At 60.6% G+C, this 57,671-nt stretch carries 41 protein-coding genes, 1 tRNA gene and 1 pseudogene; 28 read left to right on the forward strand and 15 right to left on the reverse strand.

Going from position 1 to position 57,671, the window contains the following annotated elements:
- The first annotated feature begins 17 nt into the window (after positions 1 to 17).
- Positions 18 to 94: transfer RNA gene (locus ACIQJ2_RS21210), tRNA-Met, on the forward strand.
- A gap of 145 nt (positions 95 to 239) precedes the next feature.
- Positions 240 to 653 carry a hypothetical protein gene (locus ACIQJ2_RS21215; protein WP_400677534.1) on the forward strand — a complete coding sequence of 138 codons (414 nt, stop codon included), beginning with the start codon at positions 240 to 242 and terminating at the stop codon, positions 651 to 653.
- 147 nt (positions 654 to 800) lie between these two features.
- Here ACIQJ2_RS21215 and ACIQJ2_RS21220 read toward each other — a convergent pair.
- From ACIQJ2_RS21220 to ACIQJ2_RS21230, 3 genes and pseudogenes are all read right to left on the reverse strand, one after another.
- A pseudogene (locus ACIQJ2_RS21220) lies at positions 801 to 1,901 on the reverse strand (recombinase family protein); the annotation flags it as partial.
- Between the two features lie 87 nt (positions 1,902 to 1,988).
- Complete coding sequence (locus ACIQJ2_RS21225; protein WP_400677536.1) at positions 1,989 to 2,804, reverse strand: recombinase family protein; 816 nt, start codon at positions 2,802 to 2,804, stop codon at positions 1,989 to 1,991.
- 131 nt (positions 2,805 to 2,935) lie between these two features.
- Positions 2,936 to 3,430: a hypothetical protein gene (locus ACIQJ2_RS21230; RefSeq protein ID WP_400677538.1), complete on the reverse strand. Its 495-nt coding sequence runs from the start codon at positions 3,428 to 3,430 to the stop codon at positions 2,936 to 2,938.
- Positions 3,431 to 3,489: 59 nt separating this feature from the next.
- On the opposite strand from ACIQJ2_RS21230, the gene ACIQJ2_RS21235 reads away from it, so the two are divergent.
- The 9 genes from ACIQJ2_RS21235 to ACIQJ2_RS21275 all read left to right on the forward strand — a co-directional run bounded on the left by ACIQJ2_RS21235 (position 3,490) and on the right by ACIQJ2_RS21275 (position 14,097).
- Positions 3,490 to 3,735 carry a hypothetical protein gene (locus tag ACIQJ2_RS21235; protein WP_400746582.1) on the forward strand — a complete coding sequence of 82 codons (246 nt, stop codon included), beginning with the start codon at positions 3,490 to 3,492 and terminating at the stop codon, positions 3,733 to 3,735.
- A 440-nt stretch (positions 3,736 to 4,175) separates the two neighbouring features.
- Positions 4,176 to 5,333 carry a hypothetical protein gene (locus ACIQJ2_RS21240; RefSeq protein WP_400677541.1) on the forward strand — a complete coding sequence of 386 codons (1,158 nt, stop codon included), beginning with the start codon at positions 4,176 to 4,178 and terminating at the stop codon, positions 5,331 to 5,333.
- A 247-nt stretch (positions 5,334 to 5,580) separates the two neighbouring features.
- Entirely contained in the window at positions 5,581 to 6,735 is a 1,155-nt protein-coding gene (locus ACIQJ2_RS21245; RefSeq protein WP_400677544.1) for a hypothetical protein, read from the forward strand.
- Positions 6,736 to 6,861: 126 nt separating this feature from the next.
- Positions 6,862 to 7,218: a hypothetical protein gene (locus ACIQJ2_RS21250; protein WP_400677546.1), complete on the forward strand. Its 357-nt coding sequence runs from the start codon at positions 6,862 to 6,864 to the stop codon at positions 7,216 to 7,218.
- Positions 7,218 to 9,074, forward strand: coding sequence for an ATP-binding protein (locus tag ACIQJ2_RS21255; protein WP_400677549.1), 1,857 nt, complete (start codon positions 7,218 to 7,220; stop codon positions 9,072 to 9,074). The genes ACIQJ2_RS21250 and ACIQJ2_RS21255 overlap by 1 nt, the downstream gene beginning before the upstream one ends.
- The gene (locus tag ACIQJ2_RS21260; RefSeq protein ID WP_400677551.1) at positions 9,071 to 9,886 is read left to right on the forward strand and encodes an ATP-dependent Zn protease; all 816 of its coding nucleotides are present in this window, start codon (positions 9,071 to 9,073) and stop codon (positions 9,884 to 9,886) included. The genes ACIQJ2_RS21255 and ACIQJ2_RS21260 overlap by 4 nt, the downstream gene beginning before the upstream one ends.
- Before the next feature lie 26 nt (positions 9,887 to 9,912).
- The gene (locus tag ACIQJ2_RS21265) at positions 9,913 to 10,839 is read left to right on the forward strand and encodes a DUF429 domain-containing protein (RefSeq protein WP_400677554.1); all 927 of its coding nucleotides are present in this window, start codon (positions 9,913 to 9,915) and stop codon (positions 10,837 to 10,839) included.
- Between the two features lie 399 nt (positions 10,840 to 11,238).
- Positions 11,239 to 11,550 (forward strand): hypothetical protein, encoded by a 312-nt coding sequence (locus tag ACIQJ2_RS21270; RefSeq protein ID WP_400677557.1) that lies wholly within the window; start codon positions 11,239 to 11,241, stop codon positions 11,548 to 11,550.
- Between the two features lie 216 nt (positions 11,551 to 11,766).
- Positions 11,767 to 14,097, forward strand: a complete 2,331-nt coding sequence (locus ACIQJ2_RS21275) for a hypothetical protein (protein ID WP_400677560.1) — start codon at positions 11,767 to 11,769, stop codon at positions 14,095 to 14,097.
- Between the two features lie 69 nt (positions 14,098 to 14,166).
- Here ACIQJ2_RS21275 and ACIQJ2_RS21280 read toward each other — a convergent pair whose 3' ends face one another.
- Together ACIQJ2_RS21280 and ACIQJ2_RS21285 are read right to left on the reverse strand one after the other, a co-directional pair.
- Positions 14,167 to 17,508: a DEAD/DEAH box helicase gene (locus tag ACIQJ2_RS21280; protein WP_400677563.1), complete on the reverse strand. Its 3,342-nt coding sequence runs from the start codon at positions 17,506 to 17,508 to the stop codon at positions 14,167 to 14,169.
- A gap of 18 nt (positions 17,509 to 17,526) precedes the next feature.
- Positions 17,527 to 17,670 (reverse strand): hypothetical protein, encoded by a 144-nt coding sequence (locus ACIQJ2_RS21285; RefSeq protein WP_400677566.1) that lies wholly within the window; start codon positions 17,668 to 17,670, stop codon positions 17,527 to 17,529.
- Between the two features lie 128 nt (positions 17,671 to 17,798).
- On the opposite strand from ACIQJ2_RS21285, the gene ACIQJ2_RS21290 reads away from it, so the two are divergent.
- The 8 genes from ACIQJ2_RS21290 (at position 17,799) to ACIQJ2_RS21325 (ending at position 36,060) form a co-directional block, all read left to right on the forward strand.
- The gene (locus ACIQJ2_RS21290; RefSeq protein WP_400677569.1) at positions 17,799 to 18,683 is read left to right on the forward strand and encodes a helix-turn-helix transcriptional regulator; all 885 of its coding nucleotides are present in this window, start codon (positions 17,799 to 17,801) and stop codon (positions 18,681 to 18,683) included.
- A 26-nt stretch (positions 18,684 to 18,709) separates the two neighbouring features.
- Positions 18,710 to 22,210 (forward strand): helicase-related protein, encoded by a 3,501-nt coding sequence (locus tag ACIQJ2_RS21295; protein WP_400677571.1) that lies wholly within the window; start codon positions 18,710 to 18,712, stop codon positions 22,208 to 22,210.
- Positions 22,211 to 22,218: 8 nt separating this feature from the next.
- On the forward strand, positions 22,219 to 22,710 hold the full coding sequence (locus ACIQJ2_RS21300; RefSeq protein ID WP_400677574.1) for a hypothetical protein: 492 nt from the start codon (positions 22,219 to 22,221) through the stop codon (positions 22,708 to 22,710).
- Entirely contained in the window at positions 22,707 to 26,939 is a 4,233-nt protein-coding gene (locus ACIQJ2_RS21305; RefSeq protein WP_400677576.1) for a sacsin N-terminal ATP-binding-like domain-containing protein, read from the forward strand. Before ACIQJ2_RS21300 ends, ACIQJ2_RS21305 begins: the two co-directional genes overlap by 4 nt.
- Complete coding sequence (locus ACIQJ2_RS21310; protein WP_400677579.1) at positions 26,923 to 29,733, forward strand: DUF1156 domain-containing protein; 2,811 nt, start codon at positions 26,923 to 26,925, stop codon at positions 29,731 to 29,733. Before ACIQJ2_RS21305 ends, ACIQJ2_RS21310 begins: the two co-directional genes overlap by 17 nt.
- A gap of 13 nt (positions 29,734 to 29,746) precedes the next feature.
- A complete protein-coding gene (locus tag ACIQJ2_RS21315; protein ID WP_400677581.1) occupies positions 29,747 to 33,040 on the forward strand; it encodes a DUF499 domain-containing protein in 3,294 nt (1,097 codons plus the stop codon).
- 363 nt (positions 33,041 to 33,403) lie between these two features.
- Positions 33,404 to 33,835, forward strand: coding sequence for a hypothetical protein (locus tag ACIQJ2_RS21320; protein WP_400677584.1), 432 nt, complete (start codon positions 33,404 to 33,406; stop codon positions 33,833 to 33,835).
- A complete protein-coding gene (locus tag ACIQJ2_RS21325) occupies positions 33,832 to 36,060 on the forward strand; it encodes a hypothetical protein (RefSeq protein WP_400677586.1) in 2,229 nt (742 codons plus the stop codon). Before ACIQJ2_RS21320 ends, ACIQJ2_RS21325 begins: the two co-directional genes overlap by 4 nt.
- Before the next feature lie 681 nt (positions 36,061 to 36,741).
- Here ACIQJ2_RS21325 and ACIQJ2_RS21330 read toward each other — a convergent pair.
- The 3 genes from ACIQJ2_RS21330 to ACIQJ2_RS21340 all read right to left on the reverse strand — a co-directional run bounded on the left by ACIQJ2_RS21330 (position 36,742) and on the right by ACIQJ2_RS21340 (position 42,113).
- Entirely contained in the window at positions 36,742 to 39,303 is a 2,562-nt protein-coding gene (locus tag ACIQJ2_RS21330) for an FAD-dependent oxidoreductase (protein WP_400677588.1), read from the reverse strand.
- 200 nt (positions 39,304 to 39,503) lie between these two features.
- The gene (locus tag ACIQJ2_RS21335) at positions 39,504 to 40,394 is read right to left on the reverse strand and encodes an amino acid ABC transporter substrate-binding protein (protein ID WP_400677591.1); all 891 of its coding nucleotides are present in this window, start codon (positions 40,392 to 40,394) and stop codon (positions 39,504 to 39,506) included.
- 204 nt (positions 40,395 to 40,598) lie between these two features.
- Positions 40,599 to 42,113 (reverse strand): mechanosensitive ion channel family protein, encoded by a 1,515-nt coding sequence (locus tag ACIQJ2_RS21340; protein WP_400677593.1) that lies wholly within the window; start codon positions 42,111 to 42,113, stop codon positions 40,599 to 40,601.
- Positions 42,114 to 42,361: 248 nt separating this feature from the next.
- Between ACIQJ2_RS21340 and ACIQJ2_RS21345 the strand changes: the two genes are divergently transcribed.
- Positions 42,362 to 43,948: an aldehyde dehydrogenase (NADP(+)) gene (locus ACIQJ2_RS21345; protein WP_400677595.1), complete on the forward strand. Its 1,587-nt coding sequence runs from the start codon at positions 42,362 to 42,364 to the stop codon at positions 43,946 to 43,948.
- Positions 43,949 to 44,019: 71 nt separating this feature from the next.
- Here the strand turns inward: ACIQJ2_RS21345 and ACIQJ2_RS21350 are convergent, their stop codons facing one another.
- Entirely contained in the window at positions 44,020 to 45,180 is a 1,161-nt protein-coding gene (locus tag ACIQJ2_RS21350) for an FAD-dependent oxidoreductase (RefSeq protein ID WP_400677597.1), read from the reverse strand.
- Positions 45,181 to 45,257: 77 nt separating this feature from the next.
- Between ACIQJ2_RS21350 and ACIQJ2_RS21355 the strand changes: the two genes are divergently transcribed.
- A complete protein-coding gene (locus ACIQJ2_RS21355) occupies positions 45,258 to 45,710 on the forward strand; it encodes a MarR family transcriptional regulator (RefSeq protein ID WP_199149766.1) in 453 nt (150 codons plus the stop codon).
- A 136-nt stretch (positions 45,711 to 45,846) separates the two neighbouring features.
- Here ACIQJ2_RS21355 and ACIQJ2_RS21360 read toward each other — a convergent pair whose 3' ends face one another.
- On the reverse strand, positions 45,847 to 46,767 hold the full coding sequence (locus ACIQJ2_RS21360) for a YncE family protein (RefSeq protein WP_400677598.1): 921 nt from the start codon (positions 46,765 to 46,767) through the stop codon (positions 45,847 to 45,849).
- A 254-nt stretch (positions 46,768 to 47,021) separates the two neighbouring features.
- Here ACIQJ2_RS21360 and ACIQJ2_RS21365 point away from each other — a divergent pair, with 254 nt between their 5' ends.
- Complete coding sequence (locus tag ACIQJ2_RS21365; protein ID WP_199149771.1) at positions 47,022 to 47,999, forward strand: substrate-binding domain-containing protein; 978 nt, start codon at positions 47,022 to 47,024, stop codon at positions 47,997 to 47,999.
- Positions 48,000 to 48,142: 143 nt separating this feature from the next.
- Here ACIQJ2_RS21365 and ACIQJ2_RS21370 read toward each other — a convergent pair whose 3' ends face one another.
- From ACIQJ2_RS21370 to ACIQJ2_RS21390, 5 genes are read right to left on the reverse strand one after another with little or no spacing between them, the layout of a single operon-like run.
- Positions 48,143 to 49,408, reverse strand: coding sequence for an ABC transporter substrate-binding protein (locus tag ACIQJ2_RS21370; protein ID WP_400677599.1), 1,266 nt, complete (start codon positions 49,406 to 49,408; stop codon positions 48,143 to 48,145).
- 25 nt (positions 49,409 to 49,433) lie between these two features.
- Entirely contained in the window at positions 49,434 to 50,270 is an 837-nt protein-coding gene (locus ACIQJ2_RS21375) for a carbohydrate ABC transporter permease (RefSeq protein ID WP_400677601.1), read from the reverse strand.
- Positions 50,267 to 51,190, reverse strand: coding sequence for a carbohydrate ABC transporter permease (locus tag ACIQJ2_RS21380; protein WP_400677602.1), 924 nt, complete (start codon positions 51,188 to 51,190; stop codon positions 50,267 to 50,269). The genes ACIQJ2_RS21375 and ACIQJ2_RS21380 overlap by 4 nt, the downstream gene beginning before the upstream one ends.
- Positions 51,183 to 52,346 carry an ABC transporter ATP-binding protein gene (locus ACIQJ2_RS21385; RefSeq protein ID WP_400677604.1) on the reverse strand — a complete coding sequence of 388 codons (1,164 nt, stop codon included), beginning with the start codon at positions 52,344 to 52,346 and terminating at the stop codon, positions 51,183 to 51,185. Before ACIQJ2_RS21385 ends, ACIQJ2_RS21380 begins: the two co-directional genes overlap by 8 nt.
- On the reverse strand, positions 52,343 to 53,179 hold the full coding sequence (locus ACIQJ2_RS21390) for a metallophosphoesterase family protein (protein ID WP_400677606.1): 837 nt from the start codon (positions 53,177 to 53,179) through the stop codon (positions 52,343 to 52,345). The genes ACIQJ2_RS21385 and ACIQJ2_RS21390 overlap by 4 nt, the downstream gene beginning before the upstream one ends.
- A gap of 234 nt (positions 53,180 to 53,413) precedes the next feature.
- On the opposite strand from ACIQJ2_RS21390, the gene ACIQJ2_RS21395 reads away from it, so the two are divergent.
- The 6 genes from ACIQJ2_RS21395 to ACIQJ2_RS21420 all read left to right on the forward strand — a co-directional run bounded on the left by ACIQJ2_RS21395 (position 53,414) and on the right by ACIQJ2_RS21420 (position 57,650).
- Positions 53,414 to 53,623, forward strand: a complete 210-nt coding sequence (locus ACIQJ2_RS21395; protein ID WP_184711376.1) for a SlyX family protein — start codon at positions 53,414 to 53,416, stop codon at positions 53,621 to 53,623.
- Between the two features lie 120 nt (positions 53,624 to 53,743).
- Positions 53,744 to 54,493 (forward strand): peptide-methionine (S)-S-oxide reductase MsrA, encoded by a 750-nt coding sequence (gene msrA, locus ACIQJ2_RS21400; protein ID WP_400677607.1) that lies wholly within the window; start codon positions 53,744 to 53,746, stop codon positions 54,491 to 54,493.
- A 133-nt stretch (positions 54,494 to 54,626) separates the two neighbouring features.
- The gene (locus tag ACIQJ2_RS21405; RefSeq protein ID WP_400677608.1) at positions 54,627 to 55,550 is read left to right on the forward strand and encodes a bestrophin family protein; all 924 of its coding nucleotides are present in this window, start codon (positions 54,627 to 54,629) and stop codon (positions 55,548 to 55,550) included.
- 64 nt (positions 55,551 to 55,614) lie between these two features.
- Positions 55,615 to 56,154 (forward strand): sigma-70 family RNA polymerase sigma factor, encoded by a 540-nt coding sequence (locus ACIQJ2_RS21410; RefSeq protein ID WP_199149758.1) that lies wholly within the window; start codon positions 55,615 to 55,617, stop codon positions 56,152 to 56,154.
- Positions 56,141 to 56,911, forward strand: a complete 771-nt coding sequence (locus tag ACIQJ2_RS21415; RefSeq protein WP_199149757.1) for an anti-sigma factor — start codon at positions 56,141 to 56,143, stop codon at positions 56,909 to 56,911. Before ACIQJ2_RS21410 ends, ACIQJ2_RS21415 begins: the two co-directional genes overlap by 14 nt.
- Positions 56,912 to 56,933: 22 nt before the next feature.
- Positions 56,934 to 57,650, forward strand: a complete 717-nt coding sequence (locus ACIQJ2_RS21420; protein WP_199149756.1) for a Bax inhibitor-1/YccA family protein — start codon at positions 56,934 to 56,936, stop codon at positions 57,648 to 57,650.
- Positions 57,651 to 57,671 lie beyond the last annotated feature (21 nt).

A 57,671-nucleotide genomic window follows, 5' to 3' on the forward strand; every position in this document is an offset into this window, starting at 1 on the left:
CTCCGGATTTGCGCTGGCGCGGGGTGGAGCAGCCCGGTAGCTCGTCAGGCTCATAACCTGAAGGCCGCAGGTTCAAATCCTGCCCCCGCAACCACCGACATTTGTAAATTCGCCCACTCGGGAGACTTACGCAAAAGCTCCTCGGCGTAAGCCTCGAGGAGCTTTTCCTTTTTGGCTTCCGTGTCGATCTCGCCCGATGCAACGCGCGCCATGAAGTTGTTCTGCGCAGCCGCCACGAATTGCTGCTGCAGGATGTCGATCACATCCATGGACGCCATGATGTTGGCGATGTCGCCATGGACCTGCAGGGCTGCCGGTTGGTGGCCGGGCGTTTTGCCGATCACTACCGTCTGGATGAGATCACGCACGATCGGCATCAGCCGGCGCTTGGCGTGCTCGTCGGCATTGTTGCGGGCGAGGAAGATCAGCTCGCGAATGGCAAGCTCCGTGTTGGCTGGATTGAACTGCGCCTTCAGCTTCGCAATCTTCTCCTGAAAATCCTCGACCGGCTCTTCGGCCGTGCCGGCGAGCTCCTTGACCAGCTTCTCGCGCGTGACTTCCAGCTCATCGAGCTGGTCGTCGAGGATGGCGAGGCGCGGCCGGCCTTCGGCATGCCGGTCCTGGATCTGCTGCATGAGGCTCGCCTGCCTTGACTTGATGGTCGAAAGCTCTTCCGCCAATGCGTCTCTTCGGGAAGGGGCGCTCTTCAGCTTGGTCGTCTCGTGCGCGACCATTTTCTCGGAAATGCGGTCGAAGATATCGAGGGAGTAGAAGGCGACGGGTAGGCAGTTGAGCACGCGTTCTTCGAGTTCGTGGCGGGTGATTGTCTTGCTGTTACCGCAGCACGCGCCGCCGAGGTCATCGATCGGCAGGCGCTTCTTGCGGTTTGTGCAGCTATAGCGATCCTTGCCGGAGATAGCGTAGGGGCCGCCGCACTCGGCGCATTGCAACATACCGCTCAGCAGATATTGCGGCCGGTGTGTCGCGTTGAGGCGGTTGCTCTGCCCGAAGTCGAATAGATCGCCCACTACCCTCTGCCGGTCCTTGACGCGTTGCCACAGTTCGTCCGACACGATACGCATCTCGGGAACTTCTTTGAACACCCACTCGGCGGCGTCGTTGGCGCGGGCGGTACGTCGTTCCGTCTCCGGATTCTTACGGTACTGGCGTCGGTTCCAGACGATACGGCCGACATAGCTTTCGTTGTTGAGGATGCCGCTGCCACGGCCAACATGGCCACGGATTGCGGTGTCGCGCCATTTGCGGCCACGCGGGCCGGGAATGCCTTCCTTGTTCAGGAGCTGCGCGATGTCGCGCGGCGACATGCCGTCAGCATAGAGCTGATAGATGCGACGGACGATATCCGCCTTAAGGGTATCGACCTCCCGCAGACCCTTGATGCGATCACCATTGGCGTCGCGCTGCTGTGAAAGCTTGTAGCCATAGGCGAGACACGTCGACGCCTTGCCCTTCTTCACGGCGGTCTTCATGCCTTCGCGGGTTCGATAGCGGATTTGCTCGACCAGTTCATGGCTGAGTGCTGCACGAAGCGCCATCTCAAGATCCGTCACCGGCGTGCCGGCATGGACGGTCCAGATGTCGGCGTCGCGGTAGCGCAGTTCCTTGAGGATCTTAGCGCTGTGCTCGATGTCGCGCGACAGGCGGTCGACGGTAACGCAAAGCACCACGTCGATGCGCTCGCGCTTCACATGCGCCATCAGGCTCTGGATGCCTGGCCGCAGTTGATAGCTCGTGCCGCTGATCGCGGCATCGGAATAGGTTGCGACCAGCTTCCAGCCGCGATCCTTGACGAAGGCTTCGCCAAGCTCGATTTGCGTCTCGATCGAGACCTCGTGCTGTCGGTCGGTGGAGTAGCGGGCGTAAAACAGTACCTTCTTCATCTCAAACTCCGTACATATCCAAATTTTTAAAGGGAGGCCGAGTGTGTGCCTCCCTGAAACTCCTGACGGTTCAATCGCCCGCGGCGGTTACCAGAACTGGGAATACCGCTTCCTGACACTTGCCTGTTGCTGACGAACGCGGCGCCACAGCTCGTCGCTGACGATGCGTAGCGCGGGGACATAGCCGTCGAATTCTCCCTCTGCATTCTTCCGCATGCCGATGTAGAGGACGTTATTGAGGATACCTGTCCCGCGTGCCCGGTTCCCGTAGATAGCCTCCTCCCGCCACGGTTTGCCGCTCGGCCCCTTGATCCCTTCGGCATTGAGGGTCGAGGCGATGTCGCGCGGCGAACGGCCAGCGGCATACATCCGGAAAATGCGGCGGATCACTTCGGCCTGCTCTGGATGCACCACCCGATACCCGAAAATACGCCGGCCGTGGGCATCGACTGCCGAGGACAGCTTATATCCAAAACCTGCCTGCCGGATCCCACGACTGCTCTCGAGAACGGAAGCAGTGGCCTCCTTGCCCTGATCGCCGCTATCGGCATAGGGCAGATTGTGCAGCGTCACCCGTTCGGCCATTGCTGTCGACCACAGCTCGACCCCACTGGAGCCGAGCTCCTCGAGAAACCGTGCGACGTGGGTGAGGTTGTCCGAGACGTTCAGGGGCGCGTCGCACAGCACGATATCGATCGGTTCGCGATCGATATAGGTGCAGAGCGACTTGATGCCCGGTCTGGCTTTGAAGAGGGCTTCGTTGTTCTCGACGTCCGTGAAGCATTCCACCAGCGACCAGACACGGCCGGCGACAAATGTCTTGCCGCGTCCGATCTGCGCTTCGATCGATCCTTCACCCGTTTTGCTCGCAGCTCGAGCGTACAAAGCTACCTTGTTCGTCATGTCTTCAATCCCGTTCTACAAATGACTGGAAGTCGGGAGGCGGGCTTATATCAGCCCGCAACCCCCTTGGGAGCCCGGCGTCAGCGGCAATTGCTTGATGGAAATAATTGCCGCTGCGCCGACGGGTGTCGTCAGGCGTTGCTCGCGCTGATCCGCTCGACCACAGCGGAGAAGTCTGCTGCAGCGGCCTTGAGGTGTTCTCTCAACGTGCTGACTGCGGCATTCTGCATGCCGCCAGGGTCGCGAAGCGAGATTGCATCGACTTCCTGCAGCCAGAGATGCGCTGCGACCAGGTGAGGTAGCGCCTCGCCTTGCAGAGCAGTGCTGATGTCAGCGAGTGTGACCCGTGGAGAGAGCGGAACCCCGTAGCAGACTTCGCCGAGCTTCGATCGCGTGATCTCGCCGGTCAGCTCCGACTGCAGCGGAAAGCTCACGAAACGCGGTTCGATAAGAACTGCGCGCGGACCCTTGGGCTCGTCGGCATCCGCCAGCACCGCACTGATCAGTTCGATCAGCTTCGGCACTTCTGACCGCCACCAGGAAGAATGCTTCCTAAAGCCGCGTGGGATTGCCTTCGCCCTACGCGGAGACGCAGACGGACGAGTTGGGTTCTTGGTGTTCGGCATGGAGACCTCCTATGGTTGCCGGTTGCCATCGTCTTCGACGACGATGGGCGGAGGCACCCATGCTGGAGGAGGTCCGGCCAAGAAGTGTGCTCAGCGAGGTGCGAGCAGCAAAGGGCGCGCCGGAAGAGAAGATGGTCGTCATGATTGTGCTGAATGCGGTGGTCACGTGCGTCTCCTTTCCATTTTGGCGCTTGGGCCGTGTATCGAGCGAGAGACGTATAGCCTACAGCCTCGACCATTGCAAGTGTCTGTATTCAAATGTTTTTTTGGCAATAAATATTTACATCTCGAATGTGCCATTCTGAGACTCCGTTTGTTTTTAAACGTGTTTTGGGTGGGACGCCCGCTTTTGAGCCGCCAGCCTTCATAAGCCGTTAAGCACGACGATGTGCCAGCCGGCGCGCGTCTTGAGGAGGGGCGCTACACGCCAGGGCATCGTCTGCGTGCTTACAAGGCACGCTGGGTCGGTGATGGCGACAGGCCTCGGCGGAATAAGGTTGAACCGCGAATGCTACCAAGAGTTGTTTCTGTAGTATAAAATTTATTTTTCGTCATTTTTCTGCTGCAAACTGTCCAATGTTCACAGTATTTAAGGTCAAAAGCCAAGTAATAATGGAGATTTTGTCATATCAAAAACGGCGCAACCTATTGTAATTATTGAGATATTTGCAAATATTTGTTATAATGTGATTATCAGCCGCATGGTGTGGCTGTGGCAAGTACTGTGAAAACAGGGATGTTTGACATGAAGAAGATGAAAAACGCGCTGGCGTCGTCAGCGCGCATGGGCTTCGACTACGACGCGCACGAAATCTCCCCGGAGATCTCGGCGGAACTCGAGGCGAAGGCGAAGTCGCTGACCGATCTCGGGCGCAAAGAGACGGATCACGTGTTCCGGCTCGGCGCCTTGCTCGAAGAGGTGAGCGCTCATATTCCCGACGGAACATTCGGGGTGTGGGTAGAGGCGCGGTGCAACATCACCGCGCGGACGGCGCGCAACTGGCGCGGCGTCTACCGGAACCTTGGTGGCTACCGGGACCGGGCGGTGGAGCTGGCAATCGGGCCGACGGTCCTGATTCAATTGATCTCGGCGCCGGCAGACAAGATCGAAGCGGCGTTCGCGTTCGCTGCAGAGCAGGGCCGGATACAGGTTGCTGACGTGAAGGCAATCCTGGCCGGCGACGAAATGCAGAGCGAGGACGAGACCGAGATCGACGCCATCGATCTAGGCGGCGTCCATGGTCTCAAAGCCATGGTCGAGACACGGACGCGAGAGAGCCGAACAGCTCTCCTGCGCAATCTACTCGGCCTTCTGAAGATCCTCTCCGGTGCATTGACGGAAGCGGAGAGGACCGGCAAGAGGATCAAGAAGAGCCGGATTGCCCCGAAGGCTGAGGTTCATGCCTACCATGCCTATGAGCTGCTCAGCAGCCTTGGCACCGGGGTTGGGCCGCAGGGGGACGGCAAATCGACAATGAAGGTCGGTCTGCCGTCGGCGTCTCGCTGGAAGAAAGTCGAGGCGCTGCTGTGGAGACTTCGCGACAGCTCGAACTGGGCGAAAGCCGACAGCCTGGAGACATGGTTGGAGACGGTGGTGATCCCAATGCTTGTATGGGCGACGTCGAAGGAGAAGTCGCCGGCGTGGCCACTGTCAGAAGACCCGTCTTCGCCGCGAGTAGCTGTCGCAGCCTCATCGTCCAGCCGCGCTGAGATCGAAGAAGACGGTGACGTCGACCTCGATGAGGAGGCTGAGGAGGCGGAGATGGTCGGAGCCGAAGCACTTTCGGATGTGCAGGCTGAAACGGAAGCCGACTGTAGCAACCCGGTGGCTGCATTGCTTTCCGCGACCCGCGGACAGGGCAAAGCATCGGGCCGGCGCAAGCTGGAACTGATCACGAACTGATCGATACGAGATGAGAAGGGGCTTTCGAGCCCCTTTTCTGATTCCGGCTTTCCCGTGTTCGGCTCGTGAGCCCGCCGTTAACCTTGTTCGGGCTCTGTTCTCATTCTTCGCTGCCAGGGACCTTGAGATCCCGTTGCGGTCCTGCGACATAACAAGGGCTTCGTTGATGAAGCCAAGCGGCCCAAGGCAGCGCGCCAACGCTACCAAGGGCCTGACCCTCAAGCCTTCTTACGAAAGGAATCGGGCTTTGACCAATCTACACGCTTCATCCCTATCCGGGAAAGTTCTGCGCGCCGCCTCTGCGACGTCCTCCACCAAGTATTCTGCAGCCGGCTCGGTGTCGCACGGTTGCTTCGGCGAGCGCTTCGCTGCTCATGCTGAACCGCCGGTGCTGCGTCGCCACCCGCATCTGGTGCGTTACCCGGACGTCGAGGCAGACTTCGACATCTTGATCGAAAAGGCAATCGCTGCGATCGCTGATGGGGAGCCGGTGGAGGATGAGATCCTCGGCCACTATGTCAACGTCGCCTCCCTGGTCAGGGCAGTGAGTTTCCGTGAAGGCAAGCTGCTGGAGCAGGCCGTCGAGCGGCTTGCGAAGGCCAATCCAAATTTGGTCGTCCTCATGCAGTCGATCAAACTGCCGTTGGTGAAGGCCGCGATCGAGGCGGTTGCCGGCAACGACTGGCGCCAGCTCGAAGGTGTGCGACTTGACTGCGAAGCACCGGCCAAAGGCAGCTACACGCCGGACCTGATCATCGTGAACCGCGCCAGGCGCGCCGCCTTCGTGCTGGACCTCAAGAGGTCGCTGGCATCCTACGGCGACACCAGCCGGCTAGAAGAGCTGAAGCTCAAGATGTTGGCGTCCGCCATGGTGCTGCCCGACTGGCTCTACAAGACGCAGAAGCGGATGATGGTCGAGACGGTGGGCGTTGCGATCATCGATGGCGCCAGCCGCCCCAGCGATCATGCGGCTGGCGTCTGGGCGCTCTCCGAAATCGACGATCTTCTGGAGATCGATGGGGCTGCTGCCTGCATGGCGGAGCTGCGTGTCCGCTTCGGGCGCCGCGTGCAGCAACTTCTTGAGGTCGAGGCCCGTCGGGCGCTCGGTATCCCCGCGACGCCAGCGGCGACCCTACCACTCGCCGCTGCCGGCTCCGCGACGTCGCTCCATGCGCGCCGCTTCGGGAGGCTGCGGGCGATCCCCCGCTTGAAGATCTGCGATGACGTCACCGATGACACTAAGGACCATGGAGCCGGATGCCTTTGCGGCTCCTGTGAGGAGCCGAGCCTCGATGATGACGACGACGGCCGCGATGAACCGGAGGCGCTGGCAGATGAGATGGTCTCCTGGCCACCTGAGCACATCCGCATTGGCTTTGCCCGGCGATTGCTCGACGCCTAAGGCGATCGCCCCCCCGTCGAAAGAGGGAGATAGCTGCGGCGCGTGACGCCGCGGCGGCCTCTTGCCGTTCCCATCATCCTTGAGAAGACGCCGTCCGCTGAAGCCGGACCGGCGAGGAGATCCTGCATGTCCGCAGACATCATGCCCACCCAGGCGTCATCGACGTCACCCCGTCTCAAACGAACCAACGCCAGAGCTTCAAAGCCCAGTCGGCAAACTGTGGTTCCGCGTCCGCAGGACGACCCGGTTCTGATTGTTGGCCTCGCTCTCGCGTTTGCCCGGCAGGGGACGTCGGACAAGCGCGCCATTCCCGCCGTGGTGCTCGAACCACTCCGGTATCTGGCAAAATCCGGAGATCCCACTTGCCGGCTCGTTCTCGATTACCTCGAGAGAAGGATCGGCGCCAATTATCGGACGTTTGCTCGTCAGGGCGTGCCGCAGGAAATTGTTTTCGTTCACCCAGCCGTGAAGGAGGATCGCTGATGGATCGTCTGTCGTCCTTCCTCATTCGCCGTCTGCATCATGTCGAACGCCGGGCCGTCCGGCGCCTCGCAGTCCGCAATGGCCTGCTGACGATGAGCACGGCTATCATCGACGGTCACGTCATCGGCCGCTTCAGGCCTGCCTTCGACCCCTCCCATCTCACCGGCGAGTTCGAACAGGACCGTCAGTGGGTGCGGGATCATCTTGCAGGCTTTCTGATCGATGCACCGCAGGACGGACACGGCCGCCCCGTTCTCGTCGCGGCCGTCCCGGTGTGGCCGGCGCATCTCGCGCGGCGTTTTGCGAATGAAGATGGCACGCCCCAGGCTACACTTGCCTATGCGGTCCGTGTCGTTGCCGACGCTGGTTACAAGCCGAGCATCAAACCCATGGCCACTCTGCTGCTGCTTGCCGCGGCGATGGAACAGTCAGGCGTCTTGCTGCGCGATTTGGTCGCGCTCTTGCGTCAGCCGGCACCCGTCCTCTCCGTGGCATTCCTCGCCGGTGGCTTTGAACGGGCCTTGCCGCAGCTCATCGAAGACACCGGCGTCGTGCCGTACGGACCTTACACCGGCGTGGCGGCGGACTTTGCTTTCAACGACGATCTCTGGCGTTGGGTAGACAGCGAGACCCGGCGCGTCTTCCTGCAGGTTCCGGCTGGTGAGACCAACCGCCCGAGCCGGGCAGCCCTGCGTGGGCAATTGCTGCGGGCCTTGGCGGATGGCACACCCGTGCTTGCCGTGTCGGAGACACACAATGGCGTTCCACATCAGGTTGATCTGACTTGCGATATCAGACTGACAGGGGCGGGGATTGATCGCCTGTTGATCGCCGACCTGCTGGAGGCTGTCTATGGCAGCGAAGCGGTCATCCGCCATGACACCAGTATCGCGAAGATCGATGCCGGCGCGCTCACGCTCGATGATCTCGCCATCGCCATCCGCCCTGGCCGTCCGATCCTGTCGAGCCTTGATGCGCTTGCCGGCCTGGCGGCGCTGAACCGCGAGGAAAAACGGGATGAGAAAGACGAAGACAAGACAGGCTCTTCACGGCGTCTAATCACGCAAAGTCCAAGCGAGCGAAGAGGCCAGACGTCGCGGGATGGCGGCAATACCGGCGATCGCTCTTCGCCGACGTCTACTCCATCGTCCAAGGGCAAGGCGAAATCAAAAGGCAAGCCAACCGGCGCCGCGGTGATCCAGCCGTATCCAATGGATGAGGGTTCTGCGCCGACCGCGCTGCGCGTTGAGACGCTGACAGGCTATGGTGCGGCAAAAGACTGGGCGCTTGGGCTGAAGGCGGATCTTGTCGATTATCTCGGCGGCGAGCTGTCTTGGTCACAGATGAGTACCAAACTGCTTCTCTCCGGACCGCCGGGGACCGGCAAGACGACCTTTGCGCGGGCGCTTTGCAACACGCTGCGGATCCCGCTCGTCGTCACCTCTGTCTCAACCTGGCTGGAGGGCGAGTACTTGCATGATGTGTTGAGCAGGATGGCAGACACTTTTGCGGAAGCCCGGCGTCAGGCGCCCTCCATCCTGTTCATCGATGAGATCGACGGCATCGGCCAGCGCGCCTCGGCGTCGCGACCTTATGCTGACTACTGGAATACCTGCGTCAACAAGCTTTTGGAATTGCTCGACGGCGCCATCAAGACCGATGGCGTAGTTGTTGTCGGCGCCACCAACCGGCCGACCGAAATCGACGAGGCGATCCGCCGCTCTGGACGGCTGGAAACACATATCGAAATCCAGCGACCAGATATTCCGACACTCGAAGGCATTCTCGCCCATCATCTGGGCAGCGACCTCGATGCCGTCGCCATGTCGGACACCCAGATCGGAGGTCATCCATGACGGGAAACACCAAAATTGGCGGCTCGATGGACGTGATCGAGGTCATCCTGGAGGATGACGGCGAGCGCGGCATCGACAGGCCAGAGACGGCCGAGCAGGACACCCCAGTGCTTCAGGCGTTGCGACGTCTGGCAACACGAGCAATGGGCCTGACTGGCGCCGACATTGAACGGATCGTCCGCGAAGCGCGATTGAAAGCTCGCCGAGAAAAGCGCCGCATCACTTATGCCGATGTCGAAGCTGGCATCCGCGGTCACCGCCCGCCGGTCCCGTATGATGTCCGATGGCGTTTCGCGATCCACGAGTCCGGCCATGCGGTCGTGCATCACGCTCTACGTCTCGGGTCGATCAAGGGGCTGACGATCGACACCAAGGACGGCGGCCACAATCTTTTGACTTTTGCGACAGACGCACCTGATACCGAAGCTTGGTATGAGCGTCTGCTGGCAATGCTGATGGCTGGCCGCGCGGCTGAACTCATCGTGCTCAAGACCGTCTCCGGAGGCTCAGGCGGCGCCGAACAAAGTGACCTTGCACGCGCAACCCGCATTGCCCTCGATATCGAGCAGGCGCTGGGCTTTGCTGGCCGTCACCCGCTGCTCTATCTTGAGCACAAGAACCCCACCGCCATCCTCAGTCGCGACGCCGATCTGGCAGAGCGCGTGCATCGAAGGTTGGAGTTCGCGCAGGCACGGGCGACGGAGGTGATCCTGGAGAACCGGCAGTCTTTCGACCGGCTTGTCCGCGCGCTCTTCGACGCCCAGGCGCTCGATGGGGCGGCGGTCATGGACATCCTGGCCGGTGCCTCGTAAATCCAGAGCGAGGGATGGAGGACGGGATGTCTGTAACCGTTATCGCACATTGCGACTGGAGTATCGAAGCCAAGAAGCGATGGATGTGCGTGGCGGTTCGGCAGGGCGAGACGTGGGCCCTTTCGGCGCCGGAGCCTGTCGGCGACACGCAGAACCTCATCCATCGGCTGCGGCGGCGGATAGTAGCAGACGCCGCAGTGCTAATAGGTTTCGACTTCCCGATCGGTCTTCCTGCCGCCTACGGCAGGGTTCTGGGGACACCTGACTTCCGTTCGTTTTTGCGGTCATTCGGAGACGCGCGCTTTGCGCGTTGGTTCGACGTTGCGGGGCATCGCAGCGAAATCTCCATCGACCGACCATTCTATCCGATGCGGCCGGGGGGCACGCAGCGGCAGCATCTTTTCGACGCTTTACGGCTGAGCGGTAAGGATCTTCTGCGCCGCTGCGAGCGGGCGACGCCGGATCGCGGCGACGCCTGCATGTTGTTCTGGACGCTCGGGGGCAATCAGGTTGGCAAGGCCGCCTTGACCGGCTGGCGCGAAATCATTCTGCCGAACTTGGAGGAGCTATTGCTTTGGCCGTTCGACGGACCGCTTCATGAACTGATGATGCCGGGCGCCACTGTTGTCGCCGAGACCTATCCTGGCGACGTCTACGGCCAGCTTGGGATACCTCGACGTCCGGTATGGAGTAAGCGACAGCAAGACGGACGCCGATCCGTGGCAAGTCATCTGGTGCGGTGGCTGGAGGACAGGCCACATTTTGACGGGCGCGAACTCCTAAGTCTAATCAGTGATGGCTTCGGAAACAGCAAGGACGGTGAGGACCGGTTCGACGCCGCGGTCGGCCTGCTCGGCATGATTGACGTCGTCGATGGTCGACGTGGCGAAGGCGTACCGGATGCAGATGATGTCAAAAGATGGGAAGGATGGATTCTTGGTCAGCAGGCTTAAGTCTCCCGCACGTTGATCCACGCCGAAACGAGTTGATGCAGGTTGCCAGCAACTCGAAACAAATTGCGCTCATTCGATTCGAACCTCAGGGCGAACGATTCCAGGCTCCGGGGCAACGTTTCCAAGCTCTGGGGAAATGTTTCGATCGATCAGATTTCCGATTCACCCGACATCGGAAGGCTCAGGCCTTATTTCGCCCGGAACTGTCGACATAGCCGCGGGATTGCCGGCAACTTGTCTCGACGTGCCCGCAACCTGAAACAAATTGCGCTCATTCGATTCGTAACTCCGGAAATCCGATTCAAAACACAATGATTCCGTTTCGGCGACAAACGCCTTGCGCCATGCTGCCGGTCCGCTGACCATTATAGTGCCATCAACGAGAACAGGGAGGACACCATGGCACGACAGACCTTGGAGGAGCGGAACGCGAAGCAGAGGGGACGGCAGCAGCGGCTGAGGGACCGGCATCGGGCCGAGCGGCGTCCGGATCGAGATGACGTCGCGCGCACGATGCTGTTCTGGGCGATCACCGGCTATCTGAAGGAAGATCGGCCCGATCGGATCGATCAGCTAGCCGACGCCGTGACTGCCCTGCTGGTCGACCAGGGCTTTGACGAGCGGGCAGCGTACGAGGTCTTCGATGATCTCGTCGATCGCTATGCCCGCGATGACCGTCCCTTCCGAAGCAAGCCTCACCTGCGGGGCTGAAGGTTCCTGGCCATCTGCGCCGCCGGATCACCAACTTTCTGCAAACGGCGTTATCTTTGGGGATTTCGTCCCCCCGTTACTTCGTGAAACGCCGTTTGCAACTGAATCGCTTTTATGAAGCCATTCGCTCACGGAAACCCTTGGTTACCGGAGGTTAACCCCATTCGCATAGCTCGCGTGCCCCGCCTCTGCGGGAGAACAACAACAGCGACGTGAATGGAAATGAACCAATTTTCTGCCAAAGCCTTTCAACGCAAGATCGACGCCTTCTGCCAACTGCGGCTGGCGCCGCTTTTCAAGGACGACGAACTTCCCCGGCTGAAGTGGTATATGCATACGCTCATCCAGACGAGGAGACCGGCGCCAAGAACCAGCGGCAGGACGGACTGGCACATTGTCGCGGCAGCCTGCGGCTTGGACACCAATCTGCTCGCGGGCAATGCTCGCCAGATCGATCCAGCCTTCGACGCGATTGGTCGATGGATCCGGGACACGCGCCTCTTAGCCACGGCAGCAGAACCCGAAGTCCGTCGAAAACAAAAGACGCCGAGAACTAAGTTGGTGCCCACGATGCCCCGACCAGTTCGCGTGCCCCGAAATCAGCCCAAACCAGCATCGGAGGCTACTGCAGCAAGTACACGCACAAATCTGGAATTCCCAGAAGCGCTGTTCGACGTCATGGAAGATCCGGCGGAATTCTCCGAGGCGTTGCAGCTCCAGCTCCGGCGCCATGGCGAAACGTACTGGACGCTCCATCGGGCTATCGTCGGTCCTGACGACGTTACGGAAAAGACAACGCTTTTGAGCTGGATCGAAGGCCGGAAGGTGCCCCGGACTGTCGAGAGTTTCGAGATCTTGTCACGGATCGAGCGACGGTATCGGCTCAAGGCCGGTTATTTCAAATCCAAGCTTGCACATCCTTCGCGGTCGGCGTCAGGGTTTGAGCTTTCCGGCATAGAGCCTGCGGAGCGGCGTCGTATTGCCTGGCATCTTCCTGAGGATTTCAACACGCTGTCCTTCCAGAAAAGGGAGGAGATCGTCGACTGGGTGCGGCGGGTTATTATCAGCGGCACGACGGACTACCGGAAATACCAGGCTGCCGCCGCCAAGCAGCGCTATGCCATCCGATTCCCCGGCGTCTCCTATGGCGGCCGCGCGCCACGGGACGGTAAAATCTTTGTGCCTGCGAACTATGAGCAGACATGGGTCGAGGATCCTGATCTGCTGTCCGGGGTGATCGAAGCGCCACCAGCTCTTGCGATGGAAATGGCTGACCTCGTGCGCTTCAAGACGTCGGCTCTGACGTCTGTCGGTTTTCAGCGAAACGGGGTCTGGGGCGAAGAAACCGCCTCGCAGAAGATCGAGCATCTAGGGCTGATGTTCGGTGCCCTTGCAGCAGCGAGAGATGGAGAGGTGAAGGGCTATGGGGTACCGGTTCGGCAGTTGACGTTCGGGCTCCTCATTTTTCCCGGTGTCTGGGATTGGTATCTGCAGTGGCGGGAGACGCGCCGTGGCTTCTTCACTGCTTGGGAAGTCGACATGTTGCGGATCGCCTTGGCGATCACCAAGGAAGGGACCGGATGGCTTCGACAGCATCCGGAGCTTCTGGCGCGGGTTCAACCGATTGCCGGTCTCGTCTCTCGAAATGAGATCGACTACGCGAATGCGGACTGGCACGGTGCCTGCGACGACTTCCACAAGCATGCGGCCCACCGCGTCAAGGAAATCCAACGGATCGCGCGCGTCCATCGCGATCCGTTCGAGCCGATCATGCCGGTCCTTGAGGCGGCGAGCCCCGTCGGCGAGTATCGCAAAATCACCGAGGAGATCATTCGCCTGATGCCGGATGAGCATCGTTATCCTCGGCCGGCCGCCGAAGCGGTCCGATCATTTCTAATGCTGAGGCTGGGGTTGCATCTTGGGCTTCGCCAGAAGAACCTCAGGCAACTGATGCTCAATCCGAAAGGCTCGATGCCGCGTTCGGAACGCGCGCTGGAAAAGATGAAGCGCGGCGAAATCCGGTGGAGTGATCGGGAAGGTGGCTGGGAGGTCTTCATTCCTGCGGTCGCCTTCAAGAATGCACACTCGTCATTCTTTGGCGACAAGCCGTTTCGGCTCGTGCTTCCGGACCTCCTGGATCTCTACAAGTACATCGACGCATATGTCGACCGGCACCGCTCGGTGCTCTTACGGTCCGCCGCGGATCCCGGAACGTTCTTCGTCAAGACGGTCAAGACGACCAGCACAAACGCGGCCTATGACACGACGAGTTTCTACGAGGCCTGGCGTCACACCATTCAGCGCTACGGCATATACAACCCCTATACCGGACGAGGCGCGATCAAGGGGCTGCTTCCGCATGGCCCCCACAATGTCCGTGACGTGCTGGCGACCCATATCCTGAAGCAGACTGGCTCTTATGAACAGGCGAGCTACGCCATCCAGGATACCGCCGAAATGGTCGCCAAGCACTACGGTCGCTTCCTCCCGCAGGACAAGGCCGCACTTGCGGCGCGCATTCTCAATCAGGTCTGGGAGGCCGCCTGAAATCACAACATGGTGCCGGAAATTATTTCCGGCGCCAAGTCACCGATGCTCCGCGACCTACCTTGTACATTAGGGGCTACAAATTACCTTCAGTCGCATCGCGCGGGTCTCAAGAAGATAGGTCTCCACGCTCGCCAGGAGGTGCAGCCCTTCTTCCGTGACGGACGCGCGCGACAGGCCCGGCTGAACAATCCGTACGTCGAACTCGTACTTATAGTCCTGCCAGCTGGCCTTCAGCTTTTTCAGAAAGGCGGCGTTCCCCTGCTCGAAACGGGAGCTTAGGCACTTTTCGAGGCGAAGCTTCTCGCGCTTTAGCATGTGCGTGAACATCCGGTAGGGACGGTCGCGCCAACGTGCTGATTTCTGAGCCTGCCCGCAGACCTCGTACAGATCCTTGACGCGAGCTCCGGGTGCCTCCGCGCTCGAATATTTACAGTGGTGGAGTGTCACCTGTACGAGGCCTTCGGTCACCCGGAACGTCACGACATCTGCAATCTCACCGGCGCCATCGTCGTCGAAGACGATATCATAGGCGTCGACTCCTGCGAGCAAGGTTTCGATGACACGCCGTTGCACCGAGTCGGTGCGCTTTTCCGGCCCTTGCGCCTCAGCCCGGATGTTGGTCTTCGACCAATCCCAAGCTTCGATCCGGTCGGCCGGATAGGGCTCGGCCACAACGCCATCGGGCAAGGCATAGAGGTGGCTGTAGATCAGCAGCGAGCCGTCGCCGAAGTCGATCTGCGGGGAGTCATCGCCGAAGGATTCCGACAGAGGCTTCACCTTGCCGCCGACCTTGATCGTTGCCTTCGGGCCTGCTCGCTGCGGATAACGTGCACCGCCCTCGGCAAACACGATCTCGAACTCGGCGGCGTGGGTATCGCTGCGCACCGCAAACCGCAGCGGCCCGGTGCGTTCGTGATCTAGGAGCTCGATGTCGCATTCGGCGAACGGCACCGGCTCGTCGCCGAAACTGATCTCGATACGGTCCTCGATCTGTGTCAGCAGCGATTCCGGCCAGTGGATCGCTACCGGTGGTACCGCCGGGCGTTCGCTGATCTGGCGAGGCCTCATCGCGCTCTTGAACACACTGTCCGTGGTGATCCCCGGATCATTGACCGCCTTGCCGATGTCCGCGCACCATTCGACCCAGTCGGTCAGGTCGCGGACGAGAGAGATAGACCAAAACTTGCCTTTCGCGGAGCAGCCGCGAGAGGCGGGAACGCCGTCGAGGAAGCCGGTCGCGAAGACATTATTCTTGATGCGCGACTGGGATTTGGCGGTGTCGAGACCGTCGGCGACATCGACCCCCATATACATGGAGTAGCGAACACCACGGCCTTGGTGGTGGGTCAGGCCGAGATTGCGCAGGATCAGGCGATTGAAGCCGTGCAAGCTGCGGAAGACGTCCTCGCCTTCGACACGACGCGTTGTGTCGCCACACACCATCTTGGCGAGCCGGTCATAGGGGCCCTTGGCCGAACTGCTGATATAGAGAAGCTGCTGGTCGGGATCCCAATGCATCATATGCAGGTCCCATATGACGTTCGTCGCATGCTGGGCAGTCGTCCAACCGGCTTGTTCCTCGGAACGGGTGACGAAGATGGCGACGCGCTGGTGCGGGTTGACCTTCATGCCCAGATAAACGCCCGGATTGTACAGATCCTCCGCCCGCAGCGGCTCCCAGCCATCGCAGCTCGTGCGGTAGACCACCGCGTTCATCTTGGGTTCGAGCGTCTGCAGGGGGATGTCGCTTAGATCGCCAACGAATCCCTTGAACATTTCGGCGCGGCGGACCTGGCGGTCGATCTTCGCGGTGCTGAGCGCTTCGACCAGCGCATTCCAGTCGGCGTCCTCTGCATAGAGTTTGGCCAAGGATCGATCGATGTCGTCCACACCCGTGTTGGCGATTACGGTCGCGTCGCCCAGGCGTGGGTCCTGGCGGGTAAAGCGGCCGACAAACTGGATGGTGACGGCGATGCTCTTGTGCGGGTCGTGCAAACCCGCGATCTTCAGTTCCGGCAGATCGAAGCCTTCGCCCAGCATGTCGACGCAGACGATGATGCGACTGTCGAAGCGGCGCAGTGCGGCAAGGTTCGCGCGCCGCTCGCGGACCGGCTGCTGGCTGTGAACGATCACCGGCCGGAGCTCTGGATACATCGCGCTGTAAAGCTGGTGGAGATCCTTCGCGCGCTCGATTGTCTGGCACCGTGCCATGGCGAGATGATTGAGTCCGGCATCCAGGTCGCCCTGGAGGACGTCGCCAAGCTTCTCCGCAATTGCGAGATCGGCGTCCGCCTGGTCGAGGCCGAACACCGCCTCGAAGCGGATCGGCTTGAAATAGCCTTCGGCCTGCGCCTTCTTGAGCGGATAGGTGTAGATGAACTCGCCGTCGACGCGCCGACCGTCTTCACGGAAAGGCGTGGCGGTGAACTGGACGATCGGGAGCGGCGGTTCACGGTCGGTGAATAGGCCGCGGAAGCGGGCCCAGGTCGGAGCGCCGATATGATGCGCTTCGTCGATGAACAGCGCTGAGGCCCGTACCGCCATCCGCTCCTGCACAGTCGCTTCGGCGCGGCCGGCGATCTGCATCGTGGTCACCACAACATTGGCGCTGTCGAAGATCTCATCGACCTCGGCAGCGGTGGTTGGAATGTGCGAGAGGCGCATCACCAACGGGAAGGCTGCCTTGTCATCAAGGCATTGCTGTTGCCGCAGCACGCCGAAGGTCTCGAACTTACCGGCAATCTGCTCGCGCAGGGCGTCGGTCGGCACTACCACCAACAGGCGCGCGAAGCGCTGGTGAGCGTTGAGCGCGAGCATGGTTTCGGTTTTGCCGGTACCGGTCGGCATGACGATGGTCGCAGGATCGGTTGACCGCGTCGCATGTGCAAGCGCGGCGTGAAGCGCGCCAATCTGCGGACGCCGCAACCCTGGCCGCGCTGACTGGCCGGCGATGGCGGCTCGTCCCTCGCGCAGATGAACCGCATCCGTCCAAGACGTCGATACCGCAGTCAGCCGGCCGACGCGTTCAGTGCGGTCCAGCGCGTCGATGCGGGTCGGCGATACATTCATCCATCGACCTTCACCGAGGTCCAACGCCTCGGCGATCCGCTCAGGCTCAGTCACGCCAGCAACCAGCAGAATGAGATCGGCGTCCAGCGGCGTCGCGGTCTTCGCGCTGATGATCTTCAGCGTCTCGCCGGACGGGAGGGTGGTTTCATGACCTGCGACCCGGCGGATTGCGAAGAGCCGTAGGCGACAACGCACGCGCTGGGCCGGAACTGCCAACTGCCGGACCGGGCTTCCCAGCACCTTACCTTCGACCGCAAGGCGCGCTGGCAGGAGCAGTTCGACCTCAGGGCTGAAGAGATCGTCCTGGTCCGAAGCGGTGGGGCGCGTGCGCGTGAGCATCGCCGTTCCCCTTCCGGCTTACTTTTTGTTCGGGCGCTGGGTCAGCGCGGACGCAGCTGCGCTTTTCGCGGCCTTGCTGCTCTTGGGATCCCGCAAAACCTTCGACGCGGCGCTAGCCGCCTTCTTGCTGGTCACTTCGCGATTGGGACCGCGCTTGGGCATTGCCTTTCCTCCCGAATCTCGCGCTCGCCACCATTGACGATCCGCGCTGGTGTGACTATTAGTTATACGGATCGCGTCGATATGTCCATATACTTTTTATCCCTATCGGCGGTTGGAGACGGAGTGTGATGTTGGAGAGCGCCACGGCGTTGAAATGGGGTGTGGAACGGCGGCTCGAATTCATCGAGTTCCGGCTGTTCTGGGAGGGTGGCGTCAACCGCTCGGACATCATCGAGATGTTCGATGTCTCCGTGCCTCAGGCGTCTAAGGACCTGACGCTCTATCAGGAGCGTGCGCCCCACAACGCGGTCTATGACAAGAGCGCGAAGCGTTACGTCGCTGCGCCCGACTTCTCGCCGATCTTCCTCAAGCCTGACCCAGACAGCTACCTGTCCCGCCTGCGCTCCTTGGCGGAGGGTCTGACTGAATCGAGCGAATCGTGGATCGTCAGCCCGCCGGAGACGGATATTGCCCTCACGCCCCGGCGGCGGGTCGATTCGGGCGCGCTCCGTGCCGTCCTCGACGCGATACGGGATAAGAGATCGCTAGAGGTTCACTACCAGTCGATGAGCAAGGAGCGAGCTGCGCCTATGTGGCGGCGCATGACGCCGCATGCGCTCGGCTATGATGGCTTCCGCTGGCACGCCCGCGCTTACTGTCACATCGATGACAGGTTCAAAGATTTCCTTCTCCCTCGCATTCTCGGTGTCCGTAATCCCGGCGAGCCTGGGGCATCTGGTGTCGAGGATCGCCAGTGGAACGAGACCTTTGACGTCGAGATCGGCCCTCATCCAGACCTCACACCAAGTCAAAAAGATGTAGTCGCCAAGGATTTCGGAATGAAGAACGGGCGCGCTGTCCTGACGGTGCGCTACGCTATGCTCTTCTATGTTCTCAAACGTCTGGGACTGCTGGGGGATGCGACGAAGCTCAGTGCGCGGACGCAGCATATTGTGGCGCTCAATCGCAAGGAAACGGATGCAGCGCTCAAGGCTGCGGATTTTCAGATGTGACGGATGGGCAGGGCGTAGGGGCGGTTATGGCGCGGTTGGAAGATATCAAGAATGGTGCATCCGTCCGGGGCATTACCTCGGCGCAGGTCGCGCAGGTCGTGTCCGTAGACTGGATCGGCGATCAGGCGATCAATGTCGTTTACCGCGACCATAACGGCACGGTGGCCGAGGCCGTTCTCTACCGGGACGACGAGCACCGTCTTCAGGTCGAGCAAAATGGGCGGCCCTGGTCGTTCGACGCCGACGGCGAGTTGCTGCGACTGGTGACGGAAGCCAACCGCATAAAGCTGGCCCATTATTTCGACCCGTATTTGGCAATTCACACGAGCCTGGTAGATCCGCTGCCGCACCAGATCTCGGCGGTGTATGGCGAGATGCTGCCGCGCCAACCGCTTCGCTTCCTTCTTGCCGACGATCCCGGCGCAGGCAAGACAATCATGGCCGGGTTGCTGATGAAGGAACTGATCGCCCGCAGCGATCTGGAACGCTGTCTCGTTGTTGCGCCGGGCAGCCTGGTCGAGCAGTGGCAGGACGAACTCGGCCAGAAGTTCAATCTCGAGTTCGACATCCTTTCCCGCGACATGATCGAGAATTCGCGGTCGGGTAATCCGTTCAGCGACCGGGATAGGCTGATCGTCCGTCTCGACGTGTTGGCGCGCAACGAGGAGCTTCAGGAGAAGCTCATGAGCGCGCGCGAATGGGACCTGATCATCTGCGACGAAGCCCATCGCATGTCAGCTACCTATTTCGGCGGCGAGGTCAAATATACGCGGCGCTATCAGGTCGGCCAGAAGCTCGGCCAGATCTGCCGCCACCTGCTGTTGATGTCGGCGACGCCGCACAACGGCAAGGAGGAGGATTTCCAGCTCTTCATGGCGCTCCTCGACGGCGATCGCTTTGAGGGCAGGTTCCGCGACGGTGTCCATTATGCCGACACCGAAGACATGATGCGGCGGCTGACCAAGGAGGAACTGCTCAAGTTCGATGGCCGACCGCTGTTCCCCGAGCGCCGGGCGCGCACGGTCAAGTATCAGCTCTCGGAAGGGGAGGCCGCGCTCTACACTGCCGTCACCGAATATGTGCGCACCGAGATGAACCGCGTGCAGCGCTTCGCCGAGGGGGACGGGAAGAAGCGCAACAATGTCGGTTTCGCCTTGCAGATCCTTCAGCGGCGTCTCGCCTCGTCGCCGGCCGCCATCTACCAGTCCCTCAAGCGGCGCCGGGAACGGCTCGAAAACGAGCTGGGCGAAGCGCGCCTTGCCGCCAAGGGCCGCCGGCCCGGCGCGACCGAACCGGCGATCAACGCCGACATGCTGCGGAATATCGAGGAGTATGGCCAGGAGGAGATCGACGAGCTTGAGGATCTGATCTCGACGGGCGCGACGACGGCCGAAACGGTCGAGCAATTGGCCCTCGAAGTCGAGACCCTGAAGGGGCTGGAGACGATGGCGCTCGGCGTGCTGCGTTCGGGAGTGGACACGAAGTGGAGCCAGCTCAATCGGATTCTCGACGACGATTTGATGATTGACGCGGCCGGCAATCGCCGCAAGCTGATCATCTTCACCGAGCCCAAGGACACGCTGCACTACCTGCTTGACAAGGTCCGGGCGCGGCTCGGCAACTCCGAGGCCGTCGAGGTGATCCACGGCGGCGTATCGCGCGAAGAGCGGCGCAAGGTGGTCGAGCGCTTCATGCAGGACAAGGACATGCTGGTCCTGATCGCCAACGATGCGGCGGGGGAAGGCGTGAACCTTCAGCGCGGCCATCTCATGGTCAATTACGACCTGCCGTGGAATCCCAACAAGATCGAGCAGCGGTTCGGCCGTATCCACCGCATCGGCCAGACCGAGGTTTGCCACCTCTGGAATCTCGTCGCGGCCGATACGCGCGAGGGCGAGGTCTACGCGCGGCTGCTGGAGAAACTGGAAGCGGCGCGCGAGGCGCTGGGCGGCCGCGTCTATGACGTGCTCGGCGAATTGTTCGACGGCGTGGCGCTGAAGGATTTGCTGTTCGAGGCGATCCAATATGGCGAGCAGGAGGACGTAAAAGCGCGTCTTTTCCAGCAGGTCGACGGGGCGGTCGATCAGGCACACCTGCTCGAACTGCTGCGTCGTCGCGCCCTGACCAACGACACCATGCCCGAAGCGAGGGTCGAGGAATTGCGGCTGGAGATGGAGCGTGCCGAGGCGCTGCGCCTGCAGCCGCACCACATCCAGAGCTTCTTCGTCGAAGCGTTCCAGCATCTGGGTGGCAAGATCAGGCGGCGGGAGGAAGGTCGTTGGGAGGTCACGCATGTCCCGGTGCGCATCCGTGAGCGGGATCGCCAGATCGGCACCGGCGCACCGCTCCAGACACAATATGAGCGCATCTGCTTCGAGAAGGACAAGATCAACCAGCAGCCGGTCGCCGCCTTCGTTTGTCCCGGCCATCCGGTTCTTGAAGCGGTGATCAGCCTCATCCGCGAACAGTATGAGCAGATCATGCGGCAGGGCGCGATCCTCGTCGACGACACCGACGCGGGTGATGCGTTGTCGGCGATTTTCCTGCTGGAACATACGGTCCAGGACGGTCGCGTCACCAGCGCGGGTAAGCCTCACGTGATCTCGCAGCGCCTCCAGTTCGCCGCGATCGACAAGGGCGGAAACACCGTCAACGCCGGCATCGCGCCACACTTGAATCTGCGGCCGGCAACGCCGGAGGAAGTCGGCAGCGTGCGCGATCTTCTGGAAGAGAGTTGGCTGAACACCGACTTGGAGAAGGCTGCAATCAGATTCGCGACGGTCGAACTGGCCCAAGGCCATGTCGCCGAGGTCAAGGCGCGGCGGCTGCCTGAGATCGAAAAGGTCGAGCAGGAGGTTCGCGCACGTCTCAAGAAGGAAATCAATTACTGGGACTCGCGCGCCTTCGAGCTGAAGGAGGAGGAGCGCGCCGGCAAGAAGACGCGGGTGAACTGGCAGAACGCACAGCGCCGCGCCGAAGACCTGGCGGATCGGCAAAAACGCCGCATGGACCAGCTTGAGCGGGAGCGTTTCATCTCGTCGCAGCCTCCGCGCGTGCGGGGCGGCATGGTCGTCATCCCGCGCGGATTACTGCAAGAACGTCAGGCGCCGAGCGTTCCGAACCATTTTGCAGAAGACCCGGCCGCGCGCCGGGAAATCGAGCTTGCGGCGATGGCAGCCGTGATGGCGGCAGAACGGGCACTGGGCAACGAGCCGGCCGACGTCTCCGCCCAGAAGATCGGCTACGACATCGCGTCCCACGATCCGAGGTCGGGGCACCTGCGCTTCATTGAGGTCAAGGGCCGCATCGACGGCGCAGACAGCGTGATGGTCACGCGCCAGGAAGTCATCACCTCCCTGCATGAACCCGAGAAGTTCATTCTCGCCATCGTGCCAGTGGCTGCGGGTTTTGCGCATGCGCCGCGCTATGTGCGAGGCCCGCTCGTGGAACGGGAACCATCGTTCCTCGAGACCGCGATACAATTTGACCTCCGACGCCTGCTGGAGCGGGCGCAAGAGCCGGCATAGGGGGCGAGATGACCGGCATCGCGGATTTTTCCATCCTGGCCCCTGTGCCGCTGGAGCACCTTCAATCGGGGCGCGCCATCGCCAGCGCCACGGGTTTCGTTGCCTTCGGGTCGCGTAAATGGGAGCTGTTTCGCAAGGTCGACGAACTGCGAGCGGGCTCGCGGGTTCCGGTCCTGATCTATCCATCACATGAGGATGTGCCCGCCAAGCTGAGCTTCGTCGTGTCCTGGCAGGGGTGGTACGTCGGCTGCGAAGAAAGCCAAAACGGCAAACACTCAGAGGGGATGGTGCATCGGCCGCCGACGACAGGCCAATATGCCGCCGACAATCAGGGCCACTGGGCGGTGTTCTGGCATGTTCGCGATCTGCATGAGATGCCCGCCGGGCAGCGGCTGCCGATCTCCGCCATCCAGACCATCAAGGGCGGCTGGCGCAAGACGGCGCCGCCTCGTGGCCCGGAATTAGTCGCCACGCCCTCAACGCTGGAGCTTTCGCTATGAGCGTGAGCCGCCAGATCAAAACCATTGCTGCCGATCCGCCCGACTATTTCCGGTCGATACAGGAGCGCGCGACCAAGCGTTGGGACCAGCTTGAGGCGGACCCGGAGTTGGCCGGCCCTTGGCACCAGCTTTTCAAGCAGGTGCAGAGCCCGCGGCACATTCTATCCGAGTTGCTCCAGAACGCCGACGATGCCGGTGCCAGCGAAGCGCGGGTGTCTATCGAGGACGACCGCTTTGTGTTCGAGCACAATGGTGAGGACTTCATTGAGGCCCATTTCGCCTCGATTTGCCGCTTCGGCTATTCGAACAAGCGTGCTCTGCACACGATCGGCTTCCGGGGGATCGGCTTCAAAAGCACGTTCAGCCTTGGCGACCGGGTGGAGCTATTCACGCCCACGTTAGCGGTCGCGTTCGAGCGCACGCGCTTCACCCAGCCCCACTGGATCGCCGACCGCGACGTGACATCGGGAACCACCCGCATCGAGGTTGCGATCGCCAACCCCTTGCTGCGCCGTGAGGTCGAGAAGAACCTCGACGAGTGGCTGAAGAGCCCGGTGTCTTTGCTGTTCTTCAAGAAGATTCGTCGCCTGCGGATCGGCGACAGCGAGGTGCATTGGCAGAGTCTCGGGCCCGGCCCCATTGCCGAGAGCGAATGGATGGCTTTGGATGAGAAAGCCGATGATCCGTTCCTCCTCGTGCGGTCCGGGGAGGAAGCCTTCCCGGCCGAAGCGCTCGATGAGATCCGCAAGGAGCGGATGCTGGGGGCCGAGGACGGCGGCGATTTCCCGCCCTGCCGCGTGGAGATCGTGCTGGGCGCGAAGGGGCGCCTCTACGTCGTGCTGCCGACCGGCGTGGAAACGACGTTACCTTTCGCCTGCAACGCGCCCTTCATCCAAGACCCCGCACGTGTCAAGATCAAGGACCCGGAGACCTCGCCAACAAATCGCTGGCTGCTGAATCGCGCGGGCGAGTTAGCAGCCACCGCCATGATGGAGTGGCTGGAGCAGACGAAGACCGGTCCGCAAGACCGGGCAGGTGCCTACGGTCTGCTGCCAGACGTTGATCGGGAGGCCGCCACGCTGGAAGGGTCGTGCGGCGCGATCGTCGAACTGGCGTTTGCCGATGCGATCGATGGTCGCCCGGCGTTGCTGACTAAAGACGGGCATCTGGCCGACGCCAAGGCCGCGATCGCTGTGCCGCGGCCGGTGTTCGACATCTGGCCCGCCGACCAGGCCATGGCTCTGCTCGATGCCGAATCACGGCCAGCACTGTGCCAGCATGTGTCGGCGAAGGACCGGACCAAGCTCGTACACTGGGGTCTGGTCGAGGAGTTCTCGAAGACTGACCTGCTTCAGCGCTTGCGCAGCAATCATCTTCCCCGACCGTCAACCTGGCGGCATCTGCTGAACCTTTGGTCTTACATCGCGCCCGAAGTAACGAGTTGGCAGTGCCAAGACGCGGACCGACTGCGGATCGTGCCCGTCCAGGGCAAAGAGGTGCTCTATTCTGCGTCGGAAGTCGTGCGGCTTGGTGAGAAGAAGTTACTCCAGTCGGACGACGACTGGGAATTTTTGGCCGACCATCTGATCGTGCTCAATCAGAATTGGACGCGCTTCCTTGCCGACCAGCGCCGGGGCAAGGGTGATGAGGACGCACGGCACGGCGAGGCCGCCGAGGCGGCTTTCGCTGTACTGGAGGCGATCGGCCTCGACGAAACCAGCGATGTTAATGCCGTCATCGAGCGGGTTGCGGCCGACTACTTTGCGTGCGGTCAGCCGAAGCTGGCCGAATGCGTCCAGATCGCTCAGATAGCAGCTAAGCTCGGCGTCACGATCGGTGAATGCTTCCGCTACGCCTGCGCGGACCGGACGCTCCGCTCCGTCGAAAAGACAGTGCTGTTCGATGAGGACGGCGCACTGGAGGTACTGCTGCCAGAGACAGTCAGGCAAAAGCAGCTTCTGCATCCCGATTATGTTGCCCACCTTAAGTCTTGCACGCGCGAAGAATGGCTTCAATGGATCTCGTCGGGCAAGTCAGGACTGCGGACGTTCCCGCCTCTCGTTGAAGTGAAGACATTCTCCGGACGCGAGGCGTCGCTGAACGTCGAACTTAGGAATCGATTTTTCGCAGGGCGGATCGAATATCGCTACAAGGACCCTTGGTTCCACATTCACGATTGGGACTTCCCGCCCGAGCTATGGGCTCATTGGCAACGTTCAGCAAAGACGGACGACGGCATATGGGCGGTCATTGCCGAGAAAATGATCGCTGAAAGGAGCGATTTCTGGGCACAGAAGGCATCGGCGACAGTCGTCGAGGAAGCTTCCAATGGCAATCGACGAACGGTATTGCGTCGCGGTCTGCTTCCGGCGTGGGCTTCGCGACTTAGGGAACTGCCGTGCCTCCGGGACGTGCGTGGATTCCTCCACAAACCCGGCGATCTCGTGCGCCGAACCCCCGAAACGGAAGCATTTCTTGACGTCGAGCCATTCGTGAATGGGCTGCTTGATCGGGAAACGACACGTCCACTACTCGACCTCCTCGGCGTCCGCAGCACGCCGAGCGGTCCCGAACGTCTGCTCGACCGATTGCGCGCGCTGGCGAAATCCGACAGGGCGCCGCCGCATGAGGTCGAGAAGTGGTATCGCCGCCTGGATCAGATGCTCGACGGTTGCTCGACCGCTGATGGGCAGAACATCAAGAACGCCTTCAAAACCGAGAAGCTGATCCTCGCCCAGGACGGGACGTGGGCGACGTCTGGCGCCGTCTTCCTGGCTGGAGACGAGGAGGATGTCCCCGGCGCCGCGGTTGTCCGCGGTTCCGTGCTCGATCTCAGTCTGTGGCATCGTGTCGGTGTGGCCGACCGTCCGTCCGTCGACCTGGCCCTGCAGTGGCTAGGGACACTGGCCTCCGGCAAGGCGCTGTCGACCGACGACGTCCGACGGGTTCGAACTTTGCTGGTCCGATACCCGACGCGCATTTGGGAAGAACGGCGACACTGGGTGAACCTCGTGGGTGAGTGGGTGCCGGTTGAGACGCTCAACTATTCGCTGAGCATGCAGTCCCTCTTCCGGTGGAGCCACCTACACGAATGGGTCAAGTGCAAAACTGCCGACCTTCAGCGGCTACCGGCAGAGACCGTGCAGGCATCACCGTTCTCGGCTCTTCCGGCGTTGTCGGACCTTGTTGAGGAACGCTTTAAGCAACCATCGTTGCTGGCTACCATGGAAGACAGGCGCGCCTGGCTGACGGCGTTCGGAACCCAGCTCGCGCGGATTGAGCTTGCCGATCTTGCCGATAACGAGCGCGTGCGGGCGTTGGCGGAAGCGATCGCGGCTACGAGTTGGGTCCAGGCACCCAAGCTGGAGGTCGTTCCCTATCTCGACGGGGTGCCCGCCGGCACGGCACGGCTCGCGGACATCCTGTGGCTCGACCGCAAACTGTTCGTCAGCCCGCTATCGAAAGCCAAGCTCGCGAAGCGGGTGCCGGAAGAGATCGGCAAGAGCCTGAGCGCGGATATTCGCGCGGCGCTAGCATATGCATTCGAGCGATCACCCGAGGACATTAAGGACTATCTCGAGGAGAACTTCAATCTCGGTCCTGAGCAGGAAGTGGCCATGCCAGTCGTGGAGGCCCAACCGGCAGCCGCTCCAAACGAGGACGATGACGCCGATGCACCTGCCGAAGACGCGTGCGGTGACGCCGCGCAGGCGCAGGCGGACGATCTCCTCCTGACGGAGGAATACCCATCCGCTACGCAGCCCGAATTTGAGTCGCAAACCGAGGAGCCGGATCGCGAGCTGATCGAAACCGAAATGACGATCCGGCCTCGCGCCGCACCCAGGCCACCGCGATCTAGCGTCATGGCGCGATTTGCACTAGGTCAGGGCTATAAGGCTGATGGCGAGGATCGTTTCTTCCACGCGGACGGGAGCTGGATCGGCCGCACCAACGGCACGCGCTTTCCATGGGAGCGCCGCTCGGCGGGCGGCGAGGTTCTGCGCCACTATCATCCAAAGGAACATTGCCTTGAGCGAGAACCGCTGCAGCTTGAAGCTGACGTCTGGGGTCTGCTAGACCAGAAGCCGGACGTCTATTCGTTCATTCTCATCAACCCAGAGGGTGATCCCGTCGAAATGACGGGCGCCCGCCTACGCGCGCTGCGCGATGGCGGCGAGCTGACCATTCACCCTGCAACGTACAGGCTTGTTTATGACCTCGACGACTAAAACCAAGAAGAAATTGATCGAGGTTGCGATCCCGCTTGAGTCGATTAATGCCGCGTCGGCAAAAGAAAAGGGCAGTCCCTTCCTCAAAGGACATGCGCGTTCTCTCCACCAATGGTGGGCAAGGCGACCAATCGTTGCCTGCCGAGCGATTCTGTTCGCACAGCTTGTCGATGATCCGTCAAGCGACTCCGATCGGTTCCCATCGCACGAGGAACAGGAGGCGGAACGCAACCGCCTCTTCGGTATCATCGAAGATCTTGTGAAATGGGAAAACTCGACCAACGAAGAAGTGTTAGAGCGGGCTCGCGTCGAAATTCGCAAGAGCTGCGGCGGCGAATTGCCCCCGGTCTATGATCCTTTTTCGGGTGGCGGGTCGATCCCGCTGGAGGCACAGCGCCTCGGTCTGCCCGCCTACGGGTCAGATCTAAACCCGGTTGCAGTGATGATCGGCAAGGCGATGATCGAGATACCACCGAAGTTCAAAGATAAAGAACCGATCCATCCGGGTGTGAAAGACCGGCAGTTCTATCGCAATGTCGAGGGTCTTGCCGAGGACGTAAAATACTATGGCGAATGGATACGCGAGAAGGCATTTGAGCGCATAGGACATCTCTACCCGCAAATAAATCTGCCAAAGGAACAGGGTAACGGTAGGGCGACAGTAATTGCCTGGATATGGGCGCGCACAGTGCCCAGCCCCGACCCCGCGTTCTCGACCGTCCAGGTGCCGATCGCATCAAGTTTTCTACTCAGCACGAAGGCCGGCAAGGAAGTGTGGGTTGAGCCCGTTATCGATAAGATAGCAAAAACAATAATTTTTAGGATCAGACAGGGTGGCACAAAAGCCGAGATTGCCATTGCCAAGGAAGGCACCAAGGCGGGCCGAGGCGCTAATTTTCGATGCCTCATGTCGGACACCGCCATTACGCCCGAACACACTATCTTGGCTGGAAAGTCCGGCAAGATGGGGCAAGTTCTCCTTGCGATTGTAAGCGAAGGTAAAGGCGGCCGTGTCTACATTGCGCCGACATCTGAGCATGAAGCTGTCGCGTTTTCTGCCCAGCCAAGCTGGAGGCCTGAACAGCGGCAGCCAGAGAACCCTCGTTGGTTCTCGCCGCCTGCCTACGGAATGGAATCCTTCGGGGATTTGTTCACCAACCGGCAATTGGTCGCGCTGAACACTTTCAGCGATCTGGTCCACGAGGTACGTGCTCAGATTGAGGTTGATGCGCTCGCGGCTGGCCTCACCTCCGAATCCACGCCGCTACGAGATAACGGTAGGGGTGCTCGGGCCTACGCTGAGGCTGTGAGCCTGTATCTCGCGTTTGCACTGGACAAGTCTGCTGATTATGGCAACAGCATCTGCGGTTGGAATTCGACCAACCAGAACATAAGACAGTTGTTCGCTCGGCAAGCCGTCCCCATGAGTTGGGACTTCGTAGAAACGAACTCGTTCGGGAAGATGGCAAGCTTTTCTGGTTTCTGTGAAAGTGTAGCTGGGGGGCTATTAGGGGTTTGGCCCGCGGCCAATGGGAGCGTTACTCAGGCGGATGCCGCTTTTGCCAAGTTTCCTGTAGAGAACTGTGTGATATCGACAGATCCACCGTACTACGACAACATCGGTTATGCAGATTTGTCCGATTTCTTTTATGTGTGGCTTCGGAGATCGATAAAGGAAATATATCCTGAGGTCGCCAGTACTCTTACTGTGCCGAAGGCTGAGGAATTGGTTGCCACTCCTTATCGCCACGGTGGTCGCGACGAAGCAGAGGGCTTTTTTCTTCGCGGAATGACCGCGGCCATCACTAGCTTGGCGACTCAGTCTTCAGATGATTTTCCTGCCACGATCTATTACGCTTTCAAGCAGAGCGAGATTGAGGAAGAAGGTCTTTCGTCGACGGGTTGGGCCACTTTCCTCCAAGCTGTCATCTCAGCAGGTTATTCCATTGTTGGGACGTGGCCCGTTCGTACTGAACGCGCGGCAAGAACAATCGCCTCGGGTACAAACGCCCTCGCCAATTCCGTTGTTCTTGTCTGCCGCAGGCGGCAAGCCACAGCCGACATCATCACCCGTGCTGAGTTCATCCGAGCCCTGAAGCGCGAACTGCCGCCGGCAATTGCCGAGCTTCAAATCGCAAACATCGCTCCTGCAGACATGCCGCAATCAGCTATCGGACCCGGCATGGGCGTGTTTTCACGCTACAAGGCAGTTTTGGAGTCCGGCGACAGCCCGATGAGCGTGAAGACCGCGCTTCAACTCATCAACCGGGAACTTGACGAATATATCGGCGGCATCCAAGGCGAGTTCGATGCCGACACGCGCTTCGCTATCACTTGGTTCGAGCAGAACGGGATTGGTAAGGGCGAATACGGGGTTGCCGACAATCTTGCTCGGGCGCGCGGCATCTCGGTCGAACGCGTCAAGCACGCCGGCCTCGTCGAAAGCGCCGCTGGGAAGGTCCGCATCTTAACCCGCGATGAACTCGACGAGGATTGGGACCCAGAGGAGGACCGTCACCTAACGGTATGGGAATGCCTCCAGCATCTGGTCCGTTCCCACGAGAAGGGCGGCATTTCTCACGACACCGCCGTTTTGCTGAAGAAGATCAACATACATGCCGAGGCCGTTAAGGATCTCGCATACTGCCTCTACGACATCAGCGCCAACAAGCGGAAGGATGCCAAGGAGGCCACGGCCTACAATGCCTTGATCGCTGACTGGACCGAGCTGACGAAGGCGGCAGCGACCATCCACGACATAAGCGGGGATCGCCAGACCCGCATGGATATTTGAGGGGGAACGGGACGTGGCAAAGAGTACGCGCCAATATGTATTTGAAGGCATGGAACTGCTGCCGGCGGCACTGATCCCCTTCGTCGAAAAGAGGCTGGAAACCTCGCTCAAGGGGCACTGGCAGGTGCAGGTTCTGGAAAAGCTGGCAAGCCTGCGCCCCAACAGCAACGGCGACGTTGCCTGGGACCACGCCGCGCTGTTTAACGCGATGGATCGCTTCTGGACCGAGGCGTTCAAGGCCGTTCTCGGCCGCGCCGAGCGGTCGCTGGTCAATGAGCTGGGCGACGTTCGCAACAAGCTCTCGCACAGCGAGACCTTTACCTATGACGACGCCGAACGGGCGCTCGATTCCATGCGTCGGCTGATGGAGGCGATCAGCGCTGGTGAGATTGCCGAGCAGCTCGGCAAGATGCGCGACACTATCCTGCGCACAAAGTTCACAGAACTGGCGCGAAACGAGGAGCGGCGGAAAACCCAGCGCCTTGAAATCTCGGTCGAGACTGTGGCGGGCCTGCTGCCGTGGCGTGAGGTGGTCGAGCCGCACCAGGATGTCGCCACTGGTGAGTTTCAGCAGGCAGAGTTCGCGGCCGATCTGGCCAAGGTCCATTCGGGAAGCGCACCGTCAGAATACCGCGATCCGCGCCAGTTTTTCAGTCGCACTTATCTGACGGAGGGATTGAGCGCATTGCTGATCGGTGCGGCCAAACGGCTTTCCGGTAGCGGCGGCGATCCCGTCGTCGAGCTGCAAACCAACTTTGGTGGCGGCAAGACGCACTCGATGCTGGCCCTTTATCACATGGCGGGGCCGACGCCGGTGCAGGATCTGTCGGGCCTGGATCAGTTGCTCGACAGGCTCGGTCTGACCGTGCCCGAGGGTATCAACCGGGCGGTTCTCGTCGGCACGTCGCGAGGACCGCAGGACGTTCTCCACGTCGAAGGCGACCGCAAGGTTCGCACGACCTGGGGCGAACTGGCCTGGCAACTTGGCGGCGCTGACGCCTTCGCCATGGTGGCGGAGAATGACGCCAGCGGCATCGCGCCGGGCTCGAACCTCTTGGAGGCACTCTTCAAGAAATATGCGCCGTGCCTGATCCTAATTGACGAATGGGTTGCTTATCTGCGGCAAATCTACAAGGTCGAGGGGCTGCCATCGGGATCGTTCGACGCGAACCTGTCCTTCGTCCAGTCGCTGACCGAAGCGGTCAAGGCCAGCCCCGGCACGTTGCTGGTCGCCTCCTTGCCGGCGTCGCAGATCGAAGTGGGCGGCGAAGGCGGTCAGGAGGCGCTAGCCCGCCTCAAGCAAACCTTCAGCCGTGTCGAGTCCTCGTGGCGACCGGCAAGCCAGGAAGAGAGCTATGAGATCGTCCGGCGGCGTCTGTTCAAGGAAATCTCCGGCGACAAGTTCCATCACCGCGACAACACGCTGAAGCAGTTCGCCAAGCTGTATCGGGAGAATGCCAACGATTTCCCGCAGGGCTGCGCGGATGAAGACTACCGGCGCAAGCTGGAGAAAGCCTATCCGATCCATCCCGAGCTGTTCGACCAGCTCTATACAAGCTGGGGATCGCTCGAAAAATTCCAGCGCACGCGCGGCGTTCTGCGCCTGATGGCGCAGGCCATTCACGAGCTTTGGATGAATGCCGATCCATCGGTGATGATCATGCCGGGCAGCGTGGCGGTGAGTTCGCCCCGCGTGGAGCCGGAATTGCTCCATTATCTCGATGTGACCTGGCAATCGATCATCGCCGGAGATGTCGATGGCACGGCGTCCACCCCATACAAGGTCGACCAATCCGCGCCCAACCTGAACCGCTATTCCGCGACCCGGCGCGTCGCCCGCGCGATTTTCATGGGGACCGCGCCAACCGCGCAGCAGCAGAACACGGGCCTCGACGACAAGCAGATCAATCTTGGCGTTGTGCAGCCGGGGGAGAGGCCGTCGATCTTCGGTGATGCGCTGCGTCGGCTGACCAACCAGGCCAAATTCATGCACGCCGATCTTGGCCGGTACTGGTACTCCATGTCGGCGAGCCTCAACCGTATCGCTGCGGACAAGGCGGCGCAGATCGAGGCGGCGCTGGTCGATGTGACGATCGATGCCGAACTCGGAAAGTATGTTAACGGCCTTGGCGATCGCGGGCATTTCGACTCCGTGCAGGTCGCCCCGGCTTCATCGGCCGAAGTTCCAGATGAAGCGGGCGGCGTGCGCGCCGTGGTGCTGGGCGTCAAACATCCGCATAACGGGCGGGACGGCTCGGAGGCATTGGTCGAGGCGAGAGACATTCTCACGCAACGCGGCAGCACCCCGCGTGTCTATCGCAACATGCTCGTCTTCATCGCCGCGGAAGCCCGGCAACTCGACCATCTGAGAGATGCTGTGCGCGCCTCCTTGGCCTGGGGCGAAATCGTCCGTGACAAGGAGCGCCTTGAACTCCGACCGAGCGACCAAAAGCTGGCCGACGCCAAGTTGGCCGAAGCGAAAGAGACGATGAAGACCCGCCTTAAGGAGGCGTGGTGCTATCTGCATTATCCGGCCCAGGAGAGCGCCCAAGCCGATTGGGAATGGGTGTCGGGCAAGATTCCGGCGCAGGACGGGTTATTGGCCCGTGCCAGCAAGAAGCTGGTGGCGGAAGAAGGCTTGCTCATCGAACTAGGCCCGTCGCGCCTAGATCGCGACCTTCAAAAATACATCTGGAACGACCAGCCGCGACTGTCGCTGAAGGACCTGCGGGAATATCTCAACCGCTACATCTATCTGCCGCGGATCAAGAACCAAGACGTGCTGGTCAAGGCTGTGCACGCGGCCGTGAGCGGCATGCTGCCCGGTCCGTTCGCTTATGCCGAGCGATGGGACGAGAAGTCAGACACCTATCTGGGGCTGGCGATTGATCGGGCGGCAAACACCGTGGTCGTGATAGACACCGACAGTGTCCTCGTGAAACCCGCGGTCGCCGAGGGGCACAGACCTTCGCCCCCCCAACCTGGCCCAACAGGCGACCCAGGCCCTAACAAGGAACCACCGGGGCCTGATGATCTCCCTGGTGGCGAGCCGCCGGGATCACCGCCTGCAGAGAAGAAGCCGACCCGGTTTACAGGGGCGGTGATGATTTCGTCGGAGCGGCCAGCGAGAGATATTCATCAAGTCGTAGAAGCGATCGTAGAGCAGCTCACTACGTTGCGTGGTAGCCAAGTGAAACTCAGACTTGAGATCGACGCCGAAATTCCTGACGGTCTTGATCGTGCCAAGGTGCGAACATTGGTCGAGAACGCCAATACGTTAGGCTTTATCGAGAAATCGATTGAATGATCGCGGTAGAGTTGTGGATGTCGTTGGTTCTGAGATGCCTACCAACTTATCGCTTGGTCTTGCGTGAAAGTAGCTACCTCATGATCTTCCGCCATAGCATCGGCCTGATTCTAACACAACTATTAGGCTTGCGTCGCGATGATCGACCTATCCATCGATGACGTCATGATCTGGGTGGGCCCCGAGGTTGACGAGAGACACTTGATGCCTCCGTTCAACATTGGCTACGCCGCAAGGCGTAGCGTTCGCTGACACACTCACGGGTGCGCTGCCGAGAATGCCTGCATCGCCAATGGGATGTAACGGGGCTTGGCGCGAGGCCGATCTTGACGGTACCACTGACCGGATGCGAAGGCATTGCATATGAATATCGAACTCTTGTGCCAACTCCTGGATGACGTTCGTTACAGTGCCGGACGTTCATTTTCCGGCCTAGGTGTTTTAGTGAGCGCCAATTTGAGCGAGCTTCCAATCGTTCCCTTGAGACCACTGGCGCCTATTTCATCGTTGCAAACAACTCGCGAAATTCTCATCGCGATCTCAGACCAGACTCATGAACTGCATGATGGCTTTCATATACTGGCACCCGACCTACAACTTGTCCGGCTGTCGCAGTACTTCTCACCACCGGTCGTCCCGCAACTCTCAGCGGATCCTCAGCGGCGTGTGGGCGGCCGATATATGGCGGCATTGTTTGGTTCAACGTTGGAAGGCATCCTCGCCAGCGGGGTCGCCAGTGCTAACTATGGCGTCGCCGTGTTCGAGAATGGGCGGGAAGTGGCCACAAAACCATGATGGATGAAGAGAAGGCCCCGCCGATTGGGTTCTCAGACCTCGCCTTCCCCGATGTGTCGGGCAAATGGGCGATGGAGATTTATTGGGTTCGCGGCGACGAGAATGGCCGTGTGGATGCGGAGGCATTCATTCGGCAGGACAGAGATGGCATCGGCATGACGGTTCGCTCGGGGGGCTCTGATTCGCACACTTTATTAGTTCAGTCTCGGAGAGACGTCTCCGGAGACCCAATCCTATACTACATGTATGAAGTTGAGCCCCGAGCCACCCACTCAGATGCCGCTGGACCCTATAAAGGCGCAGCGATACTACGTTACTACCAGCATGGCGAGGAGTTGAGCGGCAATTACTGGACGAGCCAGCGCACGTCGGGACGATTTAAGCTCATTCGCAAGCCTGACGCCATAGAGGCAACAATGGACGACACAACCGACGTACTTTTAATAACCGCAATCAAGGAAGAGTATGACGCGGCCAAGGCGACGTTAAGCGCAAACGAACTCGACGGCGATGGCGTGCGCAACTGGACAGCGCTCGAAGCGGCTACGAATTTGCCTCATGACCGCGGCGTTTTCTATCATGAGGGACAGGCACTTTTCTCGATCTCGATTGCACGACCTTCACGTATGGGTGGAATCGAAACTGGGCAATTCGCGGGTCGGCTCGCCGACCGGTTGCAGCCCAATTGTTTGGTGATGTGCGGTGTTTGCGCCGGCAACCCCAAAGATCTTGCGCTCGGTGATATAGTCGTGTCGGAACTTGCTTATCAATATGACGAAGGAAAGCGAGAGGTTAGCGGCTTTACCGGTGATCACCGGCAATCGCTGGTGAGTGAAGGTTGGCGGCGTGCGGCTGAGTTGCTGCGACCTGAAGCGTTGCCAAGTTTCGGAAGGCCCTCATCACGCGATGCGCGTTATTGGTTGCTTGAGCGAGTTCACGCCGGTGGCAATCCTAAGGAGCATCCGGCACGGACACGCTATTTTGCCAAGGGCGAATGGGCCGCAATGATCGATACTCTGCAGGCGGAGAAGATCATCGAGCTGGACGGGACCTCCCTGAAGTTGACGCCCGGGGGTGTGGCCGAGGTCGAGCATTCGCTTATACGTGACGTCGATCCACCTGAGCAATTGCCTTTCGCAATCAAAGTTGGCCCGATTGCCAGCGGCAATGTCGTAGTGAAGGATGGGATCACTTGGGAAAGCCTCAAGGATATGGGTGTGCGTAGCGTGATCGGTCTCGAGATGGAGGCTGCGGCGATCGGCCGAGCGGCAGGAGCATCGGGGGTACCCGAATGGATTGTCGTCAAGGGCGTCATGGACTATGCCGACCCTCAAAAGGATGATCGGTACAAGCCTTTCGCGGCTCGTGCATCAAGCGAGGTTCTACGCGCTTTTTTGGTCGGGAGGTTCATCGCGGGACCAGTAGGCAAGTTCTGTCAGCCTTCTGTGCCGCCGTCGTCTTTGGCTGGCTCCATGTCTTCAGGCAACTCAGTGCTTGTAAGCTCTACGGCTAGCGCAATGCCTAATCGCTGGCGGCCTAACACGATCGCAGGCGCCTTCTTCGACGAATTGCGTGACTCCATCGAGCGGAATGCCCCAAGCTTCTCTGGTACCTACGAACTCGCCGTTGAAGTCGCTCGCCAAGCACAGGAGCAAGCCTCTTTGGCCTTCGACAAGAGCGATGCGGTCAGAGCGGCGATCGGGGATCATATCTCTCGTACGCATCGCGGAAAGATCAGTAAAAAGCCTGTCGTTTTGCCGGTTCCTGCGAAAGAAGGCATTCGTCCACTCATCGCCAAGATCTGGAACACTCACGACGAATATCTTGGAGAGGCTACCGGCAGCGAACCGGACGGTCTTGGTGTCCAGCGCGCATATGAGTTTTCCGAAGAGCTGACACCAAGCCTTCTTGCGACCTATGCCGGTTGCATGGAGGCCGGCAAGTATGGGCCACTGGGCGTTTTCACATTTTTCGATCAATCACACTTTGCGGGTCGCTGGGCCTCCGGTCACCCCAATTTCGGCTATCGTGAGTATATTGGAACGAGGACCGAGCTTGACTGTGACTTCTATCTCGGTGCAATGCGCGGGGTGGCCAACCATCTCCAGCCGTTCTGGCATCCGCATGGAAAAGGGATAGCGGTTGACGCAGGGACGCGGCGGGTGCGCTGCGGTGTGCTCGACAATGGCGAATTCCACCAAGTTCATTTCGAATTCGCTATCTGACTGATCGGATTGCGTCGTATATGTAGGTGTCTAACTTCGATGTCATGGTCTGTGAGGCGATACCGCGCTGCGGCGTCGTAAGCGGCCCGCCGCGTGCGGCGCTGTCTGATGCGGTGCGAATCGAGAGGTTTTTTCATAGCGGCAATCGAGGTGAGATCCGTCTCATCCTACCTGATTGCCGCGCTATAGGCTTTTTCGCCTTTTACATCCGGGAGCTGCCGGTGCGATATCGGTTTCAAACTGTTCAGTGCGTAACTTGAGGTGAATGCCCGAGTTGATGGACAACTTACCAAGCGGAACTAATTTCCGCGGATGTAGAAACTGACTGACTAGTTTTGCAAGTCTCGGCGCGATCAGGCCCCCGCAACCAATAATCCCCCAATACAATACATAGCGCTACCAAAGCCAGAACAGCGGCTAAACTTCAGAATGCCGGCAAGACCGCAGTCTAACGTAGCAATGATCTGTACTGGAAAAGCCGCCATTTGAGGCGGCTTTTGTGTTTCTAGGCACATGCCTTCAAGCCGTAGTTCATGAAGAGCCACGATGGAGGTGGGGTGTCCCGCAATCCTTTAGAACTGGACGATATCGCTCGCAGACCGGGCATAAGCACCAAGCGAAGCTGCCCGCTGGCAAGCCAGCGGGCAGGGAATGTCGTTGGTCGTTTTACAAGCGCCGATATCAGCTTCTTGGCTTGAGATTCTCAGCATCATAGAGCGGCTTGTAGCCGACGCTGACAACCTCTACCGGATAGATCTCTCCGAAATATTCGACCTTCAGCTTGCGGCCCTCCTGGGCGTAAGACCAGGGGAGGTAGGCGAGCGCGATGTTCTTGCCGATGGTCGGGCCGTAGGCCATCGAGGTGGTGAAGGAGCGTCGACCGAGTTCGTCGATCAGCGTTTCGCCGGTCTCGAGGTCCATGACCGGCAGGATGCCGACGGGGTAGCGCGCCACACCGTTGGAGTCGATATTGTCGGTGACGACGAGCGTGCAGAGCATGGCGGGCTGATGTTCCCTGGCGCGATATTCGAGGTGCTTGGCCTTGCCGCGGAAATCAGCTTCCTTGACCTTCGGGCGGGCCAGATCGGCTTCGAGCAGATTATATTCCGTCAGCAGGTCGGCATTCTGCAGGCGCAGGCTCTTTTCCATGCGGCGGCTATTGGCATAGGTCTCTACGCCGACGGCGATCGCGCCTGTCGAGCGCAGCGCATCCCAGACGGCCAGTGCGTCGCCATACGCCATGTGCAATTCCCAGCCCTGTTCGCCGACATAGGAGATGCGGAACGCGGTGACATTCTTGCCGGCGATTCGGATCTGCTTGATGGCGGCGAAGGGGAAGTTTTCCTGCGACAGCATTTCTGGGTTCTCGACGACCTTCTGCAGATTGGTGCGGGCGTTCGGTCCCCAGATGCCGATCGTGACGTAACGCTCGGTGACGTCGGTGACGGTGACGTCGAAACCCTTGTCCTGTGCCACGCGGCGCATGTAGTGGAAATCGCGCGGGCCGGCATCGGCGCCGTCGATCAGACGGCAGCGGTCGGCCATGCGGATGACGGTGAAGTCGGCGCGCACCATGCCCTCATCGTCGAGGAAGTGGGTGTAGATGCCCTTGTCGATATTGGCGTCGCCGCCGATCTTGGCCGCGCAGAGCCATTCCAGCAGCTCGACATGATCAGGACCTTCGATGTCGTACATCGCGAAATGCGAGAGGTTGATGATGCCGCAATCTTCGCTCAGCGCCAGGTGCTCGGCATTGGAGACGCGCCAGAAGTGGCGGTTGTCCCATTCGTTTGCACGCACCGGGATGCGGTCGCCGTATTTTTCCAGCAGGTGCTCGTTTGCGGCATAGCCGTGCGCGCGCTCCCAGCCGCCCAGTTCCATGAAGTAGCCGCCGAGTTCCTTTTCGCGCTCATAGAAGGGTGAGCGGCGGACATTGCGACCGGTCGCATAGGGCTCGCGTGGATGAACCGCGGGATTGTAGATCTTCTGGGCAGCCTCGGTACAGCGGCCTTCGATGAACTTCTCTTCCAGCATATGCGGGTAGAAGCGGGAATAATCGATCCTGTTATGGTCGATCGACGTGCGGCCGTCGGTCATCCAGTCTGCGACGAGCTTGCCGAAGCCGGGGCCGTCCTTCACCCAGATGGCGACGCAGTACCAGAGACCGCGGACCTTTTGGCTCTCGCCCACGGATGGGCCGCCATCGGTCGTGACCTGCAAAAGACCGTTGAAGGAATGGCCTTCATTGTAGCCGAGCTCTCCGAGGATCGGCGTCAGTTCCATAGCGCGCTCGAGCGGCTCGATGATCTGCTCCATGTCGAGATCGCGCTGCGAAGGCGAGAGGCGAGCCTCGTGCTTCTCGAGAAGATCGCGGGGATGGCAGAGGCGCGGGTTCTTCTCCTCGTAGTAACCCCATTCGATCTGGCCGCCTTCGGCAGTCTTCGGATCGCCAGTGTCGCGCATATAGGCGGAGTTGCCCTGGTCGCGCATCAGCGGGAAGCCGATTTCCTTGCCGGTGTTGGCAAATTCATTGTAGGGGCCGAAGAAGGTCAGCGGGTGGTCGACCGGCATGACTGGCAGGTCCTCGCCGACCATCTCGGCGATCAGGCGACCCCAGAGACCGGCGCAGACGATGACATAGTCGGCTTCGATGGTGCCGCGATGGGTGACGACGCCGGAGATGCGGCCGTCCTTGACGATCAGGGATTGGGCGGGCGTATTGGCGAAGGAGACGAGCTTGCCGCTCTTTTCGCCTTCATCGATCAGCTTGCCGGCAACCGTCTGAGAGCGCGGAATGACGAGGCCGGCATCCGGGTCCCACATGCCGCCCTGAACCATGCTTTCCTCGATCAGCGGGAATTTTTCCTTGATCTCGGCCGGTTCGACCAGGCTCACGCGTGTACCAAAGGCCTTGCCCGAGGTAACCTTGCGCTTGATTTCCGCCATGCGATCGTCATCACCGACACGAGCGACTTCGAGGCCGCCGACACGCGCATAGTGGCCGAGCTTATCGTAGAAATCGATGGAGTAGAGTGTCGTCCAGCAGGAGAGAAAATCATGACTGGTCGTGTAGCAGAAGTCGGAGGCATGAGCTGTCGAGCCGATATCGGTCGGGATGCCTGATTTGTCGATGCCGACAATATCGTCCCAGCCGCGCTCGATCAGATGGTGGGCGATCGAAGCGCCGACGATACCGCCGAGCCCGATGATGACGACCTTCGCCTTTTGAGGAAATACTGCCATTGCGTGCGACCCTGATTGATACTGGTAGCGGATTTTATGATGTGTGCGGCGGCGACCAGAGCCTGTCTACGACATATTCAAGATGCTTGCACGACGACCTGCGTGCCGTAGCCTTCGGGATGCGCCGGATTTCACAGTAGGGAACGTGCCTCTATCTTGTCGCAATGGCGACGATGGCCATCCGCTATGGGCCGTCAACCCTATTGCGGAATGGATTGCATCATGACTTCACGGCGCAGGATCGGGCCCTCGTTGCCGAAATAGGTCGCCAGTAACTTCGTGAAATCGTCAGATTGATAGAGGTCGGTCAATGTCTGATCGACGAGCAGACGGAAGGCTGAATCATCCTGCTTGAGCGCGATACCGTAGGGTTCGTGGGTGAACAGCCGGTTCCCGATGGCCAGCGAAGATGGATTGCGGGCGCGGGCTGCAAGATCGAAGAGCAGTGCGCGATCGGCGAAATAGGCATCGATCCTGTGGCTTTCGAGCGCAGCAAGGCCATCCTGATGGGTCGCAAAGTCCTCTATGCGTGTTTTCGGCACGTCGGATCCGAGCGCTTCGCGCAACGTCGCACCCGTGGTCGTATTGGAGCGGACGCCGATCGCGCTCTTGGCGGGCGCTTGCTTGCTGGAGGCAAGGGTTGGCCGCTTGTCGAGGAAAAGTGCCATCAGATAGTCGGGCGAATCCTTGCGCAGAAGGGCACTCGCACCGGTCAGGAAGATCGGCTGCGAGAAGTCGACGCTCTGGCGTCTGGCAAGGTTGATGGTCAAGGCGCCGCACAGAAGGTCGATCCGGCCGTCCTTCACGGCGTTGAAGCCATCGGCGAGGGTCGTTTCGACGTAGTCGCGCGTTAAGTTGGGGATCTTGTGTCCGACAGCATCGGCGATCTTGCCGCAGAGATCCACCGCATAGCCTGTCGGATTGCCTTCCTTGTTTTTGAAGGAGAACGGTGCCTCGTCGTTGATATAGCCGATACGGATGACACTCTTTTGCGCGATCAGATCGAGCGTCTGGCCGGAGGCAGCGGCATAGGCGGAAAGGCCCAGGGCAACGCCTGCAAAAATCAATCGTCTCATGCAGTTCGCCAGCATGGTTCTGATCTCCGAAAAATTGGTGGCGATCGCAAAGGCTTGGGCGCAGATTATGGTCTGGCTGACTTTTGTCAACGATGGATTGTCAAAGGCGTTTGACCCATCGCACAAGGGTGGTGAAATCTCTCGTTCACAAGGCACCCGTTGCCCCTAAGCACTGTGCGTTGCAGAGGGAAAACCGCTGCACACTTTTGCCGGGCTGGGTCAGTCGTGTTGCTGCAGCTGAAAGAGATGCTTGATGCGCGAGCTCAGCGAGCTGACGGGAGCGCCGTTGACGAGCATGTCGCCGCTGGCGAACAGATGGCGCTCGGCTTCGATGCGCTTGGCCATGATGGCGCCGAGCTCTTCGGCAAGGGCCGGCCTGTCATGCAGGATCGGCGAGAGGCAATCCTCGCCGATTTCATAGGTAACGACAAAGGTGAGGGCGCGGACTGTGCCGACTTCGCCCGTTCCCATCAGCAGCCCGTTCTCGCCGAAATAATCGCCGGGAGCGAGGCGCGTCAGCTCGATCTGCCGGTGCCCTTCGCGCCTGGTGATGCTGACGACGCCCGAGCGCACGATCGTCAGCGCGCGAAGCTTGGCATCCTGTTCGGCGATAACAGCATCCTTGCGATAGGTGCGCCGCTGCATATGCGAGGCCAGGTGTTCTTTCTCGTCTTCTGTCAGCGACGAGAAGAGCGGGATATTGCTGAGTAGCCGCCACGGCGTGCTGGGAGCATGTTGCTGCTCGCCTGGTGTTTCCGTCTTGTGTTCCGCAGGAAGCGCGAACGTCCCGGGAGGGCCGGCAAGCTTGAGACCTGCTGCTTTCGAATGGCGGTAGAGCAGATCGTAGATTTCATTCTTTGCGACCATCGCCTGCGATATGTCGCGTACGCGGAATGAGAGCTGCAGTTCGATGGCCTGTCCATCGATCGAGTTGATTGAAACGCTCGGCTCCGGCGTCTTCTGGATGGAATTGCAGCTGATCAGAACATTCTGCATCAAGTCGGCAACGATACGAGGCTGCGTGGTCGGCTGGATGCGGACGGTGACACTGGCGCCATGGCTCTCGTCCGGAGAGGAAAGATTGGTGAGCCGCGTCTTGGCAAGGACGCTGTTCGGTATGACCACAAGATCGTTTGTGCCGCTCAGTAGTTGCGTCGCCCGCCAGTTGGTTTCGACGACCCGGCCCTGGATATCATTATCGAGGACGATCCAGTCGCCGACCGAATAGGGGCGACCGAGATTGAGCGCAATGCCTGAGAAGACGTCGCTCAACGTACTCTGCAGGGCGAGACCGAGAATGATGGCGAAGACGCCTGATGTTGCGATCAGCGTGCCGATCGGGACGCTGAAGACATCGCCGACGATGGAGAGGATCGCACCGAGATAGATGATGCCGACGATCAGATCCTGCAGGAGCCGCCCCTCGCGGGGTTTGCGTTCGAAGATCAGGAACAGGCGCACGAAGGCGATCAGCACCCAGGCGCCGTTGATCCACCAGATGATCTTGGCAAAGCCCGTGAAGGTGCGCAGCGTCACCGAATTTTCCGGAGGACTGGGCTCGTAGGGAATAATGCCGTGATAGAGCAGGAGCACGGTCAGAGAGGCGAAGAAGATCAGCTGACCGATCAGACGTCCCGCACGCTGATGGCGCAGCATGATGCGGCTGACGAATGTGCCGATGACGACCAGGATACAGAACTGGACGATCGGATCACCAAGAAGTGCAAGGGGCATGGGGACTTGGCCGCACTCTGTCTTTCGGATGGAGCTAACTTGGCACGAAAGAGGCCGCAACGCCATATGGGGGCGAACCGGCTGGTTTTGTCTTTCGCGATGCTGCGCCCAAAGGTCGCTGCCGTCGCGATCCCGTTGTTTTGGCCTTGATAATTAGATGACGATTATCATCTTACATCTGTCACCCCGTCCTGCTATCTGCTTTCGCGAGCGCACCCTCCGTGCTTCGACATCATCAAGGAATACCCATGACACAGTCTTTCGAGATTCGCGGCGATTTGCTGATCGGTGCAGATTCCACCGGCACTAACAGAACCGCGCATGCCATCAATCCGGCAACCGGCGCCAATCTGGAGCCGGCGTTTGCGATCGCCAGCGAGACCGAGGTGGCGAGGGCTTGCGAATTGGCCGCCCAGGCATTCGATACCTATCGCGCCACCAGCCCGGAACAACGGGCGGCTTTCCTGGAAAAGATTGCCGACAGCATCATGGACATCGGCGACGCGCTGATCGAGCGGGCGACGCAGGAGACGGGACTACCGGTGGCGCGCCTGCAGGGCGAGCGTGCCCGCACCGTTGGCCAGCTTCGGCTGTTCGCGCAAGTGGTCCGCGCCGGCGAGTGGCTCGATCTGCGTATCGATCCTGCCTTGCCGGAGCGCCAGCCGCTGCCACGCGCCGATCTGCGCCTGCGCCAGATCCCGCTTGGTCCGGTCGCCGTCTTCGGCGCCAGCAATTTTCCGCTCGCCTTCTCGGTCGCCGGCGGTGACACGGCTTCGGCGCTTGCCGCCGGCTGCCCGGTCGTCGTCAAGGGCCACCTTGCCCATCCGGGCACGGGCGAGCTGGTGGGGCGGGCCATTCGTGCCGCCGTTTCAGCATGTGGCCTGCCGGAAGGTACGTTCTCGTTGCTGACCGGCGCCAACGAGACCGGTGCTGCACTGGTGCGCGATCCCCGTATCAAGGCGGTGGGCTTCACCGGTTCGCGCGGCGGCGGCATGGCACTTGGCGCGATTGCGGCTGCTCGTCCGGAGCCGATCCCGGTCTATGCCGAAATGAGCAGCGTCAATCCCGTCTTCCTGTTTCCGGCCGCGCTTGCGGCTCGCGCCGAGGCGATCGGCACAGGCTTCATCGATTCGCTGACGCTTGGCGCTGGCCAATTCTGCACCAATCCGGGCCTGATTTTTGCCATCGAGAATTCCGATCTCGACCGCTTCGTCCAGGCAGCCGGCGATGCCTTGAGCGGACGTGCGCCGGCACCGATGCTGACGCCGGGCATTCACGCCGCCTTCGATAAGGGCGTTGCCGCTCTGGCGGAGCATGAGGCGGTGAAGACAGTCGCCCATGGCGCGCCGGCTGAAGGCGTCAATCGCAGCCCGGGCATCTTCTTTGAGACTGACGTCGAACAGTTCCTGGCGGATGAGCGCTTGGGACATGAAGTTTTCGGTTCCGCCAGCCTTCTGGTCCGCTGCAAGGACATCGACCAGATGATCGCGGTTGCGGAAAAGCTCGAGGGCCAGCTGACGGCGACCTTGCAGATCGAGGCGGATGACTATGCTGCGGCCGCCAAGCTGGTGCCGGTTCTTGAGCGCAAGGCCGGGCGCATTCTCGCCAATGGCTGGCCGACCGGCGTGGAAGTCTCCCACGCCATGGTGCATGGCGGACCTTTCCCGGCAACCTCGGACAGCCGCACGACCTCGGTTGGCACGCTGGCTATCCGACGCTTCCTGCGTCCGGTTTCCTATCAGGATCTGCCGGAGGGCTTGCTGCCATCGGAGCTTCGCGATGAAGGCGTCAAGTCGCTGCCGCATCTTCTCGACGGCGTGCGCAAGGGCAACTAAGCCGCCATCTCGATGCGATAGATAAGGTACTCGGAGCGGGCCATATCGGCCCGCTTTTCTTTTGCCCGATGCTAGGCTGCCGAGCTCTGAAGGCGGGCTTCGAGATGGGCCTTGTAGTGCTGGAGGGAGAGTTCCGCTCCAAGATGTGAAAGCTCGGTGGCAACGGCTTCGGCCGCCTGTGCGGCCGGCTCGATGACGCGCTCGAACATGTCGGCTTCATAGGCCTTGACGGCGTCTTTCCAGTCGGCGTTTTCAAGAAGCTGGCGGGCCAGTTCCGCGGCATCCAGCATGGCGGCGTTGACGCCTTCGCCGCCGAAGGGCGACATCACATGGGCGGCATCGCCGAGGAGCGTTATACCGAGGCGGTTCTGCCAATGGTGGCCGACGGGAAGTGCGTGGATCGGCCGTGAAACGATATGGTCGTTGCTGGCGTCGATGAGGCCGATGATCTCCGGCGCCCAGCCTTCGAATTCTGCGGCGAGCCGTACGCGGGCTTTCGCCGGTGAGGCAAAGTCGAACGTCTTCTCGGCCCAGTCGGTCGGCACGCGAAAGATCGCATAACCTCTGACATGGGAATTGCCGTTGCGCTGAACGATCATACCCCGTCCGTCAGCCTCGATGCCGATCTTTCCGCGGCCGACGAGAGCAGCGAGATCGGGGTGGCTCGCATCGATATCGTCGATGCCGAATTCGATGAACGTGATGCCGCTATATTGCGGTCGGTAGGAGGACACCAGCGGCCTGACCTTGGACCAGCTGCCATCGGCGCCGACGACGAGATCAAAGGGTCCGACGATTTCGGTTTCGAAGACAAGATCATACGTGCCGTCGTCGCGCGGACGCACCTCACGCAGGCCCTGGTTCCAGCGCACGAAATCTTCAGGTAGCGAGGCGAGCAGGATATTCCGCAGCGCCGTGCGATCGACCTCGGGCCTGTCGGATTGAGCGGCATCGTCATCGGCAAAGAGCAACTTGGCGTTCTTATCGTAGAGCCGGCTTCCCTGATCCTCGTAGCGGGCGATTGCCAGGAACTCTTCATAGAGACCGGCGCGGCGCAGTGCGAGTTGGCCGGATTCGGCGTGCAGGTCGAGCGTGCCGCCCTGTGGCCGCGCAAGCGCGTGTTCCTCGCGCTCGAAGACCGTCGCCGGCATGCCGGCCCGATGGAGGATGCGAGCCAGCGTCAGGCCACCAGGGCCGGCGCCGATGATGGCGATACGGGGATAAGATGTCATGGACAGGGTTCTCACAATTTCGTAGATAGGTACCTATATAAATCAACATAGGTGCCTATTCAAGTGACGAGGAAGTGATGGATTGGGATTTGTTCGATACGCCGGTGCCGCTCATCAATATGGCGTCGCGCGCCTTCTCACGTCTCGGCGAGCGGCGGGTGAAGGCTTTGGGCTTCAACATCGGCCAGTTGCCGGTGCTCTACATGCTCCGCAACGGGGCGCAGATGTCACAGAAGGATCTGGCGAAATTCGCCAAGATCGAGCAGCCGTCAATGGCGCAGATGCTGGCGCGCATGGAGCGGGACGGGCTCATCCGGCGCACGCCCGATCCGGCGGATGGCCGAAGCAGCCTCATATCGTTGACGGAAGAAGCGGTGGCGAAGCTTCCGGCTGCGCGCCAGGCTCTGGAGGAGGGGCGGGAGCGGGTTCTCTCGGGCTTCAGCGCCGATGAAGTGCAGACGCTCGTTCAACTGATGCGCCGGCTGAACCAGAATCTGGATCGGATGGTGGCCGAGGAGGATGCGTCTTAGAGCACTTCCGCTTCCCTTCGAATCGCGAAAGCGCTCCATCTTCCTATTTTGACGCAAATCCGGACGGAAAACTGCTGATCAGTTTTCCTGGAGTTGCTCTGGACGCGCAGGTTCGCGCACACACGGCGGTTTGAATTCAGATTTCTGCGTAGACGATGCCGGTGAACGAGCCGGCATGGTGCAGCAGTTCCCGCTCGCCAGAGCCGTCCAGGCTCGCGGAATAGAGATTGCCGCCGATGTCGGTGAAGAACATGCGATTGTTCGGCAGATCGAGCGACAGGCCGATGCCTTCGTCCAGGCCTTCGAGAATGACCTCCGACGTTGCGGCGATATCGTCCATCTCGGCGCGGTTGACGGTATTCCCGCGCGGGAGATTGCCGCGGTCGGTCCAGTAGATCGTGCGGGTGGCAAGATCCAGTTCGAGATCGATCGGCTCCGGCAGCTTGTCGAGGAGGACCTCGATATCGCTGCGGTTTGTGGCGGTTTCGCCAGCGGGGATATTGATGCCGGCGCGGAAGATGCGGCCGAGGCCGGCATCCGGCGGTCCCTTCTGGGTCCAATAGATCTGACCGAGCGGCAGGTCGAGGGCGATGCCGACGCACCAGCGCTCGATATCGGCGCTGTCTTCCGGGCTATCGCCATTCTGCACGAGGGTTTCGATGTCGCTGCCGTCGATATTGGCGCGCATCACGCGCATCCCCTCGCGATCGCACCAATAGAGCTTGCCATTGTCGCGATCGAGCTGGATCTGCTTCGGCGTAACCAGCGTGCTACCCGGCGGGATCAGCGTAACGTGGTTGCCACCGTCGAGGTCCATGCGTTCGATCGAGCCGTCATGGGCGTTGTAGTCGTTGCCCATTTCCGTCCAGTAGATCCAGCCATTCTCGCTATCGACGAGAATGCCGTCCGGGCTGCGGCCCGAGCGCTGGACGATGAGCTTGAGATCGGTGCCGTCGATGGAGGAAGAAAGAATTCGTCCATCGTTGATATCGAGGAAGAACAATCGTTCAGTCCTGTCGGCGGAGATGGCAGGCGTCCGTGCTTCTGCTTCTGACATGAGAGCATCCTTTCGAGGGGGGGCGGATCTGCGGATTACAGCGCGGCAATCATGGCATCGGTTGATGACAGCTTCATTCGTCGCTGCGATCACAATGAACATCTGCTGCGTTGCAGCAAACTTCAAGGGCGAGGGCGCGATGGACGCAGCAATGCGCCGTCAAATAACTGTCATTGCTTCGATATAAATCCCCATCATTTCCAGGGGCTGTTCCAATCGGGGGCTGAAGTCCGAAGCCGGAGGTGCTTGATATCGTGTCGACGCTCCAGCAGGTCGCTTTTCGTGCCGGCTGTTCAGTCGCAACCGCGAGCCGCGTGCTCAATCGCAACGGTCCCGTCAGCGACGAGATGGTGCGGCGCGTGCGCCGGGCGGCGGCGGAGCTTGGCTATCGTGCAGCTGGCCGCACCGGCAGCGGCCGGCCGGCGATCGGCGTGCTTATTCCCAGCATCACGAACCCGGTCTTTGCCGCATCGCTTTCCAGTATTCAGAACAGGGCCGTTCATGCCGGCCACAGCGTTCTGATCGCGCAATCGAACTATGATCCGGCGCAGGAGGCGGATGCCGTCGCCTCGTTGTTGCAGCAGCAGCCGACCGGGCTCATCCTGACCGTCTGCGATGCCGAGCGCAGCCTTGCCTTGTCATCCGCCCTGCCGCCGACCGTTCTGCTTGGGAACCCGCCGACGGCGCGCTGTGGCGCAGCGGTTGCGACGGATAATTTCGGTGCGGGCCGGGATCTGACGGAACATCTCCTGCAAAAGGGCCATCGCCGCATTCTATTCATCTCCGGCCACTTTTCCGCATCCGATCGAGCGAAGCTGCGGTATGTCGGCTATGTCAAGGCGATGGAGGCGGCGGGGCAGGAACCTCTCGGTGCGCTTGAGATCTCCTTCGTGAACAGTCTGGAGCAGCTCGATCTTTCGGATGCGATCTCGCGCCTGCGTCCCACAGCGATCATCGCTTCCAACGACCTTCTGGCTTTAGGAGTGATGGGCGCACTGCGGCGGCAGGGTTTTTCCATCCCGCAGGATATTTCGGTTGCGGGCTTCGACGGCATTTCCCTTGGTTTTCTGGGCGAGGTTTCGCTGACCACGGTGGAGATTCCGGACGGCACCATGGGCGCGGCGGCGGCCTCGCTGCTGCTCGACATGGCGGAAAATGCAGCCCCGCCCCGCCACCTCATCGTTCCCTACCGGCTACGCCCGGGTGGCACCGTGCGCAACCTCGCCATCTAGAACAATTTTGGCAAAAAAAGCGCGGCGGTCTCGCGTCCGCAATTGCGTGAAGACAGAGAGACGGAGCACCTCCACCTGTCTTCGAAACGCGAAAACGCCGCCTCCCTTGGGAAGCGGCGCCGATTTCAAGCCCGATCCGGCGATCAGCTGCGCGGCAGCATGCCTTCGACGTCGGAGGCGGCATCATCAAGAGCCTCCCTCGGTGCGGCCGAGCCGTCGACGATACGCGAGAGATTGTCGACGATGGTCTGCGTGACCTTGACGCCGTTGGCACCCGGGAAGGCATACCACGGTGCCATGATCGGCATCTGGCTAAGGCCGGCCTGGAACAGCGGATTCTTCTTGTAGAAATCGCCGAGATATTCGGCCGACTTGGCAGCCAGCTCGTTGTTCGGAACGTAGCCGGTGCCGGGAACGACGACGGAGGCGCCATAGGGGCCGGCGGCGAACTTGGCGAACTTCCAGGCGGCTTCTTCCTTGACCGGATCATGGGTCAGGATGACGACCGCGTTGCCACCTGTCGGAAGGCGACCGTTGACCGGGTCGATCAGCGGGATCTTGGCGGTACGCAGGTCGAACTTGGTGCCGACATTCTTGATGGTGTTGACGAGAGCACCGGTGGTCTGGAATTCGAAGCCGACCTTGCCGGCAGCGAAGGCCTGTTCGCCGGCAGCCTTGGTGAAGACCGGCATGCCGCCTTCCTTGACGAAGCGCTGGATCATCTCGACGGCCTTCTGTCCTTCCGGACCGTTGAAGGCGACCTTGCTTTCGTCGTCGCTCAGCATCTTGCCGCCTGCGCCGAAGAGGAGGGCGGAGAACATCCAGTCGTCACCCTGCCAACGGAAGTCCATGCCGTCGACGCCGTTGCCGAGCGCCTTGATCTTGCCGGCGAGTGCGATGACTTCATCCCAGGTCTTCGGCGGGTTGTCCGGGTTGCCGCCGGCAGCCTTCACCAGATCGGCGTTGTAGTACATGATCGGGTTGGAGGTCGCAAAAGCGAGGCCGACCTGCTTGCCCTTGACCTGGGCGAGCTTCAGGATCGTATCCGAGAAGCCTTTCTCGGCCATGTTGCCCTCTTTCTTGACGAGGGGGCCAAGGTCGACGGCGACGTTGCGCTCGTCCATCATGCGCAGGCGGTTGAGGCCGATAAAGGTCACGTCAGGCATTTCGCTGGTGCCGGCCTGACGCAGGATGGTCTGGATACCTTCCTCATAGGTGGCCGAAGGAGCGGCGAACTGGATCTTGATGTCGGGGTTTTCCTCCATGAACTTCTTCGAGATCGTGTCCATCACGTTCTTGAAGAAGCCGGGCATGGGGTAGTGAACCGTTAGGGTCGTTTCGGCGTAGGCCGGGACCGTCACGACCATTGAAATGGCCGCGGCGGCGAGAATCTGGGTGATATGCTTCATCGCTCGTTCTCCGTTGTCGAACCGATCAGCCTTTGAGACCGGTCATTGTGATGCCCTCGACGAAACGCTTCTGTGCGAGCAGGAATGCCGCGACGAGGGGAAGGGTGATGATGAGGGTTGCCGCCATGAGCGCGCCGTAGTCGTCGCCGGCTTCGGCCGCACGGAAATACATGAGGCCCAGCGGTGGCGTGAAATAGTCCTGCTTGCTGATAACTATCAGCGGCCAGTAGAGGTCGTTCCAGTGCGCGACGACAGAGAAGATCGCGAAGGCCGTGACCGCCGGCCAGGCATTCGGCACGATGACGCGGGCGACGATGCCGAGTTCCGACATGCCGTCGAGACGAGCGGCATGGATCAGATCGTCAGGCATGGCGCGGAAGAACTGTAGGAACATGAAGATCGCGAAGACCGAGATCGAGAAAGGTGCCACGAGAGCCGTGTAGCTGTTCAGGAGCGACAGGTTGTTGAAGCCGACATAGAGCGGCAGCGCCGTCGCATGGATCGGGATCAGCAGGCCGAGCATGATCAGCACCATCATGATGCGGGCCGCCGGGAACTTCAGCTTTGCCATGGCATAGGCGCAGGGAATGGCGATCAGCACCTGGAAGAAGAAGATCAGGCCGCAGACGAGGACTCCGTTGAACAGCAGCGTGCCCATCGAAACCTTGCTCAGCGCCTTGGCGATGTTCTCGACGTAGAAGAAATGTGTCGGGATCAGCTTCAGCGCCGAGGTGAAGATATCGTCCTGCGCCTTGCCGGCAGTCGAGATCATGAAGATATAGGGCGCCAGGAAGATGAGCGAGCCGAGGATCAGAATCGCGAGGCGCAGGATGCGGCCGGGAGTGAAGCCTATCGAGGTCATGTGTAATGCACCTGCCGGTCTTGGACGCGATATTGCAGGAAGGTCAGCACCACGAGGATGGCGAGAAAGACCGTGGTCATCGCCGAGGCATAGCCCACCCGGAGATAGACGAAGCCCTCCTGGTAGATGGTGAAGAGCAGGACTTCCGAGGCATGGTTCGGGCCGCCATCGGTCAGGGCCTTCACGGTGTCGAACACCTTCACCGCATTGATGATGCTGATCGTGGTGACGAAGAGCGTCGTCGGCCCGAGCATCGGCCAGGTCACCAGCCAGAAGCGGTCGAATGACGATTTCGCGCCATCCACTTCAGCTGCGGCGTAAAGCTCGCGTGGGATGGCGGTCAGGCCGGCGAGAAACAACACCATGTTGAAGCCGACCGACTGCCAGACGCCGATGATCGAAAGGCTATAGAGCGCCGTCGCCGACGAGCCGAGCCAGTTCGGTCCGCGCACGCCGATCTCGCCGAGTAGCGCGTTGATGGGGCCGATCGTGGGATGGAAAAGATACTGCCAGACGGTCGCCATCGCGACGATCAGCGAGGCGACGGGCAGGAAATAGGCCGTGCGGAAGAAGCTGCGGCCGATGCCTTCGCTTTCGATCAAAAGCGCGACACCGAGGCCGAGCAAGATCGAGACGGGTGCGACGATGGCCGTATAGGTCGCCGTATTCCAGAGCGATTTGATGAATGCGCGATCTTTGAGCAGATGCGCGTAGTTTTCAAAGGCGACGAAACGCAGACTTTTGTCGCCGAGCTGGAAATCCGTGAAGCCGAGTACGACGACGGCGATGATCGGCGCGATGATGAAGAGGACGATCAGGATGATGGCGGGTAGCGCGAAGAGGAGAGCCGTACGAGCTTCGCTTCGTTCGCGGACCGCGGCCGTCTGCATTGGCAGGGACGTGGCGGCAATGCTAGCCATGCGCCTTCTTCCTGCGGGCATCAACGGTCGTCGGGACAGCGCGCAGGCGACGGCCGTCTTCGGCAAAAACCAGGGCCTGCTCGGCTGCAAGCGAGAGTGCGACGGGCATGCCGGCAGAGAGGCCGGCGGCCTCGGCCGGGGCGAGCTTGACGATCATGGTTTCGCCGATGGCGTCAAGTTTGGCGTAGAGGATGACCTCGGAGCCGAGGAATTCCATGCGCTCGATATGGGCTGCGAGCGCATCCTGGCGATTCTGAGCGAGGCTCACAAATTCCGGGCGAATGCCGAGCGTGACATTGTTGCCGGTAAAGCTGCTGTCTTCGAGCGCCAGGCGTATGCCGCCGAAGGCCACGACGCCGTTTTCCGCAAGCGCCGGCAGGAGATTGATGCGCGGCTGGCCGACGAAGCGGGCGACTTCGATATGCGCGGGATCGTCATAGATCGTCTGCGGCGAGGCAAGCTGCAGCAACTGGCCGCCGATCATAACGGCGACGCGGTCGGCCATCGACAGTGCTTCTGCCTGATCATGAGTGACATAGACCGTCGGCACGCCGGCGCGGCGGTGCAGGTCGACGATCTCGCCGCGGGCGTGGACGCGTAGGTTGGCGTCGAGATTGGAGAGCGGTTCGTCCATGAGGAAGACGGCGGGACGACGCACCATGGCGCGGGCAAGCGCCACGCGCTGACGCTGGCCGCCGGACATCTGGCCGGGCTTGCGGTCGAGCAGGTGGTCGATCTTCAGCGAGACGGCCATTTCGCGGACGTCGCGGATGATGCCGGTGCGCGCCGCGCGCTGGCCGGGGATCAGCGAACCGAGGAAAGGCAGGCGCTGTACACGCGACAGGCGGCGCATGGCGAGCGGCACGGCGATGTTTTCCGAGGCCGTCAGATGCGGATAGAGCGCATAGGATTGAAAGACCATGGCAATGTTGCGATCCGCCGCGGCGACGCCGGAGACATCGTTGCCGCCAAGGACGATTTCGCCGCTATCGGCATGGTCGAGGCCGGCGAGGATGCGCAGCAGCGTGCTCTTACCGCAGCCGGATGGGCCGACGAGGGCAATGAATTCGCCGGGCTCGACCTCGAGGTCGACGCCTTTGAGGATTGCGTTGCCGCCGAAGGATTTGGCGATGCCGCGAAGCGAGAGTGCGCTCATTCGGTCGGCTCCTTCTGAAGCTTCGGGGCGGCCAGTGGATAGACTTCCATGACGACGTCATCGAGGAAGTAGGCGGTCATGCCGGGTACGGCGACAATCTCGGTCGATGCCGTCTCGCCAAGGTCGTGGATCGCCGCGCCGATCAGCCTTTCGCCGGGCATTTCCCGTTCCATCTTGTCGAGGATGAAGGCGCCGGGCGGTGCCCAGACCAGATTCGTATCGTTGAAGCGGCCTTCCCAGGTCCAGTGAAGGTGGCCGCTGCCGAAGAGGGCGACGTCATGGGCTGATATCAGATCGTAGAGACGGCGGCGCTGCGACGGACGCACGCTCCAGTAACCGGTATCGCCTTCATCGGGCGCATCGACGAAGAGCGGCTTATGGGCAAAGATTGCGACGCGGCGTTCGCCACGGCTTTCGAGCATCTCCTGAAGCCAGTCGAACTGCTTGTGCTCTTCGGCATCGTCAAAGCCCATCAGCAGGCTGTTGAGGCCGATCAGGCGCCAGTTGTCGACATCCTTTGCCCAATAATCGGGGCCGACCAGACGGCGCCAGCGGTCCAGTCGCTCGGGATTGACAGGCTGATGGGAGCCGGGCAAGTGGCCGACGTCGTGATTGCCGGGGACGATCAGCATCGGCACCGATACCTGGCGCATCATCTCCACGGAGAAGATGAGATCTTCGTCCTTGTCGGCGCCATCGACGCTCAGATCGCCGGTGTGAATAACGAGATCGGCGCCGCTCGCCTCGATCCATTTTGCCAGCGGCTCCCAATTGCCGTTGAAATGCGGCTTGTTCGGGCTCAAATGGGTGTCGGTGATCTGGATGATCTTCAAGGCGCGTCTCCGGAGTCGTCAGAAATCACGCGCCTGCAAAAGGGGATTCCCTTCAAACCGGCGCGTCTCTGCGCTCTCTTTAGAAGGCGCCCATGTCAGGAAGGTAACGGGTCTTTTCAGCTGTTTTTCAGTTTTGTCACATCACCGTCAAACGATGCCGCCGCTGGCCATGGCGAATAGGGGCCTGTACGCGCCGGGATCGGTGATATAGATCGCTGCCGAAGAGGATTGGATATGTCAGACGAACAGAGCCGCATCACGACACTCGAAGAAACGGTCGCCTATCAGGCAAAGACGATCGAGGAGCTGTCCGACCAGCTCGCGGAGCAATGGAAGGTCGTCGAGCAGACGCGCCAGAAGCTCGATCGGTTGACGGAGCGCTTCCTGACATTGGAGGAGCAGTCGCTCGATGCGCCGGCTATCACCAAGCCGCCGCACTACTGATCCGCGCCGCTTCATCTTCACGTTTCAGTGTTTCACGCGGGCGTGTGTAACAAAAGTGCCTGTCTTCCCGTATTCCCTTGTGACCGAAGCATTTGCCATCGCGGTCGAGAGGAAATCATCATGAAGACTTTATCGACGGACCTCATCCGCATTTATTCGGGGCGTGTCGCCCGCTTTGCCGGCATGACGGCTGCAGCGGTGCTGGTCGGCGGTTTCGCGCTGCAATTCGTCGGCCGCGCTTCGGCCGAAAATGCGCGCGTCATCCCCGCGCCGGCCATGGACGAGAAGGCGGCTTCGGGGACGGAAACCATTGTGCTTGCCGGCGGCTGTTTCTGGGGCGTGCAGGGCGTGTTCCAGCATGTCAACGGCGTCATCAGCGCCACGTCAGGCTATGCCGGCGGCGGCAAGGATGCAGCGCATTACGAAATGGTGAGCGATGGCGATACCGGCCATGCCGAATCCGTGCGCATCGTCTTCGATCCGCACAAAGTCAGCTACGGCCATCTGCTGCAAATCTATTTCTCTGTGGCGCATGATCCGACCGAATTGAACTACCAAGGTCCCGACAGCGGCACGCAGTATCGCTCGGCGATTTTCCCGAGCAGTCAGGAACAGGCCGATGTCGCCAAGGCCTATATCGACCAGCTCAACCATGCGAAGGTCTTCGACGCAGCGATCGTCACCAAGATTGAACCATCCAAGCAATTCTATGCGGCCGAGGCCTATCATCAGGACTTTCTGACGACGCATCCGACCTATCCCTATATCGTCATCAACGATCTGCCGAAGATCAAGAACCTGCAGCATCTGTTTCCCAAGGACTATCGCGCCGACCCGGTTCTGGTTGCGGCGAGCGCCAGCGCGAACTGACCGACCTGTGATCGGCTGACCGGCGGCGAGCGATGTCCGCCGGTCACGGCCGCCTTGCAAGAAATGCTCGTTACTCTCTGCCCGTCTGGTGTATTTCTGCGCGACCTGACATTCATCGAGAGTGCGCTTCGCCATGATCGTCCGCGACCGGCCGAATCTTTTCCAGCTTTTCTTCATCCTTCGCGGTTCGATCATCCGGCGCATTCTGCCGCAGATCATCGCCATCTTCCTTCTGTCCATGCTCATCGTCTGGGGGCATGAGGAACGGCCGCACCTCATCATTTCATTCAACGGGTCGGCGCTTTCGCTGCTCGGCATCGCGCTTTCGATCTTCCTCGGTTTCCGCAACAATGCCTGCTACGATCGCTGGTGGGAGGGCCGCAAGGACTGGGGGCAGCTCGTCTATCTCACGCGCGGTTTCGCGCGCCAGACACTGGTGCTGGAGAGCGCGGGCGAACCGGGCGTCGAGGCACGCAAGACCCTGCTGCGCCTGACGATGGCTTTCGCGCAGGCGCTGGTCTGTCTTCTGCGGCCCGGCAGCGACGAGGGCAAGGTGTTGCGCCTGCTAACCCCAAGCGAGGCCGAGTTCTACCAGGCAGCCCGCAACGGGCCCGATCTCATTCTGCGCCTCATGTGCGCTGATCTCGCGCGATTGAAGGCGTCAGGCGCAATTTCGGATATCCAGTATCAGATGCTGGATATCACGATCGGCCAGATGGGGGCCGCCCAGGCTGCCTGCGAGCGTCTCCGCAACACGCCGCTGCCGTTTGGCTACACGCTGCTTTTGCATCGCACCGCCTATCTTTTCTGTTTCCTTCTGCCCTTCGGTTATGTCGACACGCTCGGCTGGGGCTCGCCCTTCGTCACGGCTTTGATCGCCTATACGTTCTTCGGCCTCGATGCCTTGGGCGACGAGCTGGAGGATCCTTTCGGCCGTCGTCCCAATGCGCTCGCCATCGGCGCTCTTGCCGACACGATCGAGATCAATCTGCGCGAAGCGCTCGGCGAAACCGACCTGCCGCCGCTGCCGCAGCCTAAGGATTTCGTGCTGATGTAAAAAATCAGCAAAAATATTCGGCGGGCCATGGAATAGAATCCGGAGTGCTTCCGTATATAGGTGTATGGAACGCAAAGGACGCACATTCGATGTTTTGGGGCAGCTCGGTTCGCTGAGACGTTACGCCCGCTCGCTCGTGCGCAATGCGGACGAGGCCGAAGATCTGGTGCATGATGCGCTGGTCAAGGCCTATGAGCGGAAGGCGTCTTTCCGGCGTGACGGCAATCTGCGAACCTGGCTTCTGTCGATCCTGCACAATGTGCACATCGACCGCATTCGCCAGAAGAAGTCGCTGAACCGTCGTCATGAGGAAGCTGCTGCTGAGATCGAGCCTGCACTGCCTGCTCCGCAGGACCATACTGTGCGGTTGAGCCAGGTCCGCGAAGCCTTCTTCGGTCTGCCCGAGGAGCAGCGCGAGGCGCTGCATCTCGTGGCGATCGAGGATCTCTCCTATCAGGAGGCGGCAGCCGCCCTCGGCATTCCAGTCGGCACGCTGATGTCCCGCATTGCGCGGGCTCGCGCCAGCCTGCGCAATTTCGAGGAGGCTAGCTCCAAGGTTTCACATCTGCGGCTTATCGAGGGAGGCGGCAATGAAAAACGTTGATCCGATCATCGATACCGATCTCGACGCCTATGTTGATGGCGAGTTGTCGGTCGCGCGCCGTGTCGAGGTGGAATCCTATCTTTCGGAGCATCCGGAGATCGCCGCCAAGGTGATGGCGGATATGAGCATTCGCGGCGAATTGCGTATGGCGTTGGCCGGCGAAAACCCTGTGCTGAAGGCGGAAACCCGCGAAGCCGCACGGCGGCTGGAGCGTGGGCTCGTCTACGGGCGCATGTTCAGCTCGTTCCAGCGCGTTGCCGCCGTTGCCATGCTGGTGATGACCGGTTGGGTCGCGCATACGTCTTTCGGTGCCTTTACGGCAAGCGCGGTCAATGCCTCCGTGCCGGCCCCGGCTTTCGTCGACGATGCGGTGCGCGCCTACAAGACGACCGCAGTGCGGGAAGAGATCAAGCCGCAAACGGCGGCCGAGAATTACAATCCGGAAGAAATCCGTGCATCGACGGCGATCGTCCTGCCGGATCTGCCGGGCGACTGGCGCGTCACCGATGCGCAGATTTATCCGTCCGAATTCGGTCCGAGCGTCGAGATGATGGTCGATGCCGGTGAAGACGGGCATTTGTCACTTTTCGCCGTCCGTCCGGGCAATTTTGCCGTCCAGGAAGTCAGTCATGTCAAGCGTGACGACGTCCAGGCTGCCTACTGGCAGATCGGCGAAGTCGCCTATGCATTGATCGGCAACGGCAAGGCGGGGCAGCTCGATGGCGATGCCAAGAAGCTTGCCCGCAGCCTGTACTAGTTTGAATTAAAGGAGAACGACCATGAATCCGACCAATCCGCGATACGGCTACGGAGCCGGCGCAGGCTCGCAGGCGCTCTTCGACGAAGGTCTGCGCCAGCATATGCTGCGCGTCTATAACTACATGGGTATCGGCCTGGTCTTGACGGGCATCGTCGCGATGATCGTCGGCACGACACCGGCGCTCTACGTGCCGATCTTCCAGACGCCGCTGAAGTGGGTCGTCATGCTGGCGCCGCTCGCCTTCGTGTTCTTCTTCTCGTTCCGCATCCAGACGATGTCGGCAAGCACGGCACAGATGATGTTCTGGGCATTCTGCGCGGTCATGGGCCTGTCGCTGGCATCTGTCTTCCTGGTTTTCACCGGCACGAGCATTGCACGCACCTTCTTCATCGCCGCGACCATGTTCGGCGCGACCAGCCTTTACGGCTACACGACGAAGCGTGACCTTTCCAACATCGGCTCGTTCCTGATGATGGGCCTGTTCGGTGTGATCATCGCCAGCATCGTCAACATCTTCCTTGGTTCCAGCGCCTTGCAGTTTGCCATCTCGGTGATTGGTATCGTCGTCTTCGTCGGCCTGACCGCCTGGGATACGCAGAACATCAAGGAACAGTATGCCGAGAACCACGACCAGGAATCGCAGCAGAAGCTCGCCGTCTTCGGTGCCCTGTCGCTCTACCTGAACTTCGTCAACATCTTCCAGTTGCTGCTGAACCTTACCGGCGAACGGGAGTAAGTCTGAAATTGCCTACTTGAG

This window comes from Rhizobium sp. NPDC092011 (assembly GCF_044756305.1).
Classification (GTDB): domain Bacteria; phylum Pseudomonadota; class Alphaproteobacteria; order Rhizobiales; family Rhizobiaceae; genus Rhizobium.

Bases quoted from the DNA above. Each gene is read 5' to 3' on its own strand.
- ACIQJ2_RS21345 (WP_400677595.1), top strand. From the start codon at position 42,362: ATGACACAGTCTTTCGAGATTCGCGGCGATTTGCTGATCGGTGCAGAT.
- ACIQJ2_RS21405 (WP_400677608.1), top strand. From the start codon at position 54,627: ATGATCGTCCGCGACCGGCCGAATCTTTTCCAGCTTTTCTTCATCCTT.
- ACIQJ2_RS21240 (WP_400677541.1), top strand. From the start codon at position 4,176: ATGAAGAAGATGAAAAACGCGCTGGCGTCGTCAGCGCGCATGGGCTTC.
- ACIQJ2_RS21415 (WP_199149757.1), top strand. From the start codon at position 56,141: ATGAAAAACGTTGATCCGATCATCGATACCGATCTCGACGCCTATGTT.
- ACIQJ2_RS21310 (WP_400677579.1), top strand. From the start codon at position 26,923: ATGACCTCGACGACTAAAACCAAGAAGAAATTGATCGAGGTTGCGATC.
- ACIQJ2_RS21265 (WP_400677554.1), top strand. From the start codon at position 9,913: ATGTCTGTAACCGTTATCGCACATTGCGACTGGAGTATCGAAGCCAAG.
- ACIQJ2_RS21380 (WP_400677602.1), bottom strand. From the start codon at position 51,190: ATGGCTAGCATTGCCGCCACGTCCCTGCCAATGCAGACGGCCGCGGTC.
- ACIQJ2_RS21235 (WP_400746582.1), top strand. From the start codon at position 3,490: ATGCTGGAGGAGGTCCGGCCAAGAAGTGTGCTCAGCGAGGTGCGAGCA.
- ACIQJ2_RS21295 (WP_400677571.1), top strand. From the start codon at position 18,710: ATGGCGCGGTTGGAAGATATCAAGAATGGTGCATCCGTCCGGGGCATT.
- ACIQJ2_RS21420 (WP_199149756.1), top strand. From the start codon at position 56,934: ATGAATCCGACCAATCCGCGATACGGCTACGGAGCCGGCGCAGGCTCG.
- ACIQJ2_RS21300 (WP_400677574.1), top strand. From the start codon at position 22,219: ATGACCGGCATCGCGGATTTTTCCATCCTGGCCCCTGTGCCGCTGGAG.
- ACIQJ2_RS21260 (WP_400677551.1), top strand. From the start codon at position 9,071: ATGACGGGAAACACCAAAATTGGCGGCTCGATGGACGTGATCGAGGTC.
- ACIQJ2_RS21360 (WP_400677598.1), bottom strand. From the start codon at position 46,767: ATGTCAGAAGCAGAAGCACGGACGCCTGCCATCTCCGCCGACAGGACT.
- ACIQJ2_RS21395 (WP_184711376.1), top strand. From the start codon at position 53,414: ATGTCAGACGAACAGAGCCGCATCACGACACTCGAAGAAACGGTCGCC.
- ACIQJ2_RS21275 (WP_400677560.1), top strand. From the start codon at position 11,767: ATGGAAATGAACCAATTTTCTGCCAAAGCCTTTCAACGCAAGATCGAC.
- ACIQJ2_RS21255 (WP_400677549.1), top strand. From the start codon at position 7,218: ATGGATCGTCTGTCGTCCTTCCTCATTCGCCGTCTGCATCATGTCGAA.
- ACIQJ2_RS21375 (WP_400677601.1), bottom strand. From the start codon at position 50,270: ATGACCTCGATAGGCTTCACTCCCGGCCGCATCCTGCGCCTCGCGATT.
- ACIQJ2_RS21225 (WP_400677536.1), bottom strand. From the start codon at position 2,804: ATGACGAACAAGGTAGCTTTGTACGCTCGAGCTGCGAGCAAAACGGGT.
- ACIQJ2_RS21340 (WP_400677593.1), bottom strand. From the start codon at position 42,113: ATGCCCCTTGCACTTCTTGGTGATCCGATCGTCCAGTTCTGTATCCTG.
- msrA (WP_400677607.1), top strand. From the start codon at position 53,744: ATGAAGACTTTATCGACGGACCTCATCCGCATTTATTCGGGGCGTGTC.
- ACIQJ2_RS21290 (WP_400677569.1), top strand. From the start codon at position 17,799: ATGTTGGAGAGCGCCACGGCGTTGAAATGGGGTGTGGAACGGCGGCTC.
- ACIQJ2_RS21320 (WP_400677584.1), top strand. From the start codon at position 33,404: ATGAATATCGAACTCTTGTGCCAACTCCTGGATGACGTTCGTTACAGT.
- ACIQJ2_RS21325 (WP_400677586.1), top strand. From the start codon at position 33,832: ATGATGGATGAAGAGAAGGCCCCGCCGATTGGGTTCTCAGACCTCGCC.
- ACIQJ2_RS21330 (WP_400677588.1), bottom strand. From the start codon at position 39,303: ATGGCAGTATTTCCTCAAAAGGCGAAGGTCGTCATCATCGGGCTCGGC.
- ACIQJ2_RS21280 (WP_400677563.1), bottom strand. From the start codon at position 17,508: ATGCTCACGCGCACGCGCCCCACCGCTTCGGACCAGGACGATCTCTTC.
- ACIQJ2_RS21305 (WP_400677576.1), top strand. From the start codon at position 22,707: ATGAGCGTGAGCCGCCAGATCAAAACCATTGCTGCCGATCCGCCCGAC.
- ACIQJ2_RS21230 (WP_400677538.1), bottom strand. From the start codon at position 3,430: ATGCCGAACACCAAGAACCCAACTCGTCCGTCTGCGTCTCCGCGTAGG.
- ACIQJ2_RS21250 (WP_400677546.1), top strand. From the start codon at position 6,862: ATGTCCGCAGACATCATGCCCACCCAGGCGTCATCGACGTCACCCCGT.
- ACIQJ2_RS21285 (WP_400677566.1), bottom strand. From the start codon at position 17,670: ATGCCCAAGCGCGGTCCCAATCGCGAAGTGACCAGCAAGAAGGCGGCT.
- ACIQJ2_RS21355 (WP_199149766.1), top strand. From the start codon at position 45,258: ATGGATTGGGATTTGTTCGATACGCCGGTGCCGCTCATCAATATGGCG.
- ACIQJ2_RS21410 (WP_199149758.1), top strand. From the start codon at position 55,615: ATGGAACGCAAAGGACGCACATTCGATGTTTTGGGGCAGCTCGGTTCG.
- ACIQJ2_RS21350 (WP_400677597.1), bottom strand. From the start codon at position 45,180: ATGACATCTTATCCCCGTATCGCCATCATCGGCGCCGGCCCTGGTGGC.
- ACIQJ2_RS21370 (WP_400677599.1), bottom strand. From the start codon at position 49,408: ATGAAGCATATCACCCAGATTCTCGCCGCCGCGGCCATTTCAATGGTC.
- ACIQJ2_RS21335 (WP_400677591.1), bottom strand. From the start codon at position 40,394: ATGCTGGCGAACTGCATGAGACGATTGATTTTTGCAGGCGTTGCCCTG.
- ACIQJ2_RS21385 (WP_400677604.1), bottom strand. From the start codon at position 52,346: ATGAGCGCACTCTCGCTTCGCGGCATCGCCAAATCCTTCGGCGGCAAC.
- ACIQJ2_RS21270 (WP_400677557.1), top strand. From the start codon at position 11,239: ATGGCACGACAGACCTTGGAGGAGCGGAACGCGAAGCAGAGGGGACGG.